Source organism: Pseudomonas sp. Irchel s3f10, from assembly GCF_900187515.1.
Lineage (GTDB): Bacteria > Pseudomonadota > Gammaproteobacteria > Pseudomonadales > Pseudomonadaceae > Aquipseudomonas > Aquipseudomonas tensinigenes.
This window is the reverse complement of sequence record NZ_FYDZ01000024.1, coordinates 1-51,045: the sequence shown is the minus strand read 5'-3', so window position 1 is coordinate 51,045 and position 51,045 is coordinate 1. Positions and strand designations below refer to the sequence as shown.

The 51,045-nt window shown below is 58.7% G+C and carries 47 protein-coding genes; 28 read left to right on the top strand and 19 right to left on the bottom strand.

Translation table 11 applies throughout. From position 1 onward, the window contains the following. Positions 1-537 precede the first annotated feature (537 nt). From CKW17_RS28890 to CKW17_RS28860, 7 genes are all read left to right on the top strand, one after another. Positions 538-2,589, top strand: coding sequence for a bifunctional diguanylate cyclase/phosphodiesterase (locus CKW17_RS28890; protein WP_095123311.1), 2,052 nt, complete (start codon positions 538-540; stop codon positions 2,587-2,589). Between the two features lie 230 nt (positions 2,590-2,819). Beyond that, positions 2,820-4,166, top strand: a complete 1,347-nt coding sequence (locus tag CKW17_RS28885) for an imelysin family protein (RefSeq protein ID WP_095123313.1) — start codon at positions 2,820-2,822, stop codon at positions 4,164-4,166. A gap of 276 nt (positions 4,167-4,442) precedes the next feature. Continuing rightward, positions 4,443-5,870, top strand: a complete 1,428-nt coding sequence (locus CKW17_RS28880) for a di-heme oxidoredictase family protein (protein ID WP_095123309.1) — start codon at positions 4,443-4,445, stop codon at positions 5,868-5,870. A gap of 27 nt (positions 5,871-5,897) precedes the next feature. Then, entirely contained in the window at positions 5,898-6,962 is a 1,065-nt protein-coding gene (locus CKW17_RS28875; RefSeq protein ID WP_007916589.1) for an imelysin family protein, read from the top strand. 14 nt (positions 6,963-6,976) lie between these two features. Beyond that, positions 6,977-8,077, top strand: a complete 1,101-nt coding sequence (locus tag CKW17_RS28870; protein ID WP_095123307.1) for a DUF1513 domain-containing protein — start codon at positions 6,977-6,979, stop codon at positions 8,075-8,077. Positions 8,078-8,257: 180 nt separating this feature from the next. After that, entirely contained in the window at positions 8,258-9,406 is a 1,149-nt protein-coding gene (locus CKW17_RS28865; protein ID WP_095123305.1) for an efflux RND transporter periplasmic adaptor subunit, read from the top strand. Positions 9,407-9,419: 13 nt separating this feature from the next. Then, positions 9,420-12,455 carry a multidrug efflux RND transporter permease subunit gene (locus tag CKW17_RS28860; protein WP_095123303.1) on the top strand — a complete coding sequence of 1,012 codons (3,036 nt, stop codon included), beginning with the start codon at positions 9,420-9,422 and terminating at the stop codon, positions 12,453-12,455. 167 nt (positions 12,456-12,622) lie between these two features. On the opposite strand, the gene CKW17_RS28855 is transcribed toward CKW17_RS28860, so the two are convergent. The 5 genes from CKW17_RS28855 to colR all read right to left on the bottom strand — a co-directional run bounded on the left by CKW17_RS28855 (position 12,623) and on the right by colR (position 16,349). Next, complete coding sequence (locus CKW17_RS28855) at positions 12,623-12,850, bottom strand: hypothetical protein (RefSeq protein ID WP_038369054.1); 228 nt, start codon at positions 12,848-12,850, stop codon at positions 12,623-12,625. Between the two features lie 2 nt (positions 12,851-12,852). Beyond that, a complete protein-coding gene (locus CKW17_RS28850; protein ID WP_095123301.1) occupies positions 12,853-13,569 on the bottom strand; it encodes a lipopolysaccharide kinase InaA family protein in 717 nt (238 codons plus the stop codon). Positions 13,570-13,573: 4 nt separating this feature from the next. Further along, entirely contained in the window at positions 13,574-14,242 is a 669-nt protein-coding gene (locus tag CKW17_RS28845; protein ID WP_095123299.1) for a class I SAM-dependent methyltransferase, read from the bottom strand. Between the two features lie 161 nt (positions 14,243-14,403). Next, the gene (locus CKW17_RS28840) at positions 14,404-15,678 is read right to left on the bottom strand and encodes a HAMP domain-containing sensor histidine kinase (protein WP_095123296.1); all 1,275 of its coding nucleotides are present in this window, start codon (positions 15,676-15,678) and stop codon (positions 14,404-14,406) included. After that, complete coding sequence (gene colR / locus CKW17_RS28835) at positions 15,678-16,349, bottom strand: two-component system response regulator ColR (RefSeq protein WP_095123294.1); 672 nt, start codon at positions 16,347-16,349, stop codon at positions 15,678-15,680. The genes CKW17_RS28840 and colR overlap by 1 nt, the downstream gene beginning before the upstream one ends. Before the next feature lie 221 nt (positions 16,350-16,570). On the opposite strand from colR, the gene CKW17_RS28830 reads away from it, so the two are divergent. Then, positions 16,571-17,314 carry a phosphatase PAP2 family protein gene (locus CKW17_RS28830; RefSeq protein ID WP_095123292.1) on the top strand — a complete coding sequence of 248 codons (744 nt, stop codon included), beginning with the start codon at positions 16,571-16,573 and terminating at the stop codon, positions 17,312-17,314. A 190-nt stretch (positions 17,315-17,504) separates the two neighbouring features. On the opposite strand, the gene groL is transcribed toward CKW17_RS28830, so the two are convergent. The 4 genes from groL to CKW17_RS28810 form a co-directional block, all read right to left on the bottom strand. Continuing rightward, positions 17,505-19,151: a chaperonin GroEL gene (gene groL / locus CKW17_RS28825; protein ID WP_095123290.1), complete on the bottom strand. Its 1,647-nt coding sequence runs from the start codon at positions 19,149-19,151 to the stop codon at positions 17,505-17,507. A gap of 50 nt (positions 19,152-19,201) precedes the next feature. Further along, the gene (locus CKW17_RS28820; RefSeq protein WP_007916610.1) at positions 19,202-19,495 is read right to left on the bottom strand and encodes a co-chaperone GroES; all 294 of its coding nucleotides are present in this window, start codon (positions 19,493-19,495) and stop codon (positions 19,202-19,204) included. A 257-nt stretch (positions 19,496-19,752) separates the two neighbouring features. Next, positions 19,753-20,229 carry an FxsA family protein gene (locus tag CKW17_RS28815; RefSeq protein WP_095123288.1) on the bottom strand — a complete coding sequence of 159 codons (477 nt, stop codon included), beginning with the start codon at positions 20,227-20,229 and terminating at the stop codon, positions 19,753-19,755. A 65-nt stretch (positions 20,230-20,294) separates the two neighbouring features. Continuing rightward, positions 20,295-21,026: a HugZ family protein gene (locus CKW17_RS28810; protein ID WP_095123286.1), complete on the bottom strand. Its 732-nt coding sequence runs from the start codon at positions 21,024-21,026 to the stop codon at positions 20,295-20,297. 164 nt (positions 21,027-21,190) lie between these two features. On the opposite strand from CKW17_RS28810, the gene CKW17_RS28805 reads away from it, so the two are divergent. Further along, positions 21,191-21,949: an SDR family oxidoreductase gene (locus tag CKW17_RS28805; protein WP_095123284.1), complete on the top strand. Its 759-nt coding sequence runs from the start codon at positions 21,191-21,193 to the stop codon at positions 21,947-21,949. A 131-nt stretch (positions 21,950-22,080) separates the two neighbouring features. Here CKW17_RS28805 and apbC read toward each other — a convergent pair whose 3' ends face one another. Beyond that, entirely contained in the window at positions 22,081-23,175 is a 1,095-nt protein-coding gene (gene apbC, locus CKW17_RS28800) for an iron-sulfur cluster carrier protein ApbC (RefSeq protein ID WP_095123282.1), read from the bottom strand. A 155-nt stretch (positions 23,176-23,330) separates the two neighbouring features. Between apbC and metG the strand changes: the two genes are divergently transcribed. The 8 genes from metG to CKW17_RS30455 all read left to right on the top strand — a co-directional run bounded on the left by metG (position 23,331) and on the right by CKW17_RS30455 (position 30,353). Further along, positions 23,331-25,382 (top strand): methionine--tRNA ligase, encoded by a 2,052-nt coding sequence (metG, locus tag CKW17_RS28795; RefSeq protein WP_095123279.1) that lies wholly within the window; start codon positions 23,331-23,333, stop codon positions 25,380-25,382. Between the two features lie 131 nt (positions 25,383-25,513). Beyond that, a complete protein-coding gene (locus CKW17_RS28790; protein WP_095123276.1) occupies positions 25,514-26,083 on the top strand; it encodes an Rnf-Nqr domain containing protein in 570 nt (189 codons plus the stop codon). Next, positions 26,080-27,288 (top strand): electron transport complex subunit RsxB, encoded by a 1,209-nt coding sequence (rsxB, locus tag CKW17_RS28785; protein ID WP_095123274.1) that lies wholly within the window; start codon positions 26,080-26,082, stop codon positions 27,286-27,288. The genes CKW17_RS28790 and rsxB overlap by 4 nt, the downstream gene beginning before the upstream one ends. Beyond that, positions 27,275-28,258, top strand: a complete 984-nt coding sequence (locus tag CKW17_RS28780) for an RnfABCDGE type electron transport complex subunit D (protein WP_095123271.1) — start codon at positions 27,275-27,277, stop codon at positions 28,256-28,258. The genes rsxB and CKW17_RS28780 overlap by 14 nt, the downstream gene beginning before the upstream one ends. Beyond that, entirely contained in the window at positions 28,255-28,860 is a 606-nt protein-coding gene (locus CKW17_RS28775; RefSeq protein ID WP_095123268.1) for an RnfABCDGE type electron transport complex subunit G, read from the top strand. The genes CKW17_RS28780 and CKW17_RS28775 overlap by 4 nt, the downstream gene beginning before the upstream one ends. Then, positions 28,857-29,438 (top strand): Rnf-Nqr domain containing protein, encoded by a 582-nt coding sequence (locus tag CKW17_RS28770; protein ID WP_095123266.1) that lies wholly within the window; start codon positions 28,857-28,859, stop codon positions 29,436-29,438. Before CKW17_RS28775 ends, CKW17_RS28770 begins: the two co-directional genes overlap by 4 nt. Then, entirely contained in the window at positions 29,435-30,073 is a 639-nt protein-coding gene (gene nth, locus CKW17_RS28765; protein WP_016986660.1) for an endonuclease III, read from the top strand. The genes CKW17_RS28770 and nth overlap by 4 nt, the downstream gene beginning before the upstream one ends. Positions 30,074-30,179: 106 nt before the next feature. Next, the gene (locus tag CKW17_RS30455) at positions 30,180-30,353 is read left to right on the top strand and encodes a PA3496 family putative envelope integrity protein (protein WP_095123264.1); all 174 of its coding nucleotides are present in this window, start codon (positions 30,180-30,182) and stop codon (positions 30,351-30,353) included. 89 nt (positions 30,354-30,442) lie between these two features. Here CKW17_RS30455 and CKW17_RS28755 read toward each other — a convergent pair whose 3' ends face one another. Continuing rightward, positions 30,443-31,069 carry a response regulator transcription factor gene (locus CKW17_RS28755; RefSeq protein ID WP_095123262.1) on the bottom strand — a complete coding sequence of 209 codons (627 nt, stop codon included), beginning with the start codon at positions 31,067-31,069 and terminating at the stop codon, positions 30,443-30,445. 440 nt (positions 31,070-31,509) lie between these two features. Between CKW17_RS28755 and CKW17_RS28750 the strand changes: the two genes are divergently transcribed. Continuing rightward, positions 31,510-32,226: a hypothetical protein gene (locus CKW17_RS28750; protein ID WP_095123260.1), complete on the top strand. Its 717-nt coding sequence runs from the start codon at positions 31,510-31,512 to the stop codon at positions 32,224-32,226. A gap of 133 nt (positions 32,227-32,359) precedes the next feature. Here CKW17_RS28750 and CKW17_RS28745 read toward each other — a convergent pair whose 3' ends face one another. Both CKW17_RS28745 and CKW17_RS28740 read right to left on the bottom strand, forming a co-directional pair. Then, a complete protein-coding gene (locus CKW17_RS28745) occupies positions 32,360-33,577 on the bottom strand; it encodes an argininosuccinate synthase (protein ID WP_007916658.1) in 1,218 nt (405 codons plus the stop codon). A 129-nt stretch (positions 33,578-33,706) separates the two neighbouring features. Then, entirely contained in the window at positions 33,707-34,615 is a 909-nt protein-coding gene (locus CKW17_RS28740) for an OmpA family protein (RefSeq protein WP_095123258.1), read from the bottom strand. Positions 34,616-34,775: 160 nt separating this feature from the next. Between CKW17_RS28740 and pyrC the strand changes: the two genes are divergently transcribed. Both pyrC and rnt read left to right on the top strand, forming a co-directional pair. Next, positions 34,776-35,822 (top strand): dihydroorotase, encoded by a 1,047-nt coding sequence (gene pyrC / locus CKW17_RS28735; RefSeq protein WP_095123256.1) that lies wholly within the window; start codon positions 34,776-34,778, stop codon positions 35,820-35,822. Next, on the top strand, positions 35,819-36,496 hold the full coding sequence (gene rnt / locus CKW17_RS28730) for a ribonuclease T (protein ID WP_016986654.1): 678 nt from the start codon (positions 35,819-35,821) through the stop codon (positions 36,494-36,496). Before pyrC ends, rnt begins: the two co-directional genes overlap by 4 nt. Positions 36,497-36,568: 72 nt before the next feature. On the opposite strand, the gene CKW17_RS28725 is transcribed toward rnt, so the two are convergent. After that, positions 36,569-37,171, bottom strand: a complete 603-nt coding sequence (locus CKW17_RS28725) for a peroxiredoxin (RefSeq protein WP_003227723.1) — start codon at positions 37,169-37,171, stop codon at positions 36,569-36,571. Between the two features lie 314 nt (positions 37,172-37,485). Between CKW17_RS28725 and CKW17_RS28720 the strand changes: the two genes are divergently transcribed. Beyond that, entirely contained in the window at positions 37,486-37,704 is a 219-nt protein-coding gene (locus CKW17_RS28720) for a bacterioferritin-associated ferredoxin (RefSeq protein ID WP_003227725.1), read from the top strand. A 201-nt stretch (positions 37,705-37,905) separates the two neighbouring features. Next, the gene (bfr, locus tag CKW17_RS28715) at positions 37,906-38,379 is read left to right on the top strand and encodes a bacterioferritin (RefSeq protein WP_095123255.1); all 474 of its coding nucleotides are present in this window, start codon (positions 37,906-37,908) and stop codon (positions 38,377-38,379) included. Positions 38,380-38,567: 188 nt separating this feature from the next. Here the strand turns inward: bfr and grxD are convergent, their stop codons facing one another. From grxD to CKW17_RS28700, 3 genes are all read right to left on the bottom strand, one after another. Then, positions 38,568-38,909, bottom strand: a complete 342-nt coding sequence (grxD, locus tag CKW17_RS28710) for a Grx4 family monothiol glutaredoxin (protein WP_008079424.1) — start codon at positions 38,907-38,909, stop codon at positions 38,568-38,570. A gap of 97 nt (positions 38,910-39,006) precedes the next feature. Continuing rightward, positions 39,007-41,112: a molybdopterin oxidoreductase family protein gene (locus CKW17_RS28705; protein WP_095123253.1), complete on the bottom strand. Its 2,106-nt coding sequence runs from the start codon at positions 41,110-41,112 to the stop codon at positions 39,007-39,009. Positions 41,113-41,245: 133 nt separating this feature from the next. Next, entirely contained in the window at positions 41,246-41,536 is a 291-nt protein-coding gene (locus CKW17_RS28700) for a hypothetical protein (RefSeq protein ID WP_027612069.1), read from the bottom strand. Between the two features lie 404 nt (positions 41,537-41,940). Between CKW17_RS28700 and argF the strand changes: the two genes are divergently transcribed. Next, a complete protein-coding gene (gene argF, locus CKW17_RS28695) occupies positions 41,941-42,861 on the top strand; it encodes an ornithine carbamoyltransferase (RefSeq protein ID WP_038369078.1) in 921 nt (306 codons plus the stop codon). Further along, positions 42,858-43,967 (top strand): ABC transporter ATP-binding protein, encoded by a 1,110-nt coding sequence (locus tag CKW17_RS28690; protein WP_095123251.1) that lies wholly within the window; start codon positions 42,858-42,860, stop codon positions 43,965-43,967. Before argF ends, CKW17_RS28690 begins: the two co-directional genes overlap by 4 nt. 78 nt (positions 43,968-44,045) lie before the next feature. Here the strand turns inward: CKW17_RS28690 and CKW17_RS28685 are convergent, their stop codons facing one another. Next, on the bottom strand, positions 44,046-44,828 hold the full coding sequence (locus CKW17_RS28685) for a PhzF family phenazine biosynthesis protein (RefSeq protein WP_095123249.1): 783 nt from the start codon (positions 44,826-44,828) through the stop codon (positions 44,046-44,048). A 95-nt stretch (positions 44,829-44,923) separates the two neighbouring features. Next, entirely contained in the window at positions 44,924-45,394 is a 471-nt protein-coding gene (gene ybaK / locus CKW17_RS28680) for a Cys-tRNA(Pro) deacylase (RefSeq protein ID WP_003227741.1), read from the bottom strand. A 362-nt stretch (positions 45,395-45,756) separates the two neighbouring features. Between ybaK and CKW17_RS28675 the strand changes: the two genes are divergently transcribed. The 4 genes from CKW17_RS28675 to glpD all read left to right on the top strand — a co-directional run bounded on the left by CKW17_RS28675 (position 45,757) and on the right by glpD (position 50,838). Then, positions 45,757-46,608, top strand: coding sequence for an MIP/aquaporin family protein (locus CKW17_RS28675; protein WP_095123248.1), 852 nt, complete (start codon positions 45,757-45,759; stop codon positions 46,606-46,608). A gap of 77 nt (positions 46,609-46,685) precedes the next feature. Beyond that, the gene (gene glpK / locus CKW17_RS28670) at positions 46,686-48,188 is read left to right on the top strand and encodes a glycerol kinase GlpK (RefSeq protein WP_038369082.1); all 1,503 of its coding nucleotides are present in this window, start codon (positions 46,686-46,688) and stop codon (positions 48,186-48,188) included. A 95-nt stretch (positions 48,189-48,283) separates the two neighbouring features. Further along, positions 48,284-49,039: a DeoR/GlpR family transcriptional regulator gene (locus CKW17_RS28665; protein ID WP_007916700.1), complete on the top strand. Its 756-nt coding sequence runs from the start codon at positions 48,284-48,286 to the stop codon at positions 49,037-49,039. A gap of 260 nt (positions 49,040-49,299) precedes the next feature. Further along, complete coding sequence (gene glpD, locus CKW17_RS28660) at positions 49,300-50,838, top strand: glycerol-3-phosphate dehydrogenase (protein ID WP_095123246.1); 1,539 nt, start codon at positions 49,300-49,302, stop codon at positions 50,836-50,838. Positions 50,839-51,045 lie beyond the last annotated feature (207 nt).

Below are 51,045 nucleotides of genomic sequence, written 5' to 3'. Positions count from 1 at the left end.
TTCGACCAAAGAAGGATCGAGCAAAGCATCCAATCCCTCGATGGCGTTGGGGGTAGAGGCGATGTTGTGGGTCAGTTCCAGTGCCCGAGCGAGACGCATAAAAAAATCCGATGCCAGTACAGGCATCGGATTTTGATTTCTTGCGGCCAAAGGTCAAGCGAGAAGGCTTAACTGATCGGCATTAGGCTTTTGCCGGGTTTTTTTATGCCCGGACAAAACCCCGGACGATGATCGTTCCCACGCTGAGCGTGGGAACGATCAATAGCGTTTTTCTCACAATGAAAGCTGTCTGCCGCTGCTTGCCGCCATGCCACAGCGGGCTAACATCAAAAAGAGGAAAAAATGCTGCGAACCGCTCAAGTTGAGGGGCGAAACTACCGACATAGTACAAATTAGGGCTAATACTCCAGACAGCAGCATTTCGGACGAGACCACGGGCAAATCAACCCCGGTCTGATTGTCCCTTTGACTGCCAACACGGGATTGCCAATACTCATGGCAACTTGACGCTACCCGCACGGAACAAGGAATAACCCTTTGAAGCTGGAACTCAAGAACAGCTTGTCGGTGAAGTTGCTCCGGGTCGTGCTCCTGTCGGCATTGATCGTCGGCGTAGTCTTGAGCTGCGCGCAGATTGTTTTCGATGCTTACAAAACCCGTCAGGCGGTTGCTGGCGACGCCGAACGCATCCTCGACATGTTCCGCGACCCGTCGACCCAGGCCGTTTACAGCCTGGACCGGGAAATGGGCATGCAGGTGATCGAAGGCCTGTTCCAGGACGATGCCGTGCGTCAGGCCTCCATCGGCCATCCCAACGAAGCCATGCTCGCGCAGAAATCCCGCGACCTGCAGCAGTCCAACAGCCGCTGGCTGACCGACCTGATCCTCGGCCAGGAACGCACCTTCACCACGCAACTGGTGGGGCGTGGCCCGTACAGCGAGTATTACGGCGATTTGAGTATCACCCTCGACACCGCCACTTATGGCGAAGGGTTTATCGTCAGTTCGGTGATCATCTTTATTTCCGGGGTTTTGCGGGCACTGGCCATGGGGCTGGTGCTGTATCTGGTCTATCACTGGCTGCTGACCAAGCCGCTGTCGCGGATCATCGAGCACCTCACCGAGATCAATCCGGATCGCCCCAGCGAGCACAAGATTCCGCAGCTCAAGGGCCACGAAAAAAACGAACTGGGCATCTGGATCAGCACCGCCAACCAGTTACTCGAGTCAATCGAACGCAACACTCACCTGCGCCACGAAGCGGAAAACAGCCTGCTGCGCATGGCCCAATACGACTTCCTCACCGGCCTGCCGAATCGCCAGCAATTGCAGCAGCAACTGGACAAGATTCTGGTCGACGCCGGCAAGCTGCAACGGCGGGTCGCGGTGTTGTGCGTGGGGCTGGATGATTTCAAAGGCATCAACGAGCAATTCAGCTACCAGACCGGCGACCAATTGTTGCTGGCTCTGGCCGATCGCTTGCGTGCCCACAGTGGCCGCTTAGGCGCCCTCGCCCGCTTGGGCGGCGACCAGTTCGCGCTGGTGCAAGCCGACATCGAACAGCCTTATGAAGCAGCGGAACTGGCGCAGAGCATTCTCGATGATCTGGAAGCGGCGTTCGCCCTCGACCATCAGGAAATCCGCCTGCGCGCGACCATCGGCATCACCCTGTTCCCGGAGGACGGCGACAGCACCGAGAAGCTGTTGCAGAAAGCCGAGCAGACCATGACGCTGGCCAAGACCCGCTCGCGCAACCGCTATCAGTTCTACATCGCCAGCGTCGACAGCGAGATGCGTCGCCGCCGCGAGCTGGAAAAAGACCTGCGCGATGCCTTGCTGCGCGATCAGTTCTATCTCGTCTATCAACCGCAGATCAGCTACCGCGATCACCGCGTGGTCGGCGTCGAAGCGTTGATTCGCTGGCAACATCCGGAACACGGTCTGGTGCCGCCGGACCTGTTCATTCCGCTGGCCGAGCAGAACGGCACGATCATCGCCATCGGCGAATGGGTACTCGATCAGGCCTGCAAGCAATTGCGCGAATGGCACGATCAGGGTTTCGCCGACCTGCGCATGGCGGTCAATCTGTCCACCGTGCAACTGCACCACGCCGAGCTACCGCGCGTGGTCAATAACCTGCTGCAGATGTACCGCCTGCCACCGCGCAGTCTGGAACTGGAAGTCACCGAAACCGGCCTGATGGAAGACATCAGCACCGCCGCCCAGCACTTGCTGAGTCTGCGTCGTTCCGGCGCACTGATCGCCATCGACGACTTCGGCACTGGCTATTCATCGCTGAGTTATCTGAAAAGCCTGCCGCTGGACAAGATCAAGATCGACAAGAGCTTCGTGCAGGATCTGCTCGATGACGACGACGATGCGACCATCGTTCGCGCGATCATTCAACTGGGCAAGAGCCTCGGCATGCAGGTGATCGCCGAGGGCGTGGAAACCGCCGAGCAGGAAAGCTACATCATTTCCGAAGGCTGCCACGAAGGTCAGGGCTATCACTACAGCAAGCCGCTGCCGGCACGCGAGCTGGGTGCCTATCTCAAACAGGCACAACGCAGTAACGCGGCCATTCTCTAGAAGATCAAAAGATCGCAGCCTGCGGCAGCTCCTACATGAATCGCATTCCCCTGTAGGAGCTGTCGAGTGCAACGAGGCTGCGATCTTTTGATCGGTGCCATCACACCGGCGTAAATAAGAAATATTTCCAGCCACAACCCTTTACACATAATGCGAAAGATTTGCATTATGTCGCAGTTTTGCGCACCCCCAGCGCGAGTCCACTCAACTATCGAAGCAGGATGTTCGCCATGATTCGTATGCCTCTGGCTACCGCCAGTCTGCTGGCCATCGCTATTTCCCTCGCCGGTTGCGGCGAAGGCAAAGACAAGGCTGCCGCTCCGGCCGCACCGACGCCAGCCGCCAGCACCACCGCACCTGCGGCTGCTCCTGCCGCTGCCGGTAAAGTCGATGAAGCCGCCGCCAAGGCTGTGGTCGCGCACTACGCCGACGTAGTCTTCGCCGTTTACAGCGATGCCGAATCCACCGCGAAAACCCTGCAGACCGCCGTCGACGCCTTCCTCGCCAAGCCGAACGCCGACACCCTGAAAGCCGCCAAGGCTGCTTGGGTCGCCGCGCGCGTTCCGTACCTGCAGAGTGAAGTGTTCCGCTTCGGCAACACCATCATCGACGATTGGGAAGGTCAGGTTAACGCCTGGCCGCTGGACGAAGGTCTGATCGACTACGTCGACAAATCCTACGAGCACGCACTGGGTAACCCGGGTGCCACCGCCAACATCATCGCCAACACCGAAGTTCAGGTCGGCGAAGACAAGGTCGACGTCAAAGACATCACCCCGGAAAAACTCGCCAGCCTCAACGAGCTGGGCGGTTCCGAAGCCAACGTCGCCACCGGCTACCACGCCATCGAATTCCTGCTCTGGGGCCAGGACCTCAACGGTACCGGCCCTGGCGCTGGCAACCGTCCTGCCTCCGACTACCTGGAAGGCGCCGGCGCTACCGGCGGTCACAACGATCGTCGTCGTGCCTACCTGAAGTCCGTGACCCAACTGCTGGTCAGCGACCTCGAAGAAATGGTCGGTAACTGGAAGCCGAACGTGGCTGACAACTACCGCGCCACGCTGGAAGCCGAGCCGGGCGAAACCGGTCTGCGCAAAATGCTCTTCGGCATGGGCAGCCTGTCGCTGGGCGAACTGGCGGGCGAGCGCATGAAGGTTTCCCTCGAAGCCAACTCCCCTGAAGACGAGCAGGATTGCTTCAGCGACAACACGCACAACTCGCACTTCTACGATGCCAAAGGCATTCGTAATGTTTACCTGGGCGAGTACACCCGTGTTGACGGCACCAAAATGACCGGCGCCAGCCTGTCGTCGCTGGTGGCCAAGGCTGATCCAGCTGCCGACACCGCACTGAAAGCCGATCTGGCCGCTACCGAAGCCAAGATCCAGGTCATGGTCGATCACGCCAACAAGGGTGAGCACTACGACCAGTTGATCGCGGCGGGCAACACCGCTGGCAACCAGATCGTTCGTGACGCCATCGCCTCGCTGGTCAAGCAGACCGGTTCGATCGAAGCCGCTGCCGGCAAACTGGGCATCAGCGACCTGAATCCGGACAACGCTGATCACGAGTTCTGATCAACCGCGTCTGCATCAAAAAAGGCGACCTTCGGGTCGCCTTTTTCATGCCTGCCCTACACGGCCCACTGTAGGAGCTGCCGAAGGCTGCGATCTTTTGACTTTGCTTCTAAAAAAGACAGATCAAAAGATCGCAGCCTTCGGCAGCTCCTACAGGGGTTTTGCATTGCTCTTCAGATTTGCGCTGTATCAAGCAAACGATAATTCCTCTTATTCAATCATCCCGGCCCTGTTAGACTTTGCGCCTTTGTTTTTGCACCTCTAGCAGGATGTCTGATGCCCTCGCTGCCTCTTCGCTTGTCCGCACTGTGTCTGGCCCTGGGCCTGAGTGCCTGCGATGACGCCCCGCGTTTCACCAAGGCCGAGCCCGGTGAAGCCCGTTCGGGCGGTGCAGCGACCGTGCGCAAGACCGATCAGAACGCGTTTTCCCTGCCCTCGGCCAACCTGCCGCCATCGCGACGGGTGGATTTCAGTGTCGGCAACAGCTTCTTCCGCAGCCCATGGGTGATCGCGCCGTCGACCACGACCGCACGCGATGGTCTCGGCCCGTTGTTCAACACCAACGCCTGTCAGGGCTGCCATATCAAGGACGGTCGCGGCCATCCGCCGCCACCGGATGCGCCTAACGCAGTGTCCATGCTCGTGCGCCTGTCGATTCCCAACACGCCGGAATTCGCCAAAGTCATCGAGCAGGTCGGCGTAGTGCCGGAGCCGGTGTACGGCGGCCAGTTCCAGGACATGGCGGTGCCCGGTGTCGTACCGGAAGGCAAAGTCCGCGTTGACTACACGCCAGTGCCGATTCGTTTCAAGGACGGCACCGAAATCGAACTACGCAAACCGGTCTTGCAGATCACCCAGCTCGGCTACGGCCCGATGCACCCGGACACGCGTTTTTCCGCACGGGTTGCACCGCCGATGATTGGCCTGGGCCTGCTTGAAGCGATTCCCGAAGAAGCAATCCTCGCCAACGCTGCCGCACAGGCCAAAGACAACAAAGGCATCAATGGCCGCCCCAATCAGGTCTGGGATGACGTGTTGCAAAAGACCGTCATGGGCAGATTCGGCTGGAAAGCCGGCCAACCGAACCTCAATCAACAAAATGTTCATGCGTTTTCTGGTGATATGGGCCTCACGACCAGCCTGCGTCCCTTCGATGACTGCAGCGACGCGCAAACCGCCTGCAAACAAGCGCCAAACGGTAATGGCCCGGACGGCGAGCCGGAAGTCAGCGATAACATCCTGCGTCTGGTGTTGTTCTATAGCCGCAACCTCGCCGTGCCCGCACGCCGTGGCATCAACGATGCAGAAGTGCTGGCCGGCAAGAACCTGTTTTTCCAGGCCGGTTGCGATTCCTGCCACACGCCGAAATACACCACCGCCGCCAACGCCGCCGAACCTGAACTGGCCAATCAAGTGATTCGCCCGTACAGCGATCTGCTGCTGCACGACATGGGCGACGGTCTGGCCGACAACCGCACGGAATTCCAGGCCTCCGGCCGCGACTGGCGCACGCCGCCGTTGTGGGGGATTGGCCTGACGCAAGCGGTCAGTGGCCACACCCAGTTTTTGCACGACGGTCGCGCACGTAATTTGCTCGAAGCGGTGCTCTGGCACGGCGGCGAAGCGCAAGCCGCACAGCAACAGGTTTTGTCATTCAATGCCGAGCAGCGTGCCGCGCTGCTGGCGTTTTTGAACTCACTTTAAACACTGATAAAGAATCGGGAGCCCGACATGTTCCGTCCCAAGCTACTGTTCACCAGCCTTGCCGCGCTCGCCCTCGGCGCCTGCTCGCCGCAGGATCCGCAAGCGGTCACCTCGGCGGCCATCGCCAAATCGGTGATCCTGCCGACCTACACCCGTTGGGTCGAGGCCGACAAGCAACTGGCGGTCAGCGCCCTCGCCTACTGCCAGGGCAAAGAAACCCTGGAAACCGCCCGTGCCGACTTCCTCCACGCACAGAAAGCCTGGGCTGAGCTGCAACCGCTGCTGATCGGTCCATTGGCCGAGGGCAACCGTTCGTGGCAGGTGCAGTTCTGGCCGGACAAGAAAAACCTCGTCGGCCGTCAGGTCGAGCAACTGGTGGTCGCCCAGCCGCAGATCGATGCCGCCGCTTTGGCCAAATCCAGTGTGGTCGTGCAAGGCCTGTCGGCCTATGAATACATCCTCTTCGACGCCAAGCCTGACGTGGCCAATGCCGAACAGAAAGCCAAGTACTGCCCGCTGCTGATCGCCATCGGCGAGCGCCAGAAGCAACTGGCCGAAGAGATTCTGCAGAACTGGAACAACACCGACGGCATGCTCGCGCAGATGACCAAGTTCCCCAACCAGCGCTACGCCGACTCCCACGAAGCGATCGCCGATCTGCTACGTGTGCAAGTCACCGCACTGGACACCCTGAAGAAAAAACTCGGCACGCCAATGGGCCGACAGAGCAAGGGCGTGCCACAGCCGTTCCAGGCCGACGCCTGGCGCAGCCAGTCCTCGCTGACCGCACTGGAAGCCAGCCTCGCGGCGGCGAAAACCGTGTGGGAAGGCGTCGACAACAAAGGTCTGCGCGGTCTGTTGCCGGCTGAGCAAAAGCCACTGGCCGACAAGATCGATGCCGCTTATGCCGCGTCGCTGAAACTGTTCGACAGCACCCAGCGCTCGCTCGGCGAAATGCTTGAAGACGACGCCGGTCGTCAGCAACTCAACGACATCTACGACAGCCTCAACGTCGTCCATCGCCTGCACGAAGGCGAACTGGCCAAGGCGCTGGGCATCCAACTGGGCTTCAACGCCAACGACGGTGACTGATGAGGGCAAGTGCCATGCTGCGACGTCAGGTTCTGACTTTAGGTAGTGCACTGCTGGGAGCAGTGACGCTGGGCGGCTGGACGCTGTTCAAACGCAAGGATCAGAGCCCGCTGTTGCTGTCGGCGCGCGACGACACTGACGGCAAGCACTACGCCGTCGGCTATCGGCTCGATGGCACCCGGGTGTTCGCCACCGAAGTCGGCCAGCGTTGCCACGACATCATCAATCACCCGACGCAGCCAATCGCGCTGTTTGTCGCACGTCGCCCGGGCACCGAAAGCTACCTGATCGACCTGCGCGACGGTAAGTTGCTGCAGACGGTGAGGTCGCAGCCGAACCGGCACTTCTACGGCCACGCCGTGGTGCACAAGGACGGCGAATACCTGTACGCCACCGAGAACGACACCACCGATCCCGGTCGTGGTTTGCTCGGTGTGTACAAGTTCGAAGGCGAACGACTGGTGCACAGCGGCGAGATTTCCACCCACGGCCTCGGCCCGCATCAGGTGTCGTGGATGCCTGATGGCGAGACGCTGGTGGTGGCCAATGGCGGGATTCGTACCGAAGCGGAAAGCCGCGTCGACATGAACCTCAACGCCATGGAGCCGAGCCTGGTGCTGATGCAGCGCGATGGCACCCTGCTGAGCAAGGAAACCCTCGCCCAGCAGATGAACAGCGTGCGCCATCTGGGCATCGCCAGCGACGGCACCATCGTTGCCGGTCAGCAATTCATGGGCGCCTCGCATGAGCGCTCGGAGCTGTTGGCAATCAAGCGTCCGGGGCAGCCGTTCGTGGCGTTCCCGGTGCCGGAGCATCAGTTGCAGTCGATGGGGCATTACACCGCCAGCGTCGCGGTGCACAGCGATTTGCGTCTGGTCGCGCTGACGGCGCCGCGTGGCAACCGCTTCTTTATCTGGGATCTGGACAGTGGCGAGGTGCGCCTCGATGCACCATTGCCTGATTGCGCTGGCGTCGGTGCGGTGAAGGACGGTTTTGTCGTGACCTCCGGGCAAGGACGTTGCCGTTACTACGATTGCCGTCAGGATGAGCTGCTGGCCAAGCCGCTGGAATTGCCGGCGGGGCTCTGGGACAACCATCTGCACTTGATGGCGTAAAACAGCCTTAAAAGATCGCAGCCTGCGGCAGCTCCTACATTGGAATGCACTCCCCTGTAAGAGCTGCCGCAGGCTGCGATCTTTTTGCGCCCCCCTGTAAGAACTGCCAGTTGGAATCCCCCCTCCACTCGGAGTAATGTGCCCGCCTGTCTCACCTGATTTATCCAAGGAACTGGAAATATGCTGCGTCGCCGCATGCTGATCATGTTGGGTGTTGTTTTGCTGATCGTCCTGGTGCTGGGCGGGTACAAAGCCTTTTCGATCTACACGATGATCCAGGGCTTCTCCAAGCCGAAACCGCCGATCAGCGTCGCCGTGGCCAACGCCAGCGAGCAACCGTGGCAGCTGCGCCTGCCGACCGTCGGCACGCTCAAGGCGCTGCAAGGTGTCGAGCTGAGCCTGGAAGTCGCCGGCACCGTCACCGAACTCAAGTTCGAATCCGGACAGAAGGTCAAGGCCGGGCAACCTTTGCTGCAACTCGACAGCGCCGTCGAGACCGCCCTGCTGGAAACCGCCAAGGCTGATCTGGGTCTGGCGCAACTGGACTTCGGTCGTGGCAGCCAACTGGTCGACAGCCGTGCCATTTCCAAAGGCGAGTACGACCGACTCTCGGCGGTTCTGCAAAAGAACAAAGCCACGGTCAATCAGCTCAATGCCTCGCTGGCGAAAAAACGCATCCTCGCGCCGTTCAGCGGCACCATCGGCATCCGCCAGGTCGACGTCGGCGACTACCTCGCTAGCGGCAGCAAAATCGCCACGCTGCAGGACCTGAGCAGTCTCTACGCTGACTTCTATCTGCCCGAGCAATCGGTGCCGAAACTGGCCATCGGTCAACCGGTGCAAATCTCGGTCTCCGCTTACCCCGGGCAAAACTTCGCCGGCAAGATCAGCGCGATCAACCCGATCGTCGAAAGCACCACGCGCAACATTCTGATCCGCGCCACCCTGGCCAACCCCGACGGCAAACTGTTGCCGGGCATGTTCACCAGCCTTGAAGTGCTGCTGCCCGACCCGCAAAAACACATCGTGGTACCGGAAAGCGCAATCACCTACACCCTCTACGGCAACTCGGTCTACGTGGTCGGGCAGAAGAAAGCCGAGGACGGCAGCGTCGAAAAGGATGACAAGGGCCAACCGGTGCTGATCGCCGAACGTCGCTTCATCGAAACCGGTGAACGCCGCGATGGCCTGGTGATGATCAACAAGGGCGTGCAGAACGGCGAACAAGTGGTGACGGCCGGCCAGATCAAACTGGACAACGGCGCCCACATTGCCATCAGCGACGACAAGACCCTCGGCGAGCAGAACAGTCCGCCCCGCGCCGACTGATCAAGGAATCCCCATGGCTTTTACTGATCCGTTCATCCGCCGCCCGGTGCTCGCCACTGTGGTCAGCCTGTTGATTGTGTTGCTCGGCTTTCAGGCCTGGAGCAAGTTGCCGCTGCGCCAATACCCGCAAATGGAAAACGCCCTGATCACGGTGACCACCGCTTACCCCGGGGCCAACGCCGAAACCATTCAGGGCTACATCACCCAGCCGATGCAGCAGAGTCTGGCCAGCGCCGAGGGCATCGACTACATGACCTCGGTCAGTCGGCAGAACTTCTCGGTGATTTCGATCTACGCGCGCATCGGTTCCAACACCGACCGTTTGTTCACCGAATTGCTGGCCAAGGCCAACGAGGTGAAAAACAAGTTGCCGCAGGACGCCGAAGACCCGGTGCTGAGCAAGGAATCGGCCGATGCCTCGGCGCTGATGTACATCAGCTTCTTCAGCAAGGACTTGAGCAACCCGCAGATCACCGATTACCTGTCCCGGGTAATCCAGCCAAAACTGGCAACGCTGCCGGGCATGGCCGAAGCGGAGATTCTCGGCAATCAGGTGTTCGCCATGCGCCTGTGGCTCGACCCGGTAAAACTCGCCGGTTTCGGCCTCAGCGCCGCCGACGTGACCAATGCGGTGCGCCAGTACAACTTCCTCTCCGCTGCCGGCGAAGTGAAAGGCGAGTACGTGGTCACCAGCATCAACGCCAACACCGAACTGAAATCCGCTGAAGCCTTCGCGGCGATTCCGCTCAAGGTCAGTGGCGACAGCCGCGTGCTGCTCAGCGACGTCGCGCGGGTGGAAATGGGTGCGGAAAACTACGACTCGATCAGCTCGTTCGGCGGCACGCCGTCGGTGTACATCGGCATCAAGGCCACCCCGGGCGCCAACCCGCTGGACGTGATCAAGGAAGTGCGCAAGCTGATGCCCGAGCTGGAAGCACAGCTACCGCCGAACCTGAAAAGCGAGATCGCTTACGACGCCACGCTATTTATTCAAGCCTCCATCGACGAAGTGGTGAAAACCCTGTTCGAAGCGGTGCTGATCGTCATCGTCGTGGTGTTCCTGTTCCTCGGTGCATTGCGTTCGGTGGTGATCCCGGTGGTGACCATTCCGCTGTCGATGATCGGCGTGATGTTCTTCATGCAGATGATGGGCTACTCGATGAATCTGCTGACGCTGCTGGCGATGGTGCTGGCCATCGGTCTGGTGGTCGACGATGCGATTGTCGTGGTGGAGAACATCCACCGACACATCGAGGAAGGCAAAACCCCGTTCGATGCAGCGCTGGAAGGCGCACGGGAAATCGCCATGCCGGTGGTCTCGATGACCATCACCCTGGCGGCGGTATATGCGCCGATCGGTTTCCTCACCGGGCTGACCGGGGCGCTGTTCAAGGAGTTTGCCCTGACCCTGGCTGGCGCGGTGGTGATTTCCGGGATCGTCGCCCTGACCCTGTCGCCGATGATGTGCGCATTTTTGCTGCGTCACGAGGAAAACCCCAGCGGCTTGGCGCATCGCCTCGACCGTATCTTCGACGGCCTCAAGCGCCGCTATCAGAGCATGCTGCACGGCACGCTGAACACACGGCCGGTGGTGCTGGTATTCGCGGTGATCGTGTTGTGCCTGATCCCGGTGTTCCTCAAGTTCACCAAATCGGAGCTGGCCCCGGACGAAGATCAAGGCATCATTTTCATGATGGCCACTGCGCCGCAGCCAACCAACCTTGATTACCTGAGCACCTACACCGAGGAATTCATCAAGATCTTCAAAGAGTTTCCGGAGTACTACTCCTCGTTCCAGATCAACGGCTACAACGGTGTGCAGGCGGGGATCGGCGGCTTCCTGCTCAAGCCGTGGAACGAGCGCAGCCGCACGCAAATGCAGATTCTCCCCGAGGTGCAGGGCAAACTGGAGGGCATACCGGGCCTGCAGATTTTCGGCTTCAACCTGCCCTCCCTGCCCGGCACTGGTGAAGGCTTGCCGTTCGAGTTCGTGGTCAACACCGCCAACGACTATGAACTGCTGCTGCAAGTGGCTGACCGGATCAAGAAACGTGCGATGGAGTCGGGCAAGTTCGCCTTCGTCGATCTTGATCTGGCGTTCGACAAACCCGAGGTGGTGGTCGATATCGACCGCGCCAAAGCGGCGCAGATGGGCGTGTCGATGCTCGATCTGGGCAGCACGCTGGCAACGCTGCTGGGCGAGGCGGAAATCAACCGTTTCACCATTGATGGGCGCAGCTACAAGGTCATTGCCCAGGTCGAGCGCCCCTATCGCGATAACCCGGACTGGCTGAACAACTACTACGTGAAAAACACTCAGGGCGAGTTATTGCCGCTGTCGACGCTGATCAAGGTCAGCGACCGCGCACGACCGCGCCAGCTCAATCAGTTCCAGCAACTTAACGCGGCGAAGATTTCCGGTTTCCCGTTGGTCAGCATGGGTGAAGCTATCGACACCGTATTGCAGATTGCCCGCGAAGAAGCGCCGGCCGGTTTTGCCTTCGACTACGGCGGCGCCTCACGCCAGTTTGTGCAGGAAGGCAGCGCGTTGTGGGTGACGTTTGCCCTGGCCCTGGCGATTATCTTTCTGGTGCTGGCGGCGCAGTTCGAGAGCTTCCGCGATCCGCTGGTGATTCTGGTGACGGTGCCGTTGTCGATCTGCGGGGCGCTGATTCCGTTGTTCCTTGGCTGGTCGAGCATGAACATCTACACCCAGGTCGGGCTGGTGACGCTGATCGGTCTGATCAGTAAACACGGGATCCTGATCGTCGAGTTCGCCAACCAGTTGCGCAAGGACAAAGGCCTGACGGCGCGTGAAGCCGTGGAGGAAGCGGCGGCAATTCGCTTGCGGCCGGTGCTGATGACCACGGCGGCGATGGTGTTTGGCATGGTGCCGTTGATTCTGGCAACGGGGGCGGGGGCGGTGAGCCGTTTTGATATCGGTATGGTGATTGCCACGGGGATGTCGATTGGCACGTTGTTTACGCTGTTTGTGCTGCCGTGTGTTTACACCCTGCTGGCGAAACCCGATTCCAAACCAACCGCGTAACCCCTGTAGGAGTGAGCCTGCTCGCGATAGCGGTGGATCAGTCGCCTTAAATACTGACTGACACACCGCTATCGCGAGCAGGCTCACTCCTACAAGGGATCTGTGTCGTCGCGGGCATAAAAAAAGGCCTCGCATCTGCGAGGCCTTTTATGTGGGCTTCAATCGGTTCAACTTTGCGGCCTCATCCCTTGAGAAAGTCCGAACATGAACAACAACAGATCATGATCGGGTTGGGTCGCCACGGAGGCTTTCGCCACCCGTGGGACTGCGCAGTGGGCGTCGTCTACAGACGCGCCAACCACCTGCATGCGAGGCTGCTCCCAGGCAGCCACCGCCAATGACGCAACTGCCAAGGCTCCAACCAAAAACAAACCTCGTGCAATTTCTAGTTTCATCGCTATAAACCTTTGATAGCGCTGCCAAACGCCGTCTCATAAAAGTAGACGAGTTTCTTCCAGTCCGCGTCGCGGAACGACGAGTGGCGGCGCAATTGCTTCATGTCATGGGAGGCAGCGCGATAGGCGGTCAGACGCTGGCGGCATTTCTCCAGATCGATCAAAGCGACCTCGACCTTGGCCGACTCGCCTTCACCGGTCACCCGCACAAACACGTGCTTGATGTAGATGCAGCTGTGCTGCCAACGGCCCTTGTGCATGCGCGCCAGGTTCTCGGCGAGGTCCTTGAGCACACGCTCATACACCCCGTCGCCACACTGATCGCGACCGCCGGCCGCCGCCAGCCAATGTTCCAGTTCCTGGAAACCGTCGAGGGATTTGGTGACCAGCAGTGCACGCCATTTGTGCTGCGGATCAGGCTGGGCGCCGCAGAAAACGATTTCCGGCACGCGCACACCGAGCTTGCTCACGCCGGTCAGTGCGTCGAGTTCGCGCAATACGGTCGGACGGCCGAACGGATGCAACCAACTGCGGTAGATATGTCCGGTCTGACGCTTGGCGTACAGCAGTTGTCCGTCGCGCCCAACGATACGTTGCACACCGCTTTCACCACCCCGGCGCACGTTGGGCTCTTCTACCCATTCACCGCGCTGACTCCAGTAGTAGTCGAAGCGGTCTTGCGGAGCGACTTCCGTTCCCGCTGCAAATTGCACTGCCATCCTGTTACCTCTTGCGTAATACGTAAACTCGCCACATGGCATAGAGCGGAATAAAGTCCAGTTGTTCCTGAATTCGAAAACCTGCCTCCTCGAACTCCTTTTCGACCGTAGCGGCCGGTAACACAAAGCGATTCTGATACTCGCGTTTGTCACGGTTGCGCTCGGCACGCTGGCGTTTCCAGGCCTTGAAATTGCCGTCAACCCACAGCGAAACAATCACACTGTCCCGGGTCACGCGCTCGAATTCGCGCAGAATCGCCCGGCGGTGCTCGGCTTCACCGATGTGATGAAGCAGACGCATGCAGAAGATGCTGTCGACGGCATTATCCGGCAAGGCAATGTCGAACGCAGATGTGTGCAAGGGTTGTACCCGTTTCACCACATCGGCCGGTTGCGCTTGCATGGCCGTCTTGATCATCGACTCGGAATTGTCCGCACCGATGATCACCCGGTTGGCCTTTTCGCCCAGCAATGGCCAGAACCGCCCTGCACCGCAAGGCAGATCCAGCACCAGCCCCGGCTCGCCGACCAACGCCAGCGCCTTGCGAGCCAGTTGTTCATCACGCCAGTGAGAGAGCCGACGTCCAAGGCTTTCCTTGTGCTTGCGCAGATATTTCTGCGCGTGCTGATCGTCGTACTTCTCGGAAAAATCGAGTTTGATTGGGCCGGCCATCACCAGGACTCCTGAATTGCTGATGGCACCACCTTAGGGAGCGGCGTGTCAGCGTCAGGTCATCCATTTGTGAAAAAAATGTCAGGTAAACAGACAAATTATTACAGCGTTATACAGGATTCAGACAGGTTAGAGGGAGTAGCCTTGCGCCACCCCCTGCGTCAGATTTTGCCAAGATCCACTTCGAAGCGGCAGCCATTCGGTTCCATCGTGCTCAAACTGACGGTCCAGCCCTGGTTCTCGCAGATCCGCTGCACCAGCGACAACCCCAGCCCCAGACCTTCGCCGCGCTTTTCGCTGCCACGCACGAAAGGCTCGAACATGGCTTCGCGCTTTTCTTCCGGGATGCCGACGCCGGAGTCTTCGACCGCGAAGCCGTTGGCAGTGAGTGTCAGGCGAATGAAACCGCTTTCGGTGTAATGCAGCGCGTTGCGCAACAGGTTGCCCATCACGGCATTCAACAGGGTCGCGTTGTAGCGAATGTCTGATGGACTGCCCGGTTCGAAGACCAGTTCCAAGCCCTTGCTCTCGATCGGCCCGCGCCACAGACACAACAGATTTTCGGCGACTTGCGAGAGGTTTTGCTGAAGTGCCATGCCGGCATCTTCATGCTGGGCGCGCGCCAGCATCAGGAAGGTTTGCACCAACTCGCGCATTTCCTCACTGGCGCGAGCAATACGCTCGACCTGGGAGCGACCACGCTGGTCGATCCCCGGGTTTTCCAGCAGCAGCTCGCAGGAACTGGCCAGCACCATCAGCGGCGTGCGCAATTCATGGCTGACGTCGCTGGTGAACAAACGCTCGCGTGTCAGCGCCTGACGCAGGCGCCCCAATGTGGCATCGAAGGCCACCGCCAGCTCGCCGACTTCGTCAGCCGCATAATCCGGCGCCAGCGGTGGCGCCAGCCCCAGCAACTGGTCGCGGTGGCGCACCTGCCGGGCCAGACGCACCACCGGCGCCATCACCTTGCGCGCCAGTACCCAGCCGAGGAAGACCGCCAGTGCCAGGCTGAGCACGAACCCCACCAGCACCACGGCAAACAGGACACGCTCGCGCTCTTCGAAATCGCTTTGATCCTGCAGCAATACGTAACGTCGACCGTCGACGATTTCGACCATCGCGTGATACGACAGCTGCTCGCGAAACACTTCATGGAAACCTGAGTCGAGGTGGCGCAGATCCTTGGGCAACTCGAAATCGCCCGGTCCGCCGCTGAAATAGAACAACTGATCCGGCTCCGGACGGTGGCTCCAGTCCGAAACGTTGTCCATCAGCAGCAAACGCTGCAAATCACCGCCCAGCCCTGCCGAAATCAGCTTTTCTTCGACAAGGTGCACGGTCGCGACAATGCCCATGGCAAAGGCACCGGCGACCAGGGCGCTCATCAAGGCAAAGGCAATAATGATCCGCTGGGATAGGCTTTGCTTAAACTCCATTACACATCGGCCAGCCGGTAACCCACGCCGTGCACGGTGTGCAGCAATGGTTTGGTGAACGGTTTGTCGATCACCTGACGCAATTGGTGAACGTGACTGCGCAGGCTGTCGCTGTCCGGGCAATCATCACCCCACAACGCCTCTTCGAGAATTTCCCGACGCAGCACGTGCGGGCTCTTCTGCATCAACACCGCCAGCAATTTGAGGCCGACCGGGTTGAGCTTCAGCAGTTTGCCGTCGCGGGTCACTTCCAGCGTGTCGAGGTCGTAGCTCAGATCGGCGACCTGCAACGCACGGCGGCCGCCACCCTGGGCACGGCGCATCACCGCTTCGACCCGCGCGGCCAGCTCGGACAAGGCAAATGGCTTGATCAGATAATCATCAGCCCCGGACTTGAACCCCTGCAGACGATCGTCGAGCTGATCACGAGCAGTGAGCATGATCACCGGCGTATCGCGGCGGGCATCTTCACGCAGGCGTTTGCACAGGGTGTAGCCGTCGATGCCCGGCAACATGATGTCGAGCACGATCAGGTCGTAATGCTCGGTGGCGGCCAGATGCAGACCCGACAGACCGTCCTGGGCGCAATCGACGGTATAGCCTTTGAGGCCCAGATAATCGGCCAGATTGGCCAGGATGTCGCGGTTGTCTTCGACCAACAGAATTCGCATGGGCACCTCCTCCGTACGGGGTAACGGCCTACTTGGCCCGCGCAGCTTACGGCCAAGTGTGGCTCAGGGCTAGGCGTGTGTCGGGTTGTTTAGCGATAAAAATGCTCATTGCGCACGCCAACGTTTTTTTCACTTTCGGTTAACAAATCGGCGACGCCCGCACGCGCAGACTCCGCGCGATTGCGCTCCTCAGAACATACTTACCGACCAAGGAATTGCCCATGGCGTCGACTTCTGCCCGTCCCGTTTCCAGGCCACTGAATTTCTGGTTGTGTCTGGGAATACCCGCCGTCGCGGCGATCATTCTGGTACTGCTCGAATTGACCGAGCTGGACATGTATCTGGCCCGCCTGTTCTACGACCCGGTTGCCGGCGACTTTATCGGGCGGCACAGTTTTTTTCTTGAAGACATCCTTCACGATCGCGCCAAGCAGGTAGTGATCGCGTTCTCGGTGTTTGCCATCCTCGGTTTTATCGGCGCGTTTTTCCTCGACAGACTAAAACCGTTCAAGCGTGAGCTGGGCTGTCTGGTGCTGTCGCTGGGCCTGGCGACCTCGTTTGTCACTCCGGTCAAAGCCGTGACTGCGGTGCAATGCCCGTGGAGCCTGGAGCAATTCGGTGGCCATGAAACCTATAGCAAGTTGATGGAGCATCGCCCACAGACCGACAAACCCGGGCGTTGCTGGCCGGGTGGTCATGCGGCGACAGGGTTTACTTTGTTTGCGTTGTTCTTTGTCCTGCGTGACCGGCGGCCGCGTCTGGCCAGACAGGCGTTTATCTTTGCCTTTGCATTGGGTTCGGTGTTCTCGATCAGCCGGATGATGCAGGGCGCACACTTCTTCTCGCACAACGTGTGGACGGCGATTTTCTGCTGGCTGATTTGCCTGGGGTCGTATTACTGGGTGCTGTATCGCCCGGCGGTGAAAACCGAGGCCGTGGTCAAGGCACAGCCCATCAGCGCCTGAAACACGGTCCAATGTAGGAGTGAGCCTGCTCGCGATAGCGGTATGTCATTCAACATGATTGCGACTGACAGACCGCTATCGCGAGCAGGCTCACTCCTACAAGAGTTTGGGGGTGACGCTGATATTTGGGCAATAAAAAACCCCGCTGACTTTCGCCAGCGGGGTTTTGCGTTACAGGGACAAGGCTGGCTTACATCATGCCGCCCATGCCACCCATGCCGCCCATGTCTGGCATGCCGCCGCCAGCGCCGCCGTCTTTCTTCGGCGCGTCAGCTACTGCCGCTTCGGTGGTCAGGAGCAGACCACCGATCGAAGCTGCAGCTTGCAGAGCGGAACGAGTCACCTTGGTAGGATCCAGGATGCCCATTTCGATCATGTCGCCGTATTCGCCAGTCGCAGCGTTGTAACCGTAGTTACCGCCGCCCTGCTTGACCTTGTCGACCACAACGCTTGGCTCGTCACCGGAGTTGGCAACGATCTGACGCAGCGGCGCTTCAACAGCGCGACGCAGCACAGCGATACCAACGTTCTGATCAGCATTGTCGCCTTTCAGTTCGGTCAGGGCTTCCAGAGCACGGATCAGCGCAACGCCACCGCCAGGCACCACGCCTTCTTCAACGGCTGCACGGGTTGCGTGCAGCGCGTCTTCAACGCGGGCTTTCTTCTCTTTCATTTCAACTTCGGAACCAGCGCCAACCTTGATCACTGCAACGCCGCCGGACAGCTTGGCCAGACGCTCTTGCAGTTTTTCACGGTCGTAGTCCGAGGAAGTTTCGGCAACCTGAGCACGGATCTGAGCGATACGCGCTTCGATGTCGGTTGCTACGCCAGCACCGTCAACGATGATGGTGGTTTCCTTGGAGATGGTCACGCGCTTGGCGCTACCGAGGTTTTCCAGGGTAGCGGCTTCCAGGCTCAGGCCGATCTCTTCGGAGATAACGGTACCGCCGGTCAGAACAGCGATGTCCTGCAGCATGGCCTTGCGACGGTCGCCGAAGCCTGGCGCCTTGACGGCGGCGACTTTAACGATGCCACGCATGTTGTTCACAACCAGCGTCGCCAGGGCTTCGCCTTCAACGTCTTCGGAAACGATCAGCAGTGGACGGCCGGCTTTGGCAACGGCTTCCAGTACTGGCAGCATTTCGCGGATGTTCGAGATCTTTTTGTCGACCAGCAGAACCAGTGGGCTCTCCAGTTCGGCAACCATGGTCTCAGGCTTGTTGACGAAGTACGGGGACAGGTAGCCACGGTCGAACTGCATGCCTTCTACAACCGACAGTTCGTTTTCCAGGCCAGTGCCTTCTTCAACGGTGATCACGCCTTCTTTACCGACTTTTTCCATGGCTTCGGCAATGATTTCGCCGATGGAGCTGTCGGAGTTGGCCGAGATGGTACCGACCTGAGCGATTGCCTTGGTGTCAGCGCATGGCTTGGAGAGCTTTTTCAGCTCGGCAACAACGGCGATGGTCGCCTTGTCGATGCCGCGCTTCAGGTCCATCGGGTTCATGCCGGCGGCAACGGCTTTGTAGCCTTCGTTGACGATCGACTGAGCCAGAACGGTAGCGGTGGTAGTACCGTCACCAGCGTCATCGTTGGCACGGGAGGCAACGTCTTTGACCAGCTGCGCGCCCATGTTTTCGAAGCGATCTTCGAGTTCGATTTCTTTGGCGACGGAAACGCCGTCCTTGGTGATGGTCGGAGCGCCGAAGCTCTTCTCGATGATCACGTTACGGCCTTTCGGGCCCAGGGTCGCTTTTACTGCGTCAGCCAGGACGTTGACGCCCTTGAGCATTTTTTTACGGGCGGAATCGCCAAACAGAACGTCTTTAGCAGCCATGATCGATATTCCTTAAATACTTTGTAGTAGCGGGAAAATGAACGGGGGTATCAGCCTTCGATAACAGCGAGGATTTCGTTCTCGCTCATTACCAGCAGGTCTTCGCCGTCGACTTTCACTGTGTTGCTGCCGGAGTAAGGACCGAACACAACCTTGTCGCCTTCTTTAACGGACAGTGCGCGCACTTCGCCGTTTTCCAGAGCTTTGCCCGGGCCTACAGCGAGAATCACACCGTGGTTGGCTTTTTCAGCAGCCGAACCTGGCAGGACGATACCGCCAGCGGTTTTCTTTTCTTCTTCGCTGCGACGGATTACGACGCGGTCATGCAGAGGACGAAGCTTCATTGTCGATCTCTCCTAATTGTGGTTTTCATCGGCCGGTGTAGTCCCGGCGGGTTTAACAAATCCGGCCTTCGCCGGGTGCGCCTCGTCGAGCGAGACGCGGAAGTCTGACTGGCGCACATGCCAGAAACCTTGCGGTGACCGTTACATAAGGGCGCATAAGCTTATTACAAGGGCGAACGCAGAAAATTTTTCATCGCAGCGCCCAAACGCTACCCACATAAAACCCCGGCACCCAAGGGTGCCGTGTCGATCACATGTCACTTGGTGTCGCGGTGTTCGAACTCGCCTTCAATCACGTTGGGCTCACGGCCCAGCGTTTCGCGTGGGGCAGGTCCGCCGCGTGGTTGCAGATCGTCAGCGAACGCACGCTGGCGCATCGCCTGATCTTCGGCGCGCTGGCGCATTTTATTGGCCAGCAGTCGACGGGTGAACGGCAGCAGCATCACCAGACCGACCACGTCGCTGATGAAGCCCGGCAGAATCAACAAGCCACCGGCCAGTGCCAGCATCAGGCCTTCAAGCATGGTTTGCGCTGGCAGTTCGCCGCGGTTCAGGCTTTCACGGGCACGCAGGGCCGTGGCCAGACCGGCGACGCGCAGCACGAACACGCCGAACATCGAGCCGAGAATGATCAGCAGCAGGGCCGGGAAAAACCCGATAGCCCCTGCCACTTTGACGAATACGAACAGCTCCAGCACCGGAAACAGCAGAAAGAGCAACAAAAAAGGGCGCATCTAACTTTCCTCAACGCAAGAAATGCCTTGCAGTAAGCCTTAGATGACGTCGCCCTTTCGTGAATTCAAGCTTCGGCCACTGCATTTTTTGGCCAGACCTGTGCGTGAGCCAATGAAACCAAGGCTTCGCGCACTTGTGTCGGCGTATGACAAGGGGCTTGAAACGGTAGCCAGTACAGCGCCTGACCGATGCGCAGGTGCATGCCTTCGCTGTCGATCCCGGCCAGTTGCGCCGGTACGCTTTTCGGCAGACCGGCGAGGTCGACGTAGTGCGCGATGGCTTTGGCGTGGTCGCTATTCATGTGCTCGACCATGCTGACTTCAGCCTTGCCGGCGAACGGGTTGGCCAAGGTCAGTTGATCGACCCAGTGAATCGCGCCAAAACCGCCGATGTAGCGATGACGCACCGGGTTCAACACCCAGAAGTCGAAATCGTGGGCCTTGTGGTAGTTCTGCGAATCGGGGAAATAACGGTAGTAACGCTCGGCGGCGGCTTCGATCGCGGCAACGTCTTCGAGCTTTTGCGCCTCGGCCAGATAGGTCAGGCGACCAACGGCTTGCACGTCATCGGCCTCACGTTCGCCCACCAACATCGAGCATTTCGGGTCTTTTTGCAGGTTGTGGGTGTGCTGGGCGATGCGGCTGATAAGGATCAGCGGGCGGCCCTGCTCGTCCAGGCAGTAAGGCACCACGGAGCCAAAGGGAAAACCGGGCATCGATTTGGAGTGGGTCGACAGCACTCCACGGTATTCCTTGAGAAGCAATTCTCGGGCATTCTTCGCCACTTCAACGCTCAATTTATGACTCCTTAAATAGGATCCGTCGAAAAAACGGACAGGCGCCCGGGATCAAGTCCCAGTCACGCCAGCGGGCAATTCTCATGTGCAACCCAGCCACGGCCGGTGCAGATCGGGAGTCGCTGAAAACAAAAACTACTCAGACCGGCTATCGGGGCATGCGAATGCAACTCAACGACAAAGTAATCATTATCACTGGCGGTTGCCAGGGTTTGGGCCGTTCGATGGCCGAGTATTTCGCCGGCAAAGGCGCGAAGCTGGCGTTGGTCGACCTCAATCAGGAAAAACTCGACGACACGGTCGCGGCCTGCAAGGCCAAGGGCGTCGAGGCGCGCAGCTATCTGTGCAACGTGGCCAATGAAGAACAGGTCGAGCACATGGTCGCTCAGGTCGCCGCCGATTTCGGTGCCATTCATGGCCTGATCAACAACGCCGGGATCCTGCGCGATGGCCTGCTGCTCAAGGTCAAGGACGGCGAAATGACCAAGATGAGCCTGGCACAGTGGCAGGCCGTGATCGACGTCAACCTGACTGGCGTGTTCCTCTGCACCCGTGAAGTGGCGGCGAAAATGGTCGAGCTGAAGAACAGCGGCGCGATCATCAACATCTCGTCGATCTCGCGTGCCGGTAACGTTGGCCAGACCAACTATTCCGCGGCCAAGGCCGGTGTTGCCGCAGCCACGGTGACTTGGGCCAAGGAACTGGCGCGTTATGGCATTCGTGTAGCGGGGATTGCACCGGGTTTCATCGAAACCGAGATGACCCTGGGCATGAAACCGGAAGCGCTGGAGAAGATGACCTCGGGGATTCCGCTCAAGCGCATGGGCAAGCCGGAAGAGATTGCGCATTCGGCGGCGTATATCTTCGAAAACGACTACTACACCGGGCGTATTCTGGAGATGGATGGCGGCTTGCGCATCTAACTGCCAACACAAAACAAATGTAGGAGTGAGCCTGCTCGCGATTGCGGTCATTCATTCAACAAATCTGTTGAATGTTATTCCGCTATCGCGAGCAGGCTCACTCCTACAGGGTTATCGGTGTTGCTGATTGATCAATCGTCGCTGATGGTGATATTCGGCATCGCCGGCGTCGCCGCCTCCTGCAACACAATCCGCGCGCCGACGTGGCGGGCCAGTTCCTGATAAACCATGGCAATCTGGCTGTCCGGCTCGGCGATCACCGTTGGCTTGCCGCCATCAGCCTGCTCGCGGATCAGCATTGACAGGGGCAGCGACGCCAGCAGCTCTACGCCGTATTGGGTCGCGAGTTTCTCACCACCGCCCTCACCGAACAGATGCTCGGCATGCCCGCAGTTCGAGCAGATGTGCACGGCCATGTTTTCCACCACGCCCAACACCGGAATGTTGACCTTGCGGAACATTTCCACGCCTTTGCGCGCATCCAGCAACGCCAGATCCTGCGGAGTGGTGACAATCACCGCGCCGGCCACCGGGACTTTTTGCGCCAACGTCAGCTGAATGTCACCGGTGCCTGGCGGCATGTCGATGACCAGATAATCGAGATCGCCCCACGCGGTTTGCGTGACCAGTTGCAGTAACGCGCCCGAGACCATCGGCCCGCGCCAGACCATCGGCGTGTTGTCGTCGGTCAGGAACGCCATCGACATGACTTCAACGCCATGCGCCTTGAGTGGCACGAACCACTTCTGATCCTTGACCTCCGGGCGGGTGCGCTCGGGGATGCCGAACATGATGCCTTGGCTCGGGCCGTAGATATCGGCGTCGAGAATCCCGACTTTGGCGCCTTCGCGGGCCAGGGCCAGCGCGAGGTTGGCGGCGGTGGTCGACTTGCCCACACCGCCCTTGCCCGAGGCCACGGCGACCACGTTCTTGACGTTGGCCAGCCCTGGAATCTGCGCCTGCGCCTTGTGCGCAGCGATAACACTGTTCACTTCAACCTTGGCGATCACCACGCCGTCGAGGTTTTCGATGGCCAGTTGCAGCAGTTGCGCCCAGCCGCTCTTGAACAGACCGGCGGCGTAACCGATTTCCAACTGCACGTTGACGCGGTCACCGACGATCTCGATGTGCTTCACGCAACCGGCGCTGACCGGATCCTGGTTCAGATAAGGGTCGGTGTATTGGCTGAGGACGGCTTCCACCGCTGCGCGAGTGACGGCGCTCATGGGCAACTCCGATAACAAGACTGGGAAAAGATGGCGGGTATCCTACCCCTTCTATCCTCCGGACGGCACGCCCGGCAACGATTTGCAGGGGTGAAATATCTTGCCCGGCGCTTTATAGTGGCCGACCTCCGTTTCATCAAGTAGCGAAGCCCCACATGTCCGAACCACGCAAGATCCTCGTCACCAGCGCCCTGCCCTACGCCAACGGTTCGATTCACCTTGGCCATATGCTGGAATATATCCAGACCGATATGTGGGTGCGCTTCCAGAAGCATCGCGGCAATCAATGCATTTACGTCTGCGCCGACGACGCCCACGGTTCGGCGATCATGCTGCGCGCGGAAAAGGAAGGCATCACCCCGGAACAACTGATCGCCAATGTGCAGGCTGAACACAGCGCCGACTTTGCCGAGTTTCTGGTCGATTTCGACAACTTCCACTCCACTCACGCCGAAGAAAACCGTGAGCTGTCGAGCCAGATCTATCTCAAGCTGCGTGACGCCGGGCACATCGCCCAGCGCTCGATTACCCAGTACTTCGACCCGGAAAAGAAAATGTTCCTGGCCGACCGCTTCATCAAGGGCACCTGCCCGAAATGCGGCACTGAAGACCAGTACGGCGACAACTGCGAAAAGTGCGGTGCGACCTACGCCCCGACCGACCTGAAGGATCCGAAGTCGGCTATCTCTGGCGCCACCCCGGTGCTCAAGGATTCCCAGCACTTTTTCTTCAAGCTGCCAGACTTCCAGCAAATGCTGCAGACCTGGACCCGCAGCGGCACCCTGCAAGACGCCGTCGCCAACAAGATCGCCGAATGGCTGGACGCCGGCCTGCAACAGTGGGACATCTCCCGCGATGCGCCGTACTTCGGTTTCGAGATCCCGGGCGAGCCGGGCAAGTATTTCTACGTGTGGCTGGACGCGCCAATCGGCTACATGGCCAGCTTCAAGAACCTTTGCGACCGCACGCCGGATCTGGATTTCGACGCGTTCTGGGCCAAGGATTCCACCGCCGAGCTGTACCACTTCATCGGCAAGGACATCGTCAACTTCCACGCGCTGTTCTGGCCAGCGATGCTTGAAGGCGCCGGCTACCGCAAGCCGACCGGCATCAACGTACACGGCTACCTGACCGTCAACGGCCAGAAAATGTCCAAGTCGCGCGGCACCTTCATCAAGGCCCGTACGTATCTGGATCACCTGTCGCCGGAATACCTGCGCTACTACTACGCGGCCAAACTCGGTCGTGGCGTCGATGACCTCGACCTGAACCTCGAAGACTTCGTGCAGAAGGTCAACTCCGACCTGGTCGGCAAAGTGGTCAACATCGCCAGCCGTTGCGCCGGCTTCATTCAAAAAGGCAACGCCGGCCTGCTGGTCGGCACCAATGCCGCGCCAGAACTGACCGAAGCGTTCCTCGCTGCCGCGCCAAGCATTGCCGATGCTTATGAAGCCCGCGACTTTGCCCGTGCCATGCGTGAAACCATGGCCCTCGCCGACCGCGCCAACGCCTGGATCGCCGACAAGGCACCGTGGTCGCTGAACAAGCAGGAAGGCAAACAGGATGAAGTCCAGGCGATCTGCGCCACCGCCATCAATCTGTTCCGCCAACTGGTGATCTTCCTCAAACCGGTGCTGCCGCTGCTGGCCGCCGATGCCGAGGCGTTCCTCAATGTCGCCCCGCTGACCTGGAACGACCACACCACGCTGCTGGCCAACCACCAGTTGAACGAATTCAAGCCGTTGATGACCCGCATCGACCCGGTAAAAGTGCAAGCCATGAGCGACGCCTCGAAAGAAGACCTCACCGCCAGCCAGACCGACACCGGTGCTGCTGCGCCTGCCGGCAACGGCGAACTGGCCAAGGATCCACTGTCGCCGGAAATCGACTTCGACGCTTTCGCCGCGATCGACCTGCGCGTCGCGCTGATCGTCAAGGCCGAACACGTTGAGGGTGCCGACAAGCTGCTGCGCCTGACACTGGATATCGGTGACGAGCAACGCAACGTGTTCTCGGGGATCAAGAGCGCCTACCCGGATCCGTCCAAACTCGATGGTCGCCTGACCATGATGATCGCCAACCTCAAGCCACGGAAAATGAAGTTCGGTATCTCCGAAGGCATGGTGATGGCGGCCGGCCCTGGCGGTGAAGAAATCTACCTGCTGAGCCCGGACAGCGGTGCCAAGCCGGGTCAACGCATCAAGTAAGCGACTGTTGCAGATCGATCCCACCGGCGTGCCTCGCATGTCGGTGGGATTTTTCATATCTGGCCCACACACCGCGGCTGCCGGATAATGCCTAACCTTATGAGACACCCGCCCGTTTCACCGGCAGAACCATGACCGAACTCTTGCTAACGCTTGTCAGTGCCGCGCTGCTCAACAACTTCGTGTTGCACTGGCCGCTGGGCGTCGATCCGCTGTTGGCGGGCAGTCGTCGCCAGGTACATGCGTTGGGGCTGGCGACGCTGTGCCTGATGCTGGTCGTCGGTGTACTCGGTTACGCGCTCTGGCATTGGCTGTTGGTGCCATTGCAACTGGAAGCCCTGCACCTGTTCGTCTTCCTGCCGCTGAACGTCTTGCTGATTGCGCCGCTGCTGAAACTGTTGACACGCTGGCTGCCGGGTCTGCGGTTCGACGGTCTATGGCCATTGTTGCTGGGCAATGCCGGTGTGCTCGGGCTGGCACTGATCAACGCGCAAAACGATCGGGGCCTGCTCCACGCGACCGCTTTGAGCCTCGGTGCCGGGCTGGGCTTCTGGCTGGTACTGAGCCTGTTCCAGGATTTGCGTGAACGCACAGTCGATAACGATATTCCCCTGCCTTTTCGTGGCTTGCCGATCGATTTGATCAGCGCCGGATTGATCGCAGTGATTTTTCTCGGATTCAGTGGACTGATCAAAACATGAGTCTGATTCAACTCATCGATGCCCTTCTGCCGCAGACCCAATGCGGCAAGTGCGGCCATCCCGGATGCAAGCCGTACGCACAAGGCATCGCCGAGGGCGAGCCGATCAACAAGTGTCCGCCGGGCGGTGAAGAAACCATTGCGGCGCTGGCAGAGCTGTTGAAAGTGCCGGTGCTGGAACTCGATATCAGTCGCGGTTCGGCGCCGCCGCAGGTTGCCTATATCCGCGAAGCCGAATGCATCGGCTGCACCAAATGCATTCAGGCCTGTCCGATCGATGCCATCGTCGGCGCGGCAAAATTGATGCACACCGTGATCATCGATGAATGCACCGGCTGCGACCTGTGCGTCGCCCCATGCCCGGTGGATTGCATTGAAATGCACCCGCTGCCGCTCGGCACGCTGCCGGTGGTGGGAGGTCTTGCCGCCAATCTCGACGAGCAACGTGCCCGCGCCGCAAAGCGTGATCACGCACGCCAGCGCTTCGAGCGACGTAATGAGCGTCTGCGACGGGAAGAACAACAGAAACAGGCTGAGCGTGAAGCCCGAGCGAAACGGGCGGCGCAACCTGAAGTGTCCGCAACCGACCCGGTGCAGGCGGCGCTGGAACGGGTGCGTGCGCAAAAAGCGGCGACCGCAGATGCGGCGTTGAAGAAAGCCAAGATCGATGTGGCCATGAGCCGGGCGCAATTGCACAAGTCGTTGAAAGCTTTTGGCCATCCGCCGACGTTCGAGCAACAGTCGCAACTGATCGTGCTGCAGCAGCAGTTCGAGGTCGCGGAACACGCTTTGGCAAAACTCGAAACCAGCGCCGCGCCGGCCCCGATCGTCACGGCGCCGGCGAAAGATGCTGATTTGAAACGGGCGAAGATCCAACTGGCCATGCGCCGCGCCGAACTGAAAAAAGCGCAGACCGGCGAAGCCGCGCCGGAGCAGATCGCTCCCCTGGAACAGGCTTTGCGCGATGCCGAGCAGGCTTTGCATGATGCCGAAGCGACCAGCGAGCAGCCTTTGCCTGACCTGGTGCGAGTAGAAAAGCGCCCTATCGACAGCCACCTTCGCCAGTTGAAAACCGAATTGGCCTACGCTCGCGCGGACCTCAACAAACTCGAACGTCGCGCCGACACGCCCAGTGAAGCCCTCGACAAGGCCCGCGCCCGCCTGCAAGACGCCGAGCGCCAGGTGCAAGATCATGTCGCCCCTTGAGGCGCCGGACGATCGCCTGCAACAGGCGATGAAGCTGGTACTGCTGGCGACGTTGCCGGGGCTGCTGGCGCTGTTCTGGTTTTACGGTTGGGGCTTGTTGATCAATCTGGTCCTGTCCGCCAGCACTGCGTTGGTGGTCGAGGCCGGTATTACCCGCCTGCGCCGACAACCGTTGCGGACCACCCTGAGCGACGGCAGCGCACTGGTCAGTGCAACCCTGCTTGCCGCAGCCTTGCCGCCATATTGCCCTTGGTGGCTGACAGTGGTCGCGATCGCCTCGGGCCTGCTGTTTGGCAAACACCTGTACGGCGGCGTAGGCAAAAACCCGTTCAATCCGGCCATGCTCGGTTTTGCCTTGGCGATCGTGATGTTCTCGCAGCCGATGACGCAGTGGCCTGCCCACGGTATGAATCTGCTCGACGCCGTCCAGCAGGTATTCAACCCACGGCAGGCGCCGGATGCCTGGGTTCAGGCCACGGCGCTGGACACCTTGCGCATCAACAAAAGCCTGACCATCGATGAACTCTTCGCCGCCAACCCGGCCTTCGGGCAATTCGGCGGACATGGCGTGGAATGGGTGAATCTGGCGTTTCTGGTTGGCGGGCTGTTTTTGCTGCAACGGCGAGTGTTCGGCTGGCACGCGCCGGTCGGTATGCTCGCCAGCCTGTTTCTGGTCAGTCTGCTGTGCTGGAATGGCTCAGGCTCCGACTCTCATGGCTCGCCAGTGTTCCACCTGCTGAGCGGCGCAACCATGCTCGGCGCATTTTTCATCATTACTGAACCGGTGTCCGGCGCCAAAAGCGCGCTCGCCCGCCTGCTTTTCGGTGTTGGCGTCGGGTTGCTGACTTATCTGATTCGTACGTGGGGTGGTTACCCGGACGGTGTTGCGTTTGCCGTATTGCTGATGAATCTCTGCGTACCGGCACTGGAACGCTTTGCCGTAAGCCGACAGGCACGGACGACGCCATGAGCCGATTGACGAGTACACTTGCCCTGCTGTTTTTGGCCATTGTCGGCATCGGTACGACGTATCTGGTCCAACGCAGCAATGCCCCGCAGATTGCCGCCGAGCAACGCCTGATCGACAGCCAAAAACTGCTCGATGTGCTCGCAATCAATAGTTACGACAATCAACCGCTGGAGCAGCCGCTGGCATTGGCGGATATTGTCTTGCCCCATAGCACGCTGACCGGCGGCTATCGCGCGACCCAGGCTGGGCGACCGGTAGCTGTGTTGTTGCGTAGCCAGTCCCAAGGTTATGCGGGCACTATCGAGTTACTGATCGCCATTGATGCCCAGGGAAAACTGCTGGGTGTGAAGTCCCTCAAGCAAAATGAAACTCCAGCGCTCGGCGGGCATTTGGGTGACTGGCCGAATGCCTGGCTTGGGACATTCACCGGCAAATCCAGTGATGAGCCGCCGGATACCGGTTGGGCTTTGAAAAAGGATCAAGGCCAATTTGATCAGATAGCCGGGGCGACGATTACGTCCCGCGCGGCGATCAACGCGATCCATGACGCGTTGCGCTACTTCGATGCCCACCGAATGACGTTGCTGGGGAGCGAACCATGAAGCGGATGGCAAAGCTGTCGAACTCACTGATGCTGGTAATCCTGCTGGGCACAACCAGCTCACTGGCGGGCGCGTTGGGAGCCGCTTTGATGTTCATCACTGTGGCCGGTGCATACGGCTTTTGCATCGCACCTTTGCGATGCCGTACGTCGGGGGCAAGGACATTGCTGGCGAGTTTGTTGCTCGCGGCTACGTTGACCAGTTGTGCGGAGATCTTCGTGCAACGCTGGTTCTTGCCATGGCACCAGGCGTTTGGTCTCTACGCTGGCCTGATCGGGCTGCAGTGCGTGGTGCTGGAGCACCATGGATTTTTCCGCCAGACACTGACCGAGCGCCTCAGACTCAGCGCCGGATTTGGCGTTTTGATGCTGATACTTGCCGGGTTACGAGAGCTCGCGGGCCGGGGAACCCTCGGTCACGGCCTGTTCGAACACTGGCAAGGTCTGGTCTTATTCAGTGCCGGGTTGCATTTGGCAACCGTGGTTCCCGGCGCTTTGATTTCGTTGGGGCTGCTGCTCGCAGCTCGTCAAGCGTGGACCGGCTCGAACTCTATTTTCAAGGAAACGCATCGCCCATGAATGCCGCAAAACGTCTTGAGATTTTTCGTCGACTGCATGAGGACAACCCCGAGCCGAAAACCGAACTGGCCTATACCTCGCCGTTCGAACTGCTGATTGCGGTAATTCTTTCAGCGCAATCGACCGACGTCGGTGTCAACAAAGCGACAGCGAAGCTGTTCCCGGTTGCCAACACGCCTTCAGCGATCCATGCACTGGGCGTCGAAGGGCTGTCCGAATACATCAAGACCATCGGCCTCTACAACAGCAAGGCCAAGAACGTCATCGAGACCTGCCGCTTGCTGGTCGAACGCCACGGCGGTGCAGTACCACAAACGCGTGAAGAGCTTGAAGCCTTGCCCGGCGTCGGTCGCAAAACCGCCAATGTGGTACTCAATACAGCTTTTCGCCAGTTGACCATGGCCGTCGATACGCACATCTTCCGCGTCAGCAACCGGACCGGCATCGCTCCCGGCAAGAACGTCGTCGAAGTGGAAAACAAGCTGATGAAGTTTGTACCCAGGCAATTTCTGCTCGACTCTCATCACTGGCTGATTCTCCATGGGCGCTATGTGTGTCTGGCCCGCAAGCCGCGGTGCGGTAGCTGCCGAATTGAAGACCTGTGCGAGTACAAACACAAAACATCGGACGATTGACCGGCTATTGGAATTATTGAATGGTCGATTGAAAAAATCTTTTTTACCCGACGCGGGAATGTCGATATAAGGAGCGCCAAAGGCAGTCTTAGTGTGGGAGTGATTTATGAGTACTGACAAAGAGGAAATGGAGCTGGATGACGACACCACGGAGGCAGATGACGCCGAACCGGCGGTTGAAGTTGCCAAGACCAATCTGAGCAAGCGCCGCACTATCGACAACCTGCTTGAGGAGCGCCGACTGCTAAAGCAATTGGCCGATTACGATTTTGATCTTTGAAACTTGAAAGCCTCCCGAACCGGAGGCTTTTTACTTTCTGCGACTCACTGAATTCGATCGGCCCATGACCCCGTCAGCGACTGAAAGATTCAGACGAGCCCATTGCGCTGCGCCAACTCGATCAGATCTACCAGCGAGCGCGCATTGAGTTTCAGCAACAAGCGGGTCTTGTAAGTGCTCACGGTCTTGTTGCTCAGGAACATGCCATCGGCGATTTCCTTGTTCGTCTTGCCCCGCGCCAACTGCTGCAACACCATCATTTCGCGACCGGAAAGGCGATCCACCATATCGGCTTCACTGGCATTACCCAAACTGGTCCGCACTGTGTGGAGTGCCTGATTGGGAAAGTAACTGTATCCGGACAAAACCGCCTTGATCGCACTCAACAACTCGGTGAGATCCTGCTGTTTACAGACATAACCCGCCGCCCCTGATTGCATGCAGCGCATCGAAAAGTGCCCAGGGGCTTGCGAAGTCAACACCAGCACTTTAATAGGCATGGTTGTCGAAGTCAGGCGAGCAATAACCTCAAGCCCATCAAGTTTCGGTATTCCAATATCCAGAATGACTATATCCGGCATTTGCTCGCGAGCAAGTTGTAATGCATCTACACCATTATCAGTTTCTGCAATGACTTCGTAGCCATGACGTTCCATCAGCATACGTACCGCGAGACGAATGACGGGGTGGTCATCCACGATCAGCACTTTATTCATGGGCAAGTCCAGTTTCGCTGTTCGAGTTTTTAGAACACGCACAATAGCCCAGTCACTTGCCCCTTAGTATGCCAAGCCTTTCATGGACTCGCATCGCAAGACATCCCCTACAGTGATTGAGGATTATTCCTACAAAAAATCATTGCCCTCCTAAATATCCGACGACATACCGCTCTAGATACTGCGCAACCTGTCCGTTGCTGATTTGTAACCGCGTGCGCCTGCAAAGGCCGAAAAGCCTGCCAGATCCTACGGTCACCGCATTACAAGCGTACGAACCGGATCAATACCCGCCCCACTAGTTAATAAACACTGAAACAAGATATTTACGGCCTTACAAAAACTTTTTGCTATAAATACAAACTCCAATCAACCACCTTACTAACAACCAAACAAAACGACGCCATCAAATGAGAAAACCAAAACAAAAGAACAAGACCATGTTAAGGATAAAAAACAAGATCAACAACCCAATGACAGTCATCGCAATATTCGCTGGACTCTCCGAGGCCTCGGCCGCTATCTCTCTACCCTTCCTCAATAATGAGGACCGGGCCGTATATGTGTGGTTCTTGATCAGCTTTCCGTTTTACTTGTTATTTCTTTTTTTTATAACGCTTAATTTCAACTACCGCTCCCTCTATTCGCCTTCCGACTTCGGCAAAGACGAGAGCTTTTTAAAAGCAATGGACAGTAATGATCATGACAACAAACGAAATACGTTAACGCAGGAACCAGGCACACTCGATACGTTTGAAATATCAAGCCACATCGTGCCCTGCGAGAGCGCGGCTGCACTGTGCAAGGATTCGTGCAAAATCCATAACGTCCCCGACCCTCCGCCACGCGTCGATACGAATCAAAACCTTACCGTTCAACACAATATTCGCTTACCCGCATCCATCAGCAACCTTCATATTGTTGATGCACGCAATATTGAGGCGTCGAGAGAGTTCGCCACGATTCTGGAAAAAATCCGAAATTCCAATAAAAATACCGACCGGGTCATCGTGTTTCTTTCCAATCATGTGTCAGATGCTTCACTGACTAAAAATGCACTCCTGCAGATCAAACACGCAAAGAAAGGTTCGAGCACGACACTTTGCATTGTTTACAACCTGTGCTCACAAGCGGTGACGCTGCTGGGTCGCAATTGAACAGTCTGTCCTCGCCGCACATGCAGCCAGGCACTGGCATCATTCGACAACAAACTGACAACGAATTTAAAAAAAGGGCGGCCTTGTCTCGAAGACAAGGCCGCCCTTTCATTGCGCCTCAGCCTGAAAAATCTCAGAACAGCTTGCGGCCCTTGTTGGCAGCAATGCGCATGCGCAGCGCGTTGAGCTTGATGAAGCCCGCCGCGTCGGCCTGGTTGTAAGCACCGCCGTCTTCTTCGAAGGTCGCGATGTTGGAATCGAACAGCGAATCGTCGGACTTGCGGCCAGTGACGATCACGTTGCCTTTGTACAACTTCAGGCGCACAACGCCGTTCACGTTGACCTGCGAAGCGTCGATCATCTGCTGCAGCATCAGACGCTCTGGGCTCCACCAGTAACCGGTGTAGATCAGGCTGGCGTATTTCGGCATCAGCTCGTCTTTGAGGTGAGCGACTTCGCGGTCCAGGGTGATCGATTCGATGGCGCGGTGAGCGCGCAGCATGATGGTGCCGCCCGGGGTTTCATAGCAACCACGGGACTTCATGCCGACGTAACGGTTCTCGACGATGTCGAGACGGCCGATACCGTGAGCACCACCGATCTTGTTCAGCGTCGCCAGCACGGTGGCCGGAGTCATTTCGACGCCGTCCAGTGCAACGATGTCGCCGTTGCGGTAGGTCAGTTCCAGGTATTGCGCTTTATCAGGAGCGTTCTCCGGGGAGACGGTCCATTTCCACATGTCTTCTTCGTGCTCGGTCCAGGTATCTTCCAGCACGCCGCCTTCATAGGAGATGTGCAGCAGGTTGGCGTCCATCGAGTACGGGGACTTCTTCTTGCCGTGACGCTCGATCGGGATCGCGTGCTTCTCGGCGTAGTCCATCAGCTTCTCGCGGGACAGCAGGTCCCACTCACGCCATGGTGCAATGACTTTTACGCCTGGCTTGAGTGCGTAGGCACCCAGTTCGAAACGCACCTGGTCGTTGCCCTTGCCGGTGGCGCCATGGGAAATGGCGTCAGCGCCAGTTTCGTTGGCGATTTCGATCAGACGTTTGGCGATCAGCGGACGTGCGATGGAAGTACCCAGCAGGTACTCGCCTTCGTAAACGGTGTTGGCGCGGAACATCGGGAACACGAAATCACGCACGAACTCTTCGCGCAGATCGTCGATGTAGATTTCTTTGACGCCCATGGCCTGAGCCTTGGCGCGGGCCGGCTCGACCTCTTCGCCTTGACCGAGATCAGCGGTGAAGGTCACCACTTCACAGTTATAAGTATCCTGCAGCCACTTGAGGATCACCGAAGTGTCCAGGCCGCCGGAATACGCCAGAACGACCTTGTTTACGTCCGCCATGCCATCACTCCACGGGGTTCTACGGAAAGCCGAGGAGTCTACCGCTCAAACGCGATAATTTACAGAGGCGCGACAGCTTAAGACGACAAAGCGACAGAATCTGTCGACAGCGCGACGATGACCGGCGGGTCAGGAAGTCGCTGCGGTGCTGGCTGGGGTGCTCGCCTGAGGCGCTGGAGCGGTGGTTGGCGCCACGCGTGCAAGCTTCACCGCAACCCGACGGTTCTTCGCCCGGTTGGCCGCATTGGTGTTCGGAACCAATGGGTATTGTTCACCGTGGAAACGTACTGTGATCTGCGATTCGGCGATGCCATTGGCCTTGAAGAAGTCGACCACTGCCAGCGCTCGGCGGCGCGACAGTTCACGGTTGGTCAGACGATTACCGCTGTTGTCGGAATGGCCATCGAGTTCGATGTGATTGACCGTCGGATCGGCCTTCATGAATTCGAGCATCACTTGCAGCTTGGCCTTGGCGGCGGCGTCGAGATCAACACCCTCGCCGGGGAAGCCGATCTGCGATTGCTTGATCTGGTCGAAATTCTGCGGCAGCAACTTCGCTACACAGGTCTGATAGTCGTTAAACGCCTTGCTGAATTTCACCGGCAATAAACGCACTTCCGAGACACGGCCATCGCCAGACGCGCGACGTACAACCGGGCTGCGACCGTCCAGCAGACCGCTGATCAGGCCACCGGCCTGGGATTGCGAACTGCTGAACAGCACGTTGCCACTGCCGAGCCGGACGTTGCCCAGATTGATGTCACCACGACCCGGCTGCCACGGTGCCGCCGCCGCCAGCAACGTCGCCGAACCACCGCCAAGCATGGCGTTGTAGGCATTCAGACGGAAGATCGCCTGTTCGCCGGCCTTGCGCACGAACTCACCCGAGCCGAAATCAGTGATCGGTTGGGTCAGACGACATTCGAACTTGTCGCCGGCGACCGTCCACTCAATGTTCTCCAGACGGGTCTGGTACGTGAGCGCCATGGCCGGAAGGCTGGCAAACACACTGAGCAAGGCTAAATAACGCTGGCGCACGGGAGGCTCCATTGGCTTCTGAAACACAAAGACCGATTCACACTATGTTTACGGCATACCTACGGGATATCGGAAGGTTTCCGCAAAACTTGATAGCGAGTGCCTGCAAGAGTCTTTTCCGGTAGCATTCGCCTCAGTTTGACCCGCCTGGAAGCCCCTCATGTCCGACCGCCTGACCCTGCTGCGTCCCGACGACTGGCACATTCATCTTCGCGATGGTGCCGTGTTGACCAATACCGTTGCCGATGTTGCGCGCACGTTTGGCCGCGCCATCATCATGCCCAACCTGGTACCTCCGGTGCGCAACGCCGCTGAAGCCGACGGCTATCGCCAGCGGATTCTCGCTGCCCGCCCGGCCGGCAGTCGCTTTGAGCCGCTGATGGTGCTGTACCTCACCGACCGCACCCAGCCCGAAGAAATTCGTGAAGCCAAGGCCAGTGGTTTTGTCTACGCCGCCAAGCTGTACCCGGCCGGCGCGACCACCAACTCCGATTCCGGCGTGACCAGCATCGACAAGATTCTGCCGGCAATCGAAGCCATGGCAGAAGTCGGCATGCCGCTGTTGATCCACGGTGAAGTCACCCGTGGCGACGTCGATGTGTTCGACCGCGAAAAGATTTTCATCGATGAGCACATGCGTCGTGTCGTCGAGCGCTTCCCGACGCTGAAAGTGGTGTTCGAACACATCACCACCGGCGACGCCGTGCAGTTCGTCAACGAGGCTTCGGCCAACGTTGGCGCGACCATCACCGCGCATCACCTGCTCTACAACCGCAATCACATGCTGGTGGGCGGGATTCGGCCGCACTTCTATTGCCTGCCGATCCTCAAGCGCAATACGCATCAGGAAGCCCTGCTCGACGCCGCCACCAGTGGCAGCGCGAAGTTCTTCCTCGGCACCGATTCGGCACCGCACGCCCAGCACGCCAAAGAAGCTGCTTGTGGCTGCGCCGGCTGCTACACCGCGTACGCCGCCATCGAGATGTATGCCGAAGCCTTCGAGCAGCGTAACGCGCTGGACAAACTCGAAGCCTTCGCCAGCCTCAACGGCCCGCGCTTCTACGGCCTGCCGACGAACACCGATCGCATCACCCTGGTTCGTGAAGAATGGACTGCCCCGACCAGCCTGCCGTTTGGCGAGCTGACCGTTATCCCGCTGCGCGCCGGTGAAAAACTGCGCTGGCGCCTGCTGGAGGAACACGCGTGAGTGAAGACCATTTCGACGACGAACTGGACGGTCAAAGTGGCGGTGGCGGTTCCCGTCACCCGATGGCAGCACGCTTTCGCGGCTATCTGCCGGTAGTCGTCGACGTAGAAACCGGTGGTTTCAACTCGGCCACCGATGCGTTGCTGGAGATTGCTGCGACCACCATCGCCATGGATGAAAAGGGCTTTGTTTACCCCGATCACACCTACTTCTTCCGCGTTGAGCCGTTCGAAGGCGCCAACGTTGAAGCGGCAGCGCTGGAGTTCACCGGGATCAAGCTCGATCATCCACTGCGCATGGCGGTCAGCGAAGAAACCGCGCTGACTGACATTTTCCGAGGTATCCGCAAGGCGCTGAAGGCCAATGGCTGCAAGCGCGCGATTCTGGTCGGTCACAACAGCAGCTTCGACCTCGGCTTCCTCAACGCCGCAGTTGCGCGACTGGACATGAAGCGCAACCCGTTCCACCCGTTCTCCAGCTTCGACACCGCGACGCTGGCGGGTCTGGCCTACGGTCAAACCGTGCTGGCGAAAGCCTGCCAGGCTGCCGACATCGATTTCGACGGCCGTGAGGCGCACTCGGCGCGTTACGACACCGAGAAAACCGCAGAGCTGTTCTGCGGCATCGTCAATCGCTGGAAACAGATGGGCGGCTGGGAAGACTTCGACGACTGATTCTCGTCGAGTAAATCCCGCGCATAAAAAAACCGGCCATGGGCCGGTTTTTTTGTACCTCGACGTTGCGCCTTACAGGGCAGCAGCGTTCTCGGTCAGGTAGGCAGCAACGCCTTCTGGCGACGCGTTCATGCCTTTGTCGCCTTTTTTCCAGTTGGCAGGGCAGACTTCGCCGTGCTCTTCGTGGAATTGCAGAGCGTCGACCAGACGGATCAGCTCTTCCATGTTACGGCCCAGCGGCAGGTCGTTGATGATCTGCGAACGGACAACGCCTTTGTCGTCGATCAGGAACGCGCCACGGAAAGCCACGCCGCCTTCGGACTCAACGTCGTAAGCCTTGGCGATGTCGTGCTTCATGTCGGCAGCCATGGTGTATTTCACCTGGCCGATGCCGCCATTGTTCACTGGAGTGTTGCGCCATGCGTTGTGAGTGAAGTGCGAGTCGATCGACACAGCGATCACTTCAACGTTGCGTGCCTTGAAGTCGGCCATGCGGTTGTCCAGAGCGATGAGCTCGGACGGGCAGACGAAGGTGAAGTCCAGTGGGTAGAAGAACACCAGGCCGTATTTGCCTTTGATGGCCGAGGACAGGGTGAAGCTGTCAACGATCTCGCCATTGCCGAGTACGGCCGGGACGGTGAAGTCAGGGGCTTGTTTGCCTACGAGTACGCTCATTGATATCTCCTGGTGTAAAAACTTGAAGTTCAGGGTCCGCGCCAGCCTGCCATCCTCAGACGACAGCCCTGTGACACGAACCCCCTTCGCAAGGGCCGACCATCATACACTGCGAATTTGGCCTGTCCTCAACGGTTTTTCAAAGCAGGCGCAGAACGGCGCTGCATTTACGGGGCCAGGCAAATCGCCAGTAAATACCGTTCGTCAGTCATGGCTGTTAATCAGCTGAAGCCTTCCGAAAGCACTTTGACAATCATTCTCGTTAACATTAAGATCCATCGCAATTGAGTCACAACCAGCGACGGTTCTCACTTATGTATGTTTGTCTCTGCACTGGCGTCACCGACGGACAGATCCGCGAAGCGATCTATGAAGGTTGCTGCAGTTATAAAGAAGTCCGCCAGGCCACCGGCGTCGCCAGCCAATGCGGCAAATGTGCCTGCCTTGCCAAGGAAGTGGTCCGCGAAACCCTGACCAAGCTGCAAACCGCCCAGGCCGCGATCCCTTACCCGGTAGAATTTACTGCTGCGTAATAACACCCCATTTCAAAGAACCGGACTTATGTCCGGTTTTTTTATGCCTGTAAATCAATTGCTTAGGCTCCAGACGCGGAACACAAACATTCTTATTCCGATTAATTTTCATATATTATTCAATAACTTAGGTTTGACACTTATAAGTACGAAGCTCAAACTCTGCCGTATATACAGCTATTACAGGGCAGGACTCCGATCATGAAAGGCGACATTACAGTCATCCAGCATCTCAACAAGATCCTTGCCAATGAGCTGGTCGCGATCAATCAGTACTTCCTGCATGCGCGCATGTACGAAGATTGGGGTCTGAACAAGCTCGGCAAACACGAATACAAAGAATCCATCGACGAGATGAAACACGCGGACAAGCTGATCAAGCGCATCCTGTTCCTCGAAGGCCTGCCAAACGTGCAGGACTTGGGCAAGCTGCACATCGGCGAGCACACCAAGGAAATGCTGGAGTGCGACCTGCGTATCGAGAAGACCGGCCACGCTGACCTGAAGACCGCGATCGCGCATTGCGAAACCGTCGGTGACTTCGGTAGCCGTGAACTGCTTGAAGACATTCTCGAATCCGAAGAAGAACACATCGACTGGCTGGAAACCCAGCTGGGCCTGATCGATAAGATCGGTCTTGAGAATTATCTGCAATCGCAGATGGGCGAAGAGTAGGAGCTGCCGAAGGCTGCGATCTTTTCAGATTGCACCGGCAACTTGCAGTAACGTTTCGAACGCACTAAAAAGCCCCGCCCTCTTTCGAGTGGCGGGGCTTTTTATTGGCTGAAGATCAGAAGATCGCAGCCTCGTTTCACTCGACAGCTCCTACACAAGCAGGAAGTGTCGGGTGAAACCCAGCCTTATCAGGCTTCGGACTTGTTCGCCGCTGCCGCTTCAACAGCCGACTTGATGGTGCTTTGCAGCGAACCGTCTGCAGCCATCTCGGTCATGATGTCGCTACCGCCGACCAGCTCACCGCCGACCCACAGTTGTGGGAAAGTCGGCCAGTTGGCGTACTTCGGCAGGTTGGCGCGGATTTCCGGGTTCTGCAGGATGTCCACGTACGCAAACTTTTCGCCACACGCCATCACAGCCTGCGCAGCTTTCGCAGAGAAGCCACACTGTGGGGCATTCGGCGAACCTTTCATGTAAAGCAGAATGGTGTTGTTGGCAATCTGCTCTTTAATCGTTTCGATGATATCCATGGAGCACCTCGGCTGAACTTTCCGACTCATGGGTCGGCACGGTGGCGCATTGTAACGGAATCCCGAGCGCCATGCTCGGTCTCCCCGACAGACTAGATCAAGCCGCCGCCACCGTCACCGGCACACCATTGAGCGCGGCGTTGCCGGATAGCTCGTCGAGCTGGCATTCATCGGTCAGGTCATTGGCACTTGACCCCGGCTGACCGCTGGCAATCGCCATTTGCACGCCCGGGCGCGCATGGCCCCAACCGTGCGGCAGGCTGACCACGCCTTTCATCATGTCGAGGCTGCCGAGTACTTCGACTTCGATTTGCCCGACCCGCGAACTGACGCGCACCAATTGACCATCGTTGAGACCACGACTAGCAAGGTCATCCGGGTGCATCAACAATTGGTGACGCGGCTTGCCCTTCACCAATCGGTGATAGTTGTGCATCCAGGAGTTGTTGCTGCGCACATGACGGCGGCCAATCATCAACAGCTCATCGGCGGCCGGTGCTTGCAATGCGGCGAAACGCGCGAGGTCAGCAAGGATCTCCGGCGGAGCGGCCTGCACATGCTGATTAGGCGTTTTCAGGCGCGGCGCCAGATTAGCTTTCAACGCCCCCAGATCAATACCGTGCGGATGATCAAACAGCGTCGCCACAGACAGCTTTTGCTCAGACGCGTCACCGTACATGCCCATGCGAAGGCCCATGTCGATCATCTTCGCCGGCGGCATGGTCGGTTTAAGCTCCTTGCCGGTCTTCTCGGCAAACGCCTTGGCCAGGCCCACGAAGATCTCCCAGTCATGCAAGGCGCCCTCGGGCTTGGCGAGGATCGCGCGGTTGAAGCGGGTGACGTTACGCACCGCGAACAGATTGAACGTGGTGTCGTAGTGGTCATTTTCCAGCGCCGAGGTCGACGGCAGGATCAGATCGGCGTAGCGCGTGGTTTCGTTGATATACAAGTCGATGCTGACCATGAACTCCAGACCGTCCAGCGCCTGCTCCAGTTGCCGCCCATTTGGCGTCGACAGCGCCGGATTACCGGCGACGGTAATCAGCGCACGGATCTGGCCCTCGCCTTCGGTGAGCATCTCTTCGGCCAGCGCCGAGACCGGCAACTCGCCGCCGTATTCAGGACGTCCCGAGACACGGCTCTGCCATTTGTTGAAATGCCCGCCCGAGGTTGACGCCACCAGATCTACCGCAGGTTCGGTGCACAGCGCGCCGCCAACCCGGTCGAGGTTGCCGGTGACCAGATTGATCAACTGCACTACCCAGTGGCACAGAGTACCGAAAGCCTGGGTTGAAACGCCCAGGCGCCCATAACACACCGCACTCGGCGCAGCAGCGAAGTCACGTGCCAACTGCCGGATCTGCTCGGCAGGCACGGCGCACAACGGACTCATGGTTTCAGCGGTAAACGATGCAACTGCCGCGCGCACTTCATTCAGACCATCGACCGGCAGATGACTGTCGCGGGTCAGGCCTTCACTGAACAGCGTGTTGAGCATGCCAAACAACAACGCCGCATCGCCACCGGGACGCACGAACAGGTGCTGGTCAGCCATGGCCGCGGTCTCGCTGCGCCGTGGATCGACCACAACGACTTTACCGCCGCGCGCCTGGATTGCCTTTAAACGTTTCTCAACATCTGGCACGGTCATGATGCTGCCGTTGGACGCCAGCGGATTACCGCCGAGAATCAGCATGAAGTCGGTGTGATCAATGTCCGGAATCGGCAGCAGCAAACCATGGCCGTACATCAGATAACTGCTCAGGTGATGCGGCAACTGATCGACCGAAGTCGCCGAGAAGCGATTGCGCGTCTTCAGCAACCCAAGGAAATAATTGCTGTGAGTCATCAGCCCGTAGTTGTGCACGCTCGGGTTGCCTTGATAGACCGCCACAGCGTTCTGGCCATGACGCTCCTGAATCGCCGCCAGTTTATCGGCCACCAGCGCAAACGCCTCGTCCCACTCGATCGGCAGCCATTCACTGCCAACGCGGCGCATCGGCTGGCGCAAACGATCCGGATCGTTCTGGATGTCTTGCAGGGCCACGGCTTTGGGGCAAATGTGGCCACGGCTGAAGGTGTCGAGGGCATCACCTTTGATCGAGGTGATCGCGACGTGGCCATCGGTTTCGGTGGTTTCGATGGTCAGCCCGCAAATGGCTTCACACAGATGGCAGGCACGGTGATGGAGAGTCTTGGTCATGGCCAGTCTCTGTCTTGTTCTGGGCGGGCAATAACGTCCGCGGGAACAGAACTATGGCCCCGGCGCCGTTCAGGCGCCAGCGACGTTCGTCTTGTGAATCGACGCCTATCAGGTGCGCCGATAAACCGCCCGATCAGTTCGACGGCAGCTGCGGCGGCGCAGCCAACTGAATTTCCTGGATGGTTTCGATCTGCTCGTGGGCGACATGTACGCCGGTGAGCTCGCCGATCAGGCGCCAGTGCTCATCGAGGCCGGCGCTGATGGTCGCCATGCGGTCAATCATGTGGCGGCCGGCGGTCTTCACCACTTCGTCTTCGCTGCGCAGCAGTTCGAAAGACATTGAGGTGACCGACGCGGTGAGATGGGTCAGTGAGCGAGCCGTGTGGCCCAGCAATTCCATTAACAGTTTTTCTTTCGATTCCATGCGGAGGCTTCCTGCGTCGCTCGAAACTTATTTATAACCCAGCACTTTGCTTTAGCAAATGTTTCAGCCTGAACATCCGACCAAATGATGGCATGGCGCCACGGTGGTAAACCGACCCAAGCGACGCAATCCCCGCCACGCCGCATTGCCAAGCCCTGCGAGGCCAGTGTACAAAGGGACTCGCAGCTGTCCTGAACCCGGCTTCAAATGCGCGACTGCAATATCCAGTGCGCCCTTCGATTTTCGCAAAAACCGTAGCCTATTGGAAAAACGCGACATTTAGTGTCAATATCGCGCCTCCCCCTATTTCGTCGCCCCGTGCGGCTTACGCCGCAGGTCTCGCCCGTTGTTCCGTTAAACAAGGCTTTGAGCATCTGCGGTTTGTAGCAAAAAGGTAGTCAATGATGAGCGCAAGGCACTTTCTCTCCCTGATGGATTGCACGCCCGAAGAGCTGGTCAGCGTGATCCGTCGAGGCGTTGAGCTCAAGGACCTGCGTAACCGCGGCGTACTGTTCGAGCCTCTGAAAAACCGCGTGCTGGGCATGATCTTCGAGAAATCCTCGACCCGCACGCGGATCTCCTTCGAGGCGGGCATGATCCAGCTCGGCGGCCAGGCGATCTTCCTGTCGCCGCGCGACACCCAACTGGGCCGTGGCGAGCCGATCGGCGACTGCGCCATTGTCATGTCGAGCATGCTCGATGCGGTGATGATCCGTACCTTTGCCCACAGCACCCTGACCGAATTCGCCGCCAATTCGCGCGTACCAGTGATCAATGGCCTGTCCGATGACCTGCACCCGTGTCAGTTGCTGGCCGACATGCAGACGTTCCTTGAGCATCGTGGCTCGATTCAGGGCAAGACCGTGGCCTGGATCGGCGACGGCAACAACATGTGCAACAGCTATATAGAAGCGGCGATGCAGTTCGATTTCCAGTTGCGCGTCGCCTGCCCGGAAGGCTACGAACCAAACCCTGAGTTCGTCGCCAAGGCCGGCGATCGCGTGACCATCGTTCGCGATCCGGCCGACGCCGTGCGCGGCGCGCATCTGGTGAGCACCGATGTCTGGACTTCGATGGGTCAGGAAGAGGAAACTGCCAAGCGCCTCAAGCTGTTCGCACCGTTCCAGGTCAACCGTGCCCTGCTCGACCTCGCTGCCGAGGACGTGCTGTTCATGCACTGCTTGCCTGCGCACCGTGGCGAAGAAATCAGCCTCGACCTGCTTGATGACCCGCGCTCCGTCGCCTGGGATCAGGCAGAAAACCGTCTCCACGCACAGAAGGCCCTGCTCGAGTTCCTCGTCGAACCGGCATATCACCACGCATGAGCCATGAATTACTGCTGAACCTGCGCAACCTCGCTTGCGGCTATCAAGATCAACGTGTGGTGCAGAATCTCAATCTGCACCTCAACGCCGGTGACATCGGCTGCCTGCTCGGCTCGTCCGGCTGCGGCAAGACCACCACCCTGCGCGCCATCGCCGGCTTCGAGCCGGTGCATGAAGGTGAAATCACCCTCGGCGGTGAGACCATTTCCAGCGCCGGCTTCACCCTGGCGCCGGAGAAACGCCGGATCGGCATGGTGTTCCAGGATTACGCGCTGTTCCCGCACCTGAGCGTTGCCGACAATATTGCCTTCGGTATCCGCAAGCATCCGAACAAGGAGCGCGTCACCGAAGAGCTGCTCGAACTGGTCAACCTGAAGAACCTCGGCAAGCGCTTCCCGCACGAGTTGTCCGGCGGCCAGCAGCAGCGCGTAGCCCTCGCCCGCGCCTTGGCGCCGGAACCGCAATTGCTACTGCTCGACGAGCCATTCTCCAACCTTGATGGCGAACTGCGGCGCAAGCTCAGCCATGAAGTGCGCGACATTCTCAAGGCCCGTGGCACCAGTGCGATTCTAGTGACCCACGACCAGGAAGAGGCCTTTGCCGTCAGCGATCACGTTGGCGTGTTCAAGGAAGGTCGACTGGAACAGTGGGATACGCCGTACAACCTGTATCACGAGCCGGCAACGCCTTATGTGGCCAGCTTCATTGGTCAGGGTTATTTCATTCGCGGCCAGCTTGGCAGCCCGGAATCGGTGCAGACTGAACTGGGTGAGTTGCGCGGCAATCGTGCTTATACATGGCCGATCGGCGGCGCCGTGGATGTATTGCTGCGTCCTGATGACATTGTTTATGCGCCGGACAGTGGTTTGAAAGCACGGATTGTCGGCAAGACCTTCCTGGGCGCTTCGACGCTGTATCGCCTGCAACTGCCGACGGGTGCGCAGCTGGAATCGATTTTCCCGAGCCATGCTGATCATCAGGTTGGCGCGGAAGTCGGGATTCGTGTCGCCGCCGAACACCTCGTACTGTTCCAGGCATCGGGCAGCACCGCCGCACAGATCCCGGCAGTGGAAAACGGCGTCCGCCGCTACAGCGCCACGCTTTAAAGATCAAAAGATCGCAGCCTTCGGCAGCTCCTACAGGGATCAATGTAGGAGCTGCCGAAGGCTGCGATCTTTTAGCTTTTAACCGAGGATCAGGGTTCCACTGGCAACCAGCGTCGCATTGCCGCCAATCTTCACCCGCTCACCTTCCAGCCGACAGAACAACTCCCCACCCCGCGCCGAACGCTGATACGCGGTCAGGCTCGACTTGCCCAGTCGCTTCGACCAATACGGAATCAAGCTGCAATGCGTCGACCCGGTCACCGGATCCTCATTGATGCCAATCGCCGGCGCGAAATAACGCGAGACGAAATCGTGCTGATTGCCCCGCGCCGTAACTATCGCGCCCAGCCACGGCAGTTTGGCGAGTGCAACCATGTCCGGCTTGCAATCAAGCACTGCCTGCTCTGACTCCAGCACCACAAACAGTTCGTTGGAGCCGAGCACATCAACGGCTTCAACGCCCAATGCTCGTTCGACGTCCAGCGTCACACCAATCTCTGACGGCACGATCGAAGGGAAGTCCAGCCACAACCGATCACCTTCACGAGTGACGCTCAGCGCGCCGGACTCACAAGTGAAGTCGATACGCTCGGCGCTTTCCTTGTAGATTTCGAACAGTACATAAGCGCTGGCCAACGTGGCGTGTCCGCACAACGGTACTTCAGTGGTCGGGGTAAACCAGCGGATATGCCAGGCCTGACCTTCGCGCACCAGAAACGCGGTTTCCGCCAGATTGTGCTCGGCGGCAATCTTCTGCATCAGCTCATCCGCAAGCCACGCATCCAGCCGATAGACCATCGCCGGATTGCCACTGAACGGTCGATCACTGAACGCGTCGACCTGATGAAACTCGAGCTGCATAACCTTCTCCCTAAGTCAGTCGGCAGAGCATGCAACCACGAGGCGATCAACGCCAGTGACAGAACCGGCCAATTTTCTGCATACAGTGATAACGACTACGCACGGCCGATATCGGCAAATTTCGCTTGGGTGTGTTCGGCGAGCACGGCAGGTGCCAATTCAACTTCCAGCCCTCGCCGCCCGGCGCTGACATAAATAGTCGCAAAACCCTGAGCCGAGTTATCGATGAAGGTGCGCAGGCGCTTCTTCTGCCCCAACGGGCTGATGCCACCCAGCAGATAACCGGTGGAGCGCTGGGCCGCTGCCGGGTCAGCCATCTCGACTTTTTTCACACCGGCGGCATGCGCCAGGCCCTTGAGGTCGAGGCTTCCGACGACCGGCACCACTGCCACCAGCAACTCGCCCTTTTCGCTGGCCGCCAGCAGGGTTTTGAACACCTGCGCTGGCTCAAGCGCGAGTTTTTCTGCGGCCTCCAGCCCATAGGACGCGGCCTTTGGGTCATGTTCGTAACTGTGCACGCGATGTTCGGCACGAACTTTTTTCAACAAGTCCAACGCAGGGGTCATGGCAGCTCCGGGCTCGGCAGTGATGGAAAAACACTGTGCCGGATTCTAGGTGATCATCCCCTAAAAGGCTCTATCCCAAGCCACGATTCCCGTGGCTTGCAGACATTCTGCAAACACCATCGCGCGTGGACGACACAGGATCATTCACACAACGAATAGTTTTATTGTGACCGACGGTTCACTTTCGACCTTTGACAGGTTTGTTTCTTGTCTATATTTTTTCGAATCTGAATAATGTAAGAATTATCATCACCGCAGCATTCAGCAGTAAACCGGGAAAGGAATGGGGATTCCTGACCGGGGAAAATCGCGCCCTGCCCTGACGGCAGCGCGCCAGACAACAACAAAAACCGAGGTTTTCAATGACAACTGCTTTACAGCAACCAACGCTCTCGAGCCAATGCATGGCCGAGTTTCTGGGTACTGCCCTCCTGATCTTTTTCGGCACCGGTTGTGTCGCCGCGCTCAAAGTCGCGGGCGCCAGCTTCGGCCTGTGGGAAATCAGCATCATCTGGGGCGTCGGCGTGAGCATGGCGATCTACCTCACTGCCGGCGTTTCTGGCGCGCACCTGAACCCGGCCGTGAGCATCGCTCTGGCAATCTTCGCTGACTTCGAAAAGCGCAAACTGCCGTTCTACATTCTTGCGCAGATCGCCGGCGCCTTCTGCGGCGCGCTGCTGGTTTACACGCTGTACAGCAATCTTTTCTTCGATTACGAACAAACTCATCAAATGGTCCGTGGCTCGGCCGCCAGCCTTGAGTTGGCCTCGGTGTTTTCGACCTTCCCGAATCCCGTTCTGTCGACTGCTCAGGCGTTCCTGGTCGAGATGATCATCACCGCGATTCTGATGGGCGTGATCATGTCGCTGACCGACGACAACAACGGTCTGCCGAAAGGCCCATTGGCACCGCTGCTGATCGGCTTGCTGATCGCGGTGATCGGTAGCTCGATGGGCCCGCTGACCGGTTTCGCGATGAACCCGGCACGCGATTTCGGTCCGAAACTGATGACTTTCTTTACCGGCTGGGGTGAAATTTCCTTCACTGGCGGTCGCGATATTCCGTACTTCCTGATTCCGATTTTTGCACCGATTGTCGGTGCCTGCCTCGGCGCTGCCGGGTATCGCGGGCTCATCGCCCGTCACCTGACCGGCGCCACACCTGCTACAAAGGATGCAGAACCGGCCATTGACGGCAAACCAAGAACTTCTTGAAACAGTCGGCGCGGGTTCCTGCCCTTTAGAGCCTGCGCCACGGCCCACTCTCCCTTATTTCGTCCAAGGCAATCGACATGACCGACATTCAGAATAAGAACTACATCATTGCCCTTGATCAGGGTACGACAAGCTCCCGCGCGATCATTTTCGACCGCGATGCGAACGTGGTCTGCACCGCGCAGCGCGAATTCGCTCAGCATTACCCGCAGGCCGGTTGGGTCGAACACGACCCGATGGAAATCTTCGCCACTCAGAGCGCAGTGATGGTTGAAGCGCTGGCCCAGGCCGGTCTGCATCACGATCAGGTCGCCGCCATCGGTATCACCAACCAGCGCGAAACCACCGTAGTCTGGGACAAGACCACCGGCCGCCCGGTGTACAACGCCATCGTCTGGCAGTGCCGCCGCAGCACCGAGATCTGCCAGCAACTCAAGCGCGATGGCCACGAAGAGTACATCCGCGACAACACCGGTCTGGTTACCGACCCGTACTTCTCCGGCACCAAACTGAAGTGGATCCTCGACAACGTCGAAGGCAGCCGCGAGCGTGCGCGCAACGGCGAACTGCTGTTCGGCACCGTCGATAGCTGGCTGATCTGGAAATTCACCGGCGGCAAGGTGCACGTCACCGATTACACCAACGCCTCGCGCACCATGCTCTTCAACATCCACTCGCTGGAGTGGGATTCGAAGATGCTCGAGATCCTCGACATCCCGCGCGAAATGCTTCCGGAAGTGAAGGCTTCTTCGGAAATCTACGGTCGCACCAAGAGCGGCATCGCTATCGGCGGTATCGCCGGCGACCAGCAAGCCGCCCTGTTCGGCCAGATGTGCGTCGAGCCAGGCCAGGCGAAAAACACCTACGGCACCGGCTGCTTCCTGCTGATGAACACCGGCGACAAAGCGGTGAAATCCCAGCACGGCATGCTCACCACCATCGCCTGCGGTCCGCGTGGCGAAGTCGCTTACGCACTGGAAGGCGCGGTGTTCAACGGCGGTTCCACCGTGCAGTGGCTGCGCGATGAACTGAAGATCATCAACGACGCCCACGACACCGAATACTTCGCCAATAAAGTGAAGGACAGCAACGGCGTGTACCTGGTACCGGCGTTCACCGGTCTCGGCGCTCCCTACTGGGACCCGTATGCCCGTGGCGCGCTGTTCGGTCTGACTCGCGGTGTGCGTGTGGATCACATCATCCGCGCCGCGCTGGAGTCGATCGCCTACCAGACCCGCGACGTGCTCGACGCCATGCAACAGGACTCCGGCGAACGCCTTAAGGCTCTGCGTGTGGACGGTGGCGCGGTGGCGAACAACTTCCTCATGCAGTTCCAGGCCGACATCCTTGGCACTCAGGTCGAGCGTCCGCAAATGCGCGAAACCACCGCACTCGGCGCGGCGTATTTGGCCGGTCTGGCGTGCGGTTTCTGGGGCAGCCTGGACGAACTGCGCGGCAAAGCGGTGATCGAGCGCGAGTTCGAGCCGAGCCTGGACGAAGTGGAGAAAGAGAAGCTGTACAAAGGCTGGAAAAAAGCCGTCAGCCGCACCCGTGACTGGGCGCGTGAAGACGCTGAATAAGCCAACCTTCAGATCCAGATAGGCATCTAACTGGTAGGGAGCGGATTCCTGCGGCATCATGGGCAAATTTTGCACGGCAGCCCAAAGGAAGCCCCATGAATCTGCCTCCCCGTCAGCAGCAAATCCTCGAGCTGGTCCGCGAACGCGGCTATGTGAGCATCGAGGAAATGGCCACGCTGTTCGTTGTTACCCCGCAAACCATCCGCCGCGACATCAATCAGCTCGCGGAAGCCAATCTGCTGCGTCGCTACCATGGCGGTGCTGCCTACGATTCCAGCGTCGAAAACACTGCCTATGCGATGCGCGCCGACCAAATGCGCGATGAAAAACAACGCATCGGTGAAGCCATCGCCGCACAGATCCCCGATCACGCCTCGCTGTTCATCAATATCGGCACGACCACCGAATCGATTGCCCGCGCCCTGCTCAATCACAATCACCTGAAGATCATCACCAACAACCTGCACGTGGCGTCGATGCTCAGTGCCAAGGATGATTTCGATGTGTTGCTGACCGGCGGCAATGTCCGTCGTGATGGCGGTGTGGTCGGCCAGGCAAGCGTGGATTTCATCAATCAGTTCAAGGTTGATTTCGCCCTGGTCGGGATCAGTGGGATCGATGAAGACGGCAGTTTGCTCGACTTTGATTATCAGGAAGTGCGGGTTTCCCAGGCGATCATTGCCAATGCGCGACAGGTGATTCTGGCAGCGGACTCGAGCAAGTTCGGGCGTAACGCGATGATTCGGTTGGGGCCGATCAGTCTGATTGATTGCCTGGTGACCGATCAGCAGCCGGTGCCGGCGTTGGCGCAGTTGTTGAGTCAGCACAAGATTCGCCTGGAAGTCGTTTAGCCCCCCCAAGATCAAAAGATCGTCCGATCGCGGCCCGAGCCTTCGGCAGCTCCTACATAGGTTCACTTGACCTGTAGGAGCTGCCAAAGGCTGCGATCTTTTGCTTTTAATGTTCGAAAATTTTCCTTTCTCTACCCTTCGATGAGTTTTTTCAATCGAACGTGACTGGCTGCGCGCGTGTTTATGGGCTACCATTTTCGCAAATGAACATTCATGTTCGATTTCCAATATAGAAAATCAAAAGAACCCGAGGCCAGCCGATGTCCACCTCTACCTTGCGTACGCCCCCACTCTCCGAGATCTACGACATCGCCGTTATCGGCGGCGGGATCAATGGCGTGGGGATCGCAGCGGATGCCGCCGGTCGCGGGCTTTCGGTGTTCCTTTGTGAAAAAGACGATCTGGCCAGCCACACCTCGTCGGCCAGCAGCAAGCTGATCCACGGTGGCCTGCGCTACCTCGAACATTACGAATTCCGTCTGGTGCGTGAAGCGCTGGCCGAACGCGAAGTACTGCTGGCCAAGGCGCCGCACATCGTCAAACCGATGCGCTTCGTGCTGCCGCACCGTCCGCACCTGCGTCCGGCGTGGATGATCCGCGCCGGCCTGTTCCTCTATGACAATCTCGGCAAACGCGAAAAGCTGCCAGGCTCGAAAAGCCTGAAGTTCGGCGCCGACAGCGCGCTTAAAAGCGAAATAAAGAATGGCTTCGAATACTCCGACTGCTGGGTCGACGACGCCCGCCTCGTGGTACTCAACGCCATGGCCGCCCGCGAAAAAGGCGCTCACGTGCACACCCAGACTCGCTGCGTCAGCGCCCGCCGTGCCAAGGGCCTGTGGCACCTGAACCTGGAACGTGCCGATGGCAGCCTGTTTTCGATCACCGCCAAAGCGCTGGTGAACGCTGCCGGCCCATGGGTTGCCAAATTCATTCGTGACGATCTGAAGATGGAATCACCGTACGGCATCCGTCTGATTCAGGGCAGCCACATCATCGTGCCGAAACTGTACGAAGGTGATCACGCGCACATTCTGCAAAACGAAGATCAGCGCATCGTTTTCACCATTCCGTACCTGAACAACCACTTCACCCTGATCGGCACCACCGACCGTGAATACACTGGCGATCCGGCAAAAGTGGCGATTACCGATGCCGAAACCGATTACCTGCTGAAAGTGGTCAACGCGCACTTCAAGCAGCAGCTCAGCCGCGACGACATCCAGCACAGCTACTCGGGCGTACGTCCACTGTGCAACGACGAATCCGACAACCCGTCGGCCGTGACCCGCGATTACACCCTGGCGTTGTCGGCCGGCGGCGAAGAAGCGCCGCTGCTGTCAGTGTTTGGCGGTAAGCTGACCACCTACCGCAAACTCGCTGAGTCGGCGATGGCGCAGTTGCTGCCATTTTTCACCCAGATGCGCCCGAGCTGGACGGCCACCGCCACCCTGCCCGGTGGCGAAGACATGACCACCCCGCAGGCTCTGTGCGCGCAGATTCGCGACAAGTTCGACTTCGTGCCGACCGAGATCGCTCGTCGCTGGTCCACCACCTATGGCAGCCGCACCTGGCGCATGCTTGAAGGCGTGGAGACTCTGGCAGACATGGGCGAACACCTCGGCGGCGGGCTCTACACCCGTGAAGTCGATTACCTGTGTAGCGAAGAGTGGGCAACCACTGCCCACGACATTCTGTGGCGCCGCAGCAAACTGGGCTTGTTCACCACCCCGGTCGAGCAGGAAAAACTGGCGGCTTATCTGGGCAAGGTTGAACAGAACCGCAAGATCGAAGCGGCCTGATCAATGCTTAAACGAAAGCCCCTGAATTGTGAGATTCAGGGGCTTTTTGTTGTGCCAATGAGATCCAGCCCCCCTCACCCTGATCTGGTCAAACGATACTGGACACGGTTATAGGGTTTAGGTCATTTCTCATGCTGCCAAGGCTTCCATTGCTACCGGAGTCCGATATCCGTTGTGACTGTGCAGCCTGATCCGATTGTAATAATG

Excerpts from the sequence above, each read along its gene's own strand:
- CKW17_RS28885 (WP_095123313.1), top strand. The coding sequence starts at position 2,820 with ATGATTCGTATGCCTCTGGCTACCGCCAGTCTGCTGGCCATCGCTATT.
- CKW17_RS28880 (WP_095123309.1), top strand. The coding sequence starts at position 4,443 with ATGCCCTCGCTGCCTCTTCGCTTGTCCGCACTGTGTCTGGCCCTGGGC.
- CKW17_RS28875 (WP_007916589.1), top strand. The coding sequence starts at position 5,898 with ATGTTCCGTCCCAAGCTACTGTTCACCAGCCTTGCCGCGCTCGCCCTC.
- CKW17_RS28870 (WP_095123307.1), top strand. The coding sequence starts at position 6,977 with ATGCTGCGACGTCAGGTTCTGACTTTAGGTAGTGCACTGCTGGGAGCA.
- CKW17_RS28865 (WP_095123305.1), top strand. The coding sequence starts at position 8,258 with ATGCTGCGTCGCCGCATGCTGATCATGTTGGGTGTTGTTTTGCTGATC.
- CKW17_RS28860 (WP_095123303.1), top strand. The coding sequence starts at position 9,420 with ATGGCTTTTACTGATCCGTTCATCCGCCGCCCGGTGCTCGCCACTGTG.
- CKW17_RS28855 (WP_038369054.1), bottom strand. The coding sequence starts at position 12,850 with ATGAAACTAGAAATTGCACGAGGTTTGTTTTTGGTTGGAGCCTTGGCA.
- CKW17_RS28850 (WP_095123301.1), bottom strand. The coding sequence starts at position 13,569 with ATGGCAGTGCAATTTGCAGCGGGAACGGAAGTCGCTCCGCAAGACCGC.
- CKW17_RS28845 (WP_095123299.1), bottom strand. The coding sequence starts at position 14,242 with ATGGCCGGCCCAATCAAACTCGATTTTTCCGAGAAGTACGACGATCAG.
- CKW17_RS28840 (WP_095123296.1), bottom strand. The coding sequence starts at position 15,678 with ATGGAGTTTAAGCAAAGCCTATCCCAGCGGATCATTATTGCCTTTGCC.
- colR (WP_095123294.1), bottom strand. The coding sequence starts at position 16,349 with ATGCGAATTCTGTTGGTCGAAGACAACCGCGACATCCTGGCCAATCTG.
- CKW17_RS28830 (WP_095123292.1), top strand. The coding sequence starts at position 16,571 with ATGGCGTCGACTTCTGCCCGTCCCGTTTCCAGGCCACTGAATTTCTGG.
- groL (WP_095123290.1), bottom strand. The coding sequence starts at position 19,151 with ATGGCTGCTAAAGACGTTCTGTTTGGCGATTCCGCCCGTAAAAAAATG.
- CKW17_RS28820 (WP_007916610.1), bottom strand. The coding sequence starts at position 19,495 with ATGAAGCTTCGTCCTCTGCATGACCGCGTCGTAATCCGTCGCAGCGAA.
- CKW17_RS28815 (WP_095123288.1), bottom strand. The coding sequence starts at position 20,229 with ATGCGCCCTTTTTTGTTGCTCTTTCTGCTGTTTCCGGTGCTGGAGCTG.
- CKW17_RS28805 (WP_095123284.1), top strand. The coding sequence starts at position 21,191 with ATGCAACTCAACGACAAAGTAATCATTATCACTGGCGGTTGCCAGGGT.
- apbC (WP_095123282.1), bottom strand. The coding sequence starts at position 23,175 with ATGAGCGCCGTCACTCGCGCAGCGGTGGAAGCCGTCCTCAGCCAATAC.
- metG (WP_095123279.1), top strand. The coding sequence starts at position 23,331 with ATGTCCGAACCACGCAAGATCCTCGTCACCAGCGCCCTGCCCTACGCC.
- CKW17_RS28790 (WP_095123276.1), top strand. The coding sequence starts at position 25,514 with ATGACCGAACTCTTGCTAACGCTTGTCAGTGCCGCGCTGCTCAACAAC.
- rsxB (WP_095123274.1), top strand. The coding sequence starts at position 26,080 with ATGAGTCTGATTCAACTCATCGATGCCCTTCTGCCGCAGACCCAATGC.
- CKW17_RS28780 (WP_095123271.1), top strand. The coding sequence starts at position 27,275 with ATGTCGCCCCTTGAGGCGCCGGACGATCGCCTGCAACAGGCGATGAAG.
- CKW17_RS28775 (WP_095123268.1), top strand. The coding sequence starts at position 28,255 with ATGAGCCGATTGACGAGTACACTTGCCCTGCTGTTTTTGGCCATTGTC.
- CKW17_RS28770 (WP_095123266.1), top strand. The coding sequence starts at position 28,857 with ATGAAGCGGATGGCAAAGCTGTCGAACTCACTGATGCTGGTAATCCTG.
- nth (WP_016986660.1), top strand. The coding sequence starts at position 29,435 with ATGAATGCCGCAAAACGTCTTGAGATTTTTCGTCGACTGCATGAGGAC.
- CKW17_RS30455 (WP_095123264.1), top strand. The coding sequence starts at position 30,180 with ATGAGTACTGACAAAGAGGAAATGGAGCTGGATGACGACACCACGGAG.
- CKW17_RS28755 (WP_095123262.1), bottom strand. The coding sequence starts at position 31,069 with ATGAATAAAGTGCTGATCGTGGATGACCACCCCGTCATTCGTCTCGCG.
- CKW17_RS28750 (WP_095123260.1), top strand. The coding sequence starts at position 31,510 with ATGTTAAGGATAAAAAACAAGATCAACAACCCAATGACAGTCATCGCA.
- CKW17_RS28745 (WP_007916658.1), bottom strand. The coding sequence starts at position 33,577 with ATGGCGGACGTAAACAAGGTCGTTCTGGCGTATTCCGGCGGCCTGGAC.
- pyrC (WP_095123256.1), top strand. The coding sequence starts at position 34,776 with ATGTCCGACCGCCTGACCCTGCTGCGTCCCGACGACTGGCACATTCAT.
- CKW17_RS28725 (WP_003227723.1), bottom strand. The coding sequence starts at position 37,171 with ATGAGCGTACTCGTAGGCAAACAAGCCCCTGACTTCACCGTCCCGGCC.
- CKW17_RS28720 (WP_003227725.1), top strand. The coding sequence starts at position 37,486 with ATGTATGTTTGTCTCTGCACTGGCGTCACCGACGGACAGATCCGCGAA.
- bfr (WP_095123255.1), top strand. The coding sequence starts at position 37,906 with ATGAAAGGCGACATTACAGTCATCCAGCATCTCAACAAGATCCTTGCC.
- grxD (WP_008079424.1), bottom strand. The coding sequence starts at position 38,909 with ATGGATATCATCGAAACGATTAAAGAGCAGATTGCCAACAACACCATT.
- CKW17_RS28705 (WP_095123253.1), bottom strand. The coding sequence starts at position 41,112 with ATGACCAAGACTCTCCATCACCGTGCCTGCCATCTGTGTGAAGCCATT.
- CKW17_RS28700 (WP_027612069.1), bottom strand. The coding sequence starts at position 41,536 with ATGGAATCGAAAGAAAAACTGTTAATGGAATTGCTGGGCCACACGGCT.
- argF (WP_038369078.1), top strand. The coding sequence starts at position 41,941 with ATGAGCGCAAGGCACTTTCTCTCCCTGATGGATTGCACGCCCGAAGAG.
- CKW17_RS28690 (WP_095123251.1), top strand. The coding sequence starts at position 42,858 with ATGAGCCATGAATTACTGCTGAACCTGCGCAACCTCGCTTGCGGCTAT.
- CKW17_RS28685 (WP_095123249.1), bottom strand. The coding sequence starts at position 44,828 with ATGCAGCTCGAGTTTCATCAGGTCGACGCGTTCAGTGATCGACCGTTC.
- ybaK (WP_003227741.1), bottom strand. The coding sequence starts at position 45,394 with ATGACCCCTGCGTTGGACTTGTTGAAAAAAGTTCGTGCCGAACATCGC.
- CKW17_RS28675 (WP_095123248.1), top strand. The coding sequence starts at position 45,757 with ATGACAACTGCTTTACAGCAACCAACGCTCTCGAGCCAATGCATGGCC.
- glpK (WP_038369082.1), top strand. The coding sequence starts at position 46,686 with ATGACCGACATTCAGAATAAGAACTACATCATTGCCCTTGATCAGGGT.
- CKW17_RS28665 (WP_007916700.1), top strand. The coding sequence starts at position 48,284 with ATGAATCTGCCTCCCCGTCAGCAGCAAATCCTCGAGCTGGTCCGCGAA.
- glpD (WP_095123246.1), top strand. The coding sequence starts at position 49,300 with ATGTCCACCTCTACCTTGCGTACGCCCCCACTCTCCGAGATCTACGAC.